At 62.2% G+C, this 57,265-nt stretch carries 51 protein-coding genes and 2 pseudogenes (2 of these 53 only partly in view); 27 read left to right on the top strand and 26 right to left on the bottom strand.

Going from position 1 to position 57,265, the window contains the following annotated elements:
* Together EYW47_RS32055 and EYW47_RS32050 are read right to left on the bottom strand one after the other, a co-directional pair.
* On the bottom strand, window positions 1-842 hold the 5' end (the start) of the coding sequence (locus EYW47_RS32055; RefSeq protein WP_133198824.1) for a thioredoxin domain-containing protein. Its footprint begins 1,156 nt before the window's first position; only the first 842 of its 1,998 coding nucleotides appear in the window; the start codon lies at window positions 840-842; its stop codon lies beyond the left edge, outside the window.
* 190 nt (window positions 843-1,032) lie between these two features.
* Window positions 1,033-1,569 (bottom strand): arsenate reductase ArsC, encoded by a 537-nt coding sequence (locus EYW47_RS32050; RefSeq protein WP_133198823.1) that lies wholly within the window; start codon window positions 1,567-1,569, stop codon window positions 1,033-1,035.
* Between the two features lie 468 nt (window positions 1,570-2,037).
* Between EYW47_RS32050 and EYW47_RS32045 the strand changes: the two genes are divergently transcribed.
* Window positions 2,038-3,012, top strand: a complete 975-nt coding sequence (locus EYW47_RS32045) for a cysteine synthase A (protein WP_133198822.1) — start codon at window positions 2,038-2,040, stop codon at window positions 3,010-3,012.
* 227 nt (window positions 3,013-3,239) lie between these two features.
* Here the strand turns inward: EYW47_RS32045 and EYW47_RS32035 are convergent, their stop codons facing one another.
* From EYW47_RS32035 to EYW47_RS32025, 3 genes are all read right to left on the bottom strand, one after another.
* The gene (locus tag EYW47_RS32035; RefSeq protein ID WP_133198821.1) at window positions 3,240-4,697 is read right to left on the bottom strand and encodes an NCS1 family nucleobase:cation symporter-1; all 1,458 of its coding nucleotides are present in this window, start codon (window positions 4,695-4,697) and stop codon (window positions 3,240-3,242) included.
* A gap of 449 nt (window positions 4,698-5,146) precedes the next feature.
* On the bottom strand, window positions 5,147-5,698 hold the full coding sequence (locus EYW47_RS32030; RefSeq protein WP_133198820.1) for a hypothetical protein: 552 nt from the start codon (window positions 5,696-5,698) through the stop codon (window positions 5,147-5,149).
* Window positions 5,699-5,700: 2 nt separating this feature from the next.
* Window positions 5,701-6,540 carry an SPFH domain-containing protein gene (locus tag EYW47_RS32025; protein ID WP_133198819.1) on the bottom strand — a complete coding sequence of 280 codons (840 nt, stop codon included), beginning with the start codon at window positions 6,538-6,540 and terminating at the stop codon, window positions 5,701-5,703.
* A 150-nt stretch (window positions 6,541-6,690) separates the two neighbouring features.
* Between EYW47_RS32025 and EYW47_RS32020 the strand changes: the two genes are divergently transcribed.
* The 5 genes and pseudogenes from EYW47_RS32020 to EYW47_RS42180 all read left to right on the top strand — a co-directional run.
* Entirely contained in the window at window positions 6,691-8,709 is a 2,019-nt protein-coding gene (locus EYW47_RS32020) for an amylo-alpha-1,6-glucosidase (RefSeq protein WP_133198818.1), read from the top strand.
* A 142-nt stretch (window positions 8,710-8,851) separates the two neighbouring features.
* A complete protein-coding gene (locus EYW47_RS32015) occupies window positions 8,852-11,584 on the top strand; it encodes an MGH1-like glycoside hydrolase domain-containing protein (protein WP_377785381.1) in 2,733 nt (910 codons plus the stop codon).
* Window positions 11,584-14,736 carry a CHAT domain-containing protein gene (locus EYW47_RS32010; RefSeq protein ID WP_133198816.1) on the top strand — a complete coding sequence of 1,051 codons (3,153 nt, stop codon included), beginning with the start codon at window positions 11,584-11,586 and terminating at the stop codon, window positions 14,734-14,736. Before EYW47_RS32015 ends, EYW47_RS32010 begins: the two co-directional genes overlap by 1 nt.
* A gap of 141 nt (window positions 14,737-14,877) precedes the next feature.
* Window positions 14,878-15,471, top strand: a complete 594-nt coding sequence (locus EYW47_RS32005) for an OmpA family protein (protein WP_133198815.1) — start codon at window positions 14,878-14,880, stop codon at window positions 15,469-15,471.
* A gap of 141 nt (window positions 15,472-15,612) precedes the next feature.
* Window positions 15,613-16,056: pseudogene (locus tag EYW47_RS42180) on the top strand (ISKra4-like element ISBte2 family transposase); the annotation flags it as partial.
* Here the strand turns inward: EYW47_RS42180 and EYW47_RS31995 are convergent.
* Both EYW47_RS31995 and EYW47_RS31990 read right to left on the bottom strand, forming a co-directional pair.
* On the bottom strand, window positions 15,937-16,227 hold the full coding sequence (locus tag EYW47_RS31995) for a hypothetical protein (protein ID WP_133198814.1): 291 nt from the start codon (window positions 16,225-16,227) through the stop codon (window positions 15,937-15,939). The pseudogene EYW47_RS42180 and the gene EYW47_RS31995 sit on opposite strands and share 120 nt — an antisense overlap.
* Window positions 16,228-16,522: 295 nt before the next feature.
* Complete coding sequence (locus EYW47_RS31990; RefSeq protein ID WP_133198813.1) at window positions 16,523-17,155, bottom strand: response regulator; 633 nt, start codon at window positions 17,153-17,155, stop codon at window positions 16,523-16,525.
* Window positions 17,156-17,274: 119 nt separating this feature from the next.
* Between EYW47_RS31990 and EYW47_RS31985 the strand changes: the two genes are divergently transcribed.
* The 5 genes from EYW47_RS31985 to EYW47_RS31965 all read left to right on the top strand — a co-directional run bounded on the left by EYW47_RS31985 (window position 17,275) and on the right by EYW47_RS31965 (window position 22,365).
* The gene (locus EYW47_RS31985; protein ID WP_133198812.1) at window positions 17,275-19,041 is read left to right on the top strand and encodes a hybrid sensor histidine kinase/response regulator; all 1,767 of its coding nucleotides are present in this window, start codon (window positions 17,275-17,277) and stop codon (window positions 19,039-19,041) included.
* Between the two features lie 396 nt (window positions 19,042-19,437).
* Complete coding sequence (locus EYW47_RS31980) at window positions 19,438-20,436, top strand: NHL repeat-containing protein (protein WP_133198811.1); 999 nt, start codon at window positions 19,438-19,440, stop codon at window positions 20,434-20,436.
* A 277-nt stretch (window positions 20,437-20,713) separates the two neighbouring features.
* Window positions 20,714-21,499, top strand: coding sequence for a LysE family translocator (locus tag EYW47_RS31975; RefSeq protein ID WP_133198810.1), 786 nt, complete (start codon window positions 20,714-20,716; stop codon window positions 21,497-21,499).
* A 202-nt stretch (window positions 21,500-21,701) separates the two neighbouring features.
* Window positions 21,702-21,932 (top strand): hypothetical protein, encoded by a 231-nt coding sequence (locus tag EYW47_RS31970; protein ID WP_133198809.1) that lies wholly within the window; start codon window positions 21,702-21,704, stop codon window positions 21,930-21,932.
* A gap of 130 nt (window positions 21,933-22,062) precedes the next feature.
* Window positions 22,063-22,365 (top strand): hypothetical protein, encoded by a 303-nt coding sequence (locus EYW47_RS31965; protein ID WP_133198808.1) that lies wholly within the window; start codon window positions 22,063-22,065, stop codon window positions 22,363-22,365.
* A gap of 181 nt (window positions 22,366-22,546) precedes the next feature.
* Here the strand turns inward: EYW47_RS31965 and EYW47_RS31960 are convergent, their stop codons facing one another.
* The 10 genes from EYW47_RS31960 to EYW47_RS31915 all read right to left on the bottom strand — a co-directional run bounded on the left by EYW47_RS31960 (window position 22,547) and on the right by EYW47_RS31915 (window position 32,738).
* Window positions 22,547-22,765 (bottom strand): BON domain-containing protein, encoded by a 219-nt coding sequence (locus EYW47_RS31960; RefSeq protein WP_133198807.1) that lies wholly within the window; start codon window positions 22,763-22,765, stop codon window positions 22,547-22,549.
* A gap of 199 nt (window positions 22,766-22,964) precedes the next feature.
* Window positions 22,965-23,690 (bottom strand): tannase/feruloyl esterase family alpha/beta hydrolase, encoded by a 726-nt coding sequence (locus tag EYW47_RS31955; protein ID WP_205710191.1) that lies wholly within the window; start codon window positions 23,688-23,690, stop codon window positions 22,965-22,967.
* A gap of 16 nt (window positions 23,691-23,706) precedes the next feature.
* The gene (locus EYW47_RS31950) at window positions 23,707-25,107 is read right to left on the bottom strand and encodes a M20 family metallopeptidase (RefSeq protein ID WP_133198805.1); all 1,401 of its coding nucleotides are present in this window, start codon (window positions 25,105-25,107) and stop codon (window positions 23,707-23,709) included.
* A 41-nt stretch (window positions 25,108-25,148) separates the two neighbouring features.
* Window positions 25,149-26,540: a TIGR00366 family protein gene (locus tag EYW47_RS31945; RefSeq protein ID WP_133198804.1), complete on the bottom strand. Its 1,392-nt coding sequence runs from the start codon at window positions 26,538-26,540 to the stop codon at window positions 25,149-25,151.
* Window positions 26,541-26,622: 82 nt separating this feature from the next.
* Window positions 26,623-27,042, bottom strand: a complete 420-nt coding sequence (locus EYW47_RS31940; RefSeq protein WP_133198803.1) for an Lrp/AsnC family transcriptional regulator — start codon at window positions 27,040-27,042, stop codon at window positions 26,623-26,625.
* A 30-nt stretch (window positions 27,043-27,072) separates the two neighbouring features.
* On the bottom strand, window positions 27,073-28,200 hold the full coding sequence (locus tag EYW47_RS31935; RefSeq protein WP_133198802.1) for a succinylglutamate desuccinylase/aspartoacylase family protein: 1,128 nt from the start codon (window positions 28,198-28,200) through the stop codon (window positions 27,073-27,075).
* A gap of 65 nt (window positions 28,201-28,265) precedes the next feature.
* Window positions 28,266-28,901: a cysteine hydrolase family protein gene (locus tag EYW47_RS31930; RefSeq protein ID WP_133198801.1), complete on the bottom strand. Its 636-nt coding sequence runs from the start codon at window positions 28,899-28,901 to the stop codon at window positions 28,266-28,268.
* A gap of 27 nt (window positions 28,902-28,928) precedes the next feature.
* Complete coding sequence (locus tag EYW47_RS31925) at window positions 28,929-30,254, bottom strand: glutamine synthetase family protein (RefSeq protein ID WP_133198800.1); 1,326 nt, start codon at window positions 30,252-30,254, stop codon at window positions 28,929-28,931.
* Between the two features lie 237 nt (window positions 30,255-30,491).
* The gene (locus EYW47_RS31920) at window positions 30,492-31,364 is read right to left on the bottom strand and encodes a MurR/RpiR family transcriptional regulator (protein WP_133198799.1); all 873 of its coding nucleotides are present in this window, start codon (window positions 31,362-31,364) and stop codon (window positions 30,492-30,494) included.
* Window positions 31,365-31,673: 309 nt separating this feature from the next.
* Window positions 31,674-32,738 (bottom strand): ornithine cyclodeaminase, encoded by a 1,065-nt coding sequence (locus EYW47_RS31915; RefSeq protein ID WP_133198798.1) that lies wholly within the window; start codon window positions 32,736-32,738, stop codon window positions 31,674-31,676.
* Window positions 32,739-33,156: 418 nt separating this feature from the next.
* Between EYW47_RS31915 and EYW47_RS31910 the strand changes: the two genes are divergently transcribed.
* Window positions 33,157-34,500, top strand: a complete 1,344-nt coding sequence (locus EYW47_RS31910; protein ID WP_133198797.1) for an APC family permease — start codon at window positions 33,157-33,159, stop codon at window positions 34,498-34,500.
* 120 nt (window positions 34,501-34,620) lie between these two features.
* Here EYW47_RS31910 and EYW47_RS31905 read toward each other — a convergent pair.
* The 3 genes and pseudogenes from EYW47_RS31905 to metC all read right to left on the bottom strand — a co-directional run.
* A pseudogene (locus EYW47_RS31905) lies at window positions 34,621-34,845 on the bottom strand (DDE-type integrase/transposase/recombinase); the annotation flags it as partial.
* Between the two features lie 169 nt (window positions 34,846-35,014).
* Window positions 35,015-35,359, bottom strand: a complete 345-nt coding sequence (locus tag EYW47_RS31900; RefSeq protein WP_133198796.1) for a DUF3088 domain-containing protein — start codon at window positions 35,357-35,359, stop codon at window positions 35,015-35,017.
* A gap of 51 nt (window positions 35,360-35,410) precedes the next feature.
* Window positions 35,411-36,598 carry a cystathionine beta-lyase gene (gene metC / locus EYW47_RS31895; RefSeq protein WP_133198795.1) on the bottom strand — a complete coding sequence of 396 codons (1,188 nt, stop codon included), beginning with the start codon at window positions 36,596-36,598 and terminating at the stop codon, window positions 35,411-35,413.
* A gap of 168 nt (window positions 36,599-36,766) precedes the next feature.
* On the opposite strand from metC, the gene EYW47_RS31890 reads away from it, so the two are divergent.
* Window positions 36,767-37,234, top strand: a complete 468-nt coding sequence (locus EYW47_RS31890) for an Lrp/AsnC family transcriptional regulator (protein ID WP_133198794.1) — start codon at window positions 36,767-36,769, stop codon at window positions 37,232-37,234.
* A 77-nt stretch (window positions 37,235-37,311) separates the two neighbouring features.
* Here the strand turns inward: EYW47_RS31890 and EYW47_RS31885 are convergent, their stop codons facing one another.
* The 4 genes from EYW47_RS31885 to EYW47_RS31870 all read right to left on the bottom strand — a co-directional run bounded on the left by EYW47_RS31885 (window position 37,312) and on the right by EYW47_RS31870 (window position 40,711).
* Entirely contained in the window at window positions 37,312-38,325 is a 1,014-nt protein-coding gene (locus EYW47_RS31885) for a D-cysteine desulfhydrase (RefSeq protein WP_133198793.1), read from the bottom strand.
* 58 nt (window positions 38,326-38,383) lie between these two features.
* Entirely contained in the window at window positions 38,384-39,109 is a 726-nt protein-coding gene (locus EYW47_RS31880; RefSeq protein WP_133198792.1) for an amino acid ABC transporter ATP-binding protein, read from the bottom strand.
* A 75-nt stretch (window positions 39,110-39,184) separates the two neighbouring features.
* Window positions 39,185-39,844: an amino acid ABC transporter permease gene (locus EYW47_RS31875; RefSeq protein WP_133198791.1), complete on the bottom strand. Its 660-nt coding sequence runs from the start codon at window positions 39,842-39,844 to the stop codon at window positions 39,185-39,187.
* Window positions 39,845-39,910: 66 nt separating this feature from the next.
* The gene (locus EYW47_RS31870; RefSeq protein ID WP_133198790.1) at window positions 39,911-40,711 is read right to left on the bottom strand and encodes a transporter substrate-binding domain-containing protein; all 801 of its coding nucleotides are present in this window, start codon (window positions 40,709-40,711) and stop codon (window positions 39,911-39,913) included.
* Between the two features lie 944 nt (window positions 40,712-41,655).
* On the opposite strand from EYW47_RS31870, the gene EYW47_RS31865 reads away from it, so the two are divergent.
* The 12 genes from EYW47_RS31865 (at window position 41,656) to EYW47_RS31810 (ending at window position 52,547) form a co-directional block, all read left to right on the top strand.
* On the top strand, window positions 41,656-41,850 hold the full coding sequence (locus EYW47_RS31865) for a Flp family type IVb pilin (protein WP_133198789.1): 195 nt from the start codon (window positions 41,656-41,658) through the stop codon (window positions 41,848-41,850).
* A gap of 105 nt (window positions 41,851-41,955) precedes the next feature.
* The gene (locus EYW47_RS31860; RefSeq protein ID WP_240764005.1) at window positions 41,956-42,447 is read left to right on the top strand and encodes a prepilin peptidase; all 492 of its coding nucleotides are present in this window, start codon (window positions 41,956-41,958) and stop codon (window positions 42,445-42,447) included.
* A 61-nt stretch (window positions 42,448-42,508) separates the two neighbouring features.
* Window positions 42,509-43,531: a Flp pilus assembly protein CpaB gene (gene cpaB / locus EYW47_RS31855; RefSeq protein WP_133198787.1), complete on the top strand. Its 1,023-nt coding sequence runs from the start codon at window positions 42,509-42,511 to the stop codon at window positions 43,529-43,531.
* Between the two features lie 86 nt (window positions 43,532-43,617).
* Window positions 43,618-44,982 (top strand): type II and III secretion system protein family protein, encoded by a 1,365-nt coding sequence (locus EYW47_RS31850; RefSeq protein WP_377785382.1) that lies wholly within the window; start codon window positions 43,618-43,620, stop codon window positions 44,980-44,982.
* Between the two features lie 7 nt (window positions 44,983-44,989).
* Window positions 44,990-45,457, top strand: coding sequence for a CpaD family pilus assembly lipoprotein (locus EYW47_RS31845; RefSeq protein WP_377785380.1), 468 nt, complete (start codon window positions 44,990-44,992; stop codon window positions 45,455-45,457).
* A 17-nt stretch (window positions 45,458-45,474) separates the two neighbouring features.
* Window positions 45,475-46,701 carry a CpaE/TadZ family protein gene (locus tag EYW47_RS31840; RefSeq protein ID WP_133198785.1) on the top strand — a complete coding sequence of 409 codons (1,227 nt, stop codon included), beginning with the start codon at window positions 45,475-45,477 and terminating at the stop codon, window positions 46,699-46,701.
* On the top strand, window positions 46,698-48,143 hold the full coding sequence (locus tag EYW47_RS31835; RefSeq protein WP_133198784.1) for a TadA family conjugal transfer-associated ATPase: 1,446 nt from the start codon (window positions 46,698-46,700) through the stop codon (window positions 48,141-48,143). Before EYW47_RS31840 ends, EYW47_RS31835 begins: the two co-directional genes overlap by 4 nt.
* Window positions 48,140-49,126: a type II secretion system F family protein gene (locus EYW47_RS31830; protein ID WP_133198783.1), complete on the top strand. Its 987-nt coding sequence runs from the start codon at window positions 48,140-48,142 to the stop codon at window positions 49,124-49,126. The genes EYW47_RS31835 and EYW47_RS31830 overlap by 4 nt, the downstream gene beginning before the upstream one ends.
* Window positions 49,123-50,070 carry a type II secretion system F family protein gene (locus EYW47_RS31825; RefSeq protein WP_133198782.1) on the top strand — a complete coding sequence of 316 codons (948 nt, stop codon included), beginning with the start codon at window positions 49,123-49,125 and terminating at the stop codon, window positions 50,068-50,070. Before EYW47_RS31830 ends, EYW47_RS31825 begins: the two co-directional genes overlap by 4 nt.
* 26 nt (window positions 50,071-50,096) lie before the next feature.
* A complete protein-coding gene (locus EYW47_RS31820) occupies window positions 50,097-50,990 on the top strand; it encodes a tetratricopeptide repeat protein (protein WP_240764004.1) in 894 nt (297 codons plus the stop codon).
* Entirely contained in the window at window positions 50,987-51,436 is a 450-nt protein-coding gene (locus EYW47_RS31815) for a TadE/TadG family type IV pilus assembly protein (protein WP_133198780.1), read from the top strand. Before EYW47_RS31820 ends, EYW47_RS31815 begins: the two co-directional genes overlap by 4 nt.
* Window positions 51,437-51,467: 31 nt before the next feature.
* Window positions 51,468-52,547, top strand: a complete 1,080-nt coding sequence (locus EYW47_RS31810) for a TadG family pilus assembly protein (protein ID WP_276322972.1) — start codon at window positions 51,468-51,470, stop codon at window positions 52,545-52,547.
* A gap of 64 nt (window positions 52,548-52,611) precedes the next feature.
* Here the strand turns inward: EYW47_RS31810 and EYW47_RS31805 are convergent, their stop codons facing one another.
* Window positions 52,612-53,259 (bottom strand): hypothetical protein, encoded by a 648-nt coding sequence (locus EYW47_RS31805; protein ID WP_133198779.1) that lies wholly within the window; start codon window positions 53,257-53,259, stop codon window positions 52,612-52,614.
* Between the two features lie 63 nt (window positions 53,260-53,322).
* Window positions 53,323-53,850, bottom strand: a complete 528-nt coding sequence (locus EYW47_RS31800) for a hypothetical protein (protein WP_240764002.1) — start codon at window positions 53,848-53,850, stop codon at window positions 53,323-53,325.
* Window positions 53,851-54,694: 844 nt separating this feature from the next.
* On the opposite strand from EYW47_RS31800, the gene EYW47_RS31795 reads away from it, so the two are divergent.
* Together EYW47_RS31795 and pgaB are read left to right on the top strand one after the other, a co-directional pair.
* On the top strand, window positions 54,695-57,112 hold the full coding sequence (locus tag EYW47_RS31795) for a PgaA family protein (protein WP_240764001.1): 2,418 nt from the start codon (window positions 54,695-54,697) through the stop codon (window positions 57,110-57,112).
* A gap of 26 nt (window positions 57,113-57,138) precedes the next feature.
* Window positions 57,139-57,265 carry the start of a poly-beta-1,6-N-acetyl-D-glucosamine N-deacetylase PgaB gene (gene pgaB / locus EYW47_RS31790; RefSeq protein WP_133198778.1) on the top strand. 1,961 nt of this gene lie beyond the right edge of the window, so the window shows 127 of its 2,088 coding nt (coding positions 1-127); its start codon is at window positions 57,139-57,141; its stop codon lies beyond the right edge, outside the window.

Genomic DNA, 57,265 nt, shown 5'->3' with positions numbered 1-57,265 from the left:
TCTGCGTACAGCTTCACAAGCTGGCCATTGTCATAAAGCATTTTCTCGAAATGCGGCACGGCCCAACGCTCGTCGACGCTATAGCGGGCGAACCCGCCGCCGAGCTGGTCATAGATGCCGCCCGCCGCCATCCGGTCGAGTGTGCGTTCCAATGCGTCAAGCAGCGTGGGTTCGCGGCTTCGTTCATAGACGCGCAGCATGAGGTCGTAACAGCTCGGATTGGGGAACCTGGGTGCGCCGCCAAGCCCCCCATGAGCCGGGTCAGTGTCCCGTGCCAGGGCGCGTGCTGTCTGGGCAGGCAGATCTTCGACACGGGCGGCCGACCCGCCCTGGTGTGCCTGATCGAGCTGCCGGAAGCCCTGTTGAATCTGCACAATGGTGTCCCGCAATTCATCCTGCCGATACCGCCAGGCTTCACTCAGGGCTATCAACAGGCGCGCGAACCCGGGGCGGCCGTAGCGATCGTCCGGCGGGAAATAGGTGCCACCGAAGAACGGCTCTCCCTGTGGCGTGAGAAACACGGTAAGCGGCCAGCCGCCTCCTTGGCCCATCATCTGGCTGACCTGCTGGTAGATTTCATCGATGTCGGGACGTTCCTGCCGATCGACCTTAATGCTGACATAGCGCTCATTCATCTGGCTGGCAATGCGCGGATTCTCGAAGGACTCGTGCGCCATGACGTGGCACCAGTGGCACGCGGCGTAGCCCACCGAGAGAAGGATCGGCCTGTTTTCCTCGCGTGCACGGCGAAATGCCTCGTCGCTCCACGGATACCAGTCCACCGGGTTGTCCGCATGCTGGCGAAGATAAGGCGAGGATTCTGCAGCGAGCCGGTTTGTCATGTCGGCCTCCATCGGGGCGTACCCACCAGCGCTCTCCATCAATTTGGGCAGGGTCGTGTGCCCTGCAAGGGCGCGGCCAACTGCGCCGCGCTCATCGAACCGTCTGGTTCATCGACCGTTATGGCGTGAGGTGGATGCAGCCGTCATCAGGGGACAAGGCAATCGGAATTGCTCTTCGAACGCTCCAGCCTCACGTCGACATCCTGGATGTACCGATGGCCGTGACGTCGATGTCGCTAATCCGTCGCAATTCGGCGCGAATGGCAGCGTCATCAAGTTCGTCCAGCGGTATCTCGACGAGCGCCTCGACCCTGCATCGAATCTGCTGGAAAACCTGTTCGAATGCAGCACGTTTGCTTTCATCCGCGGCTTCCACGGCCACGGGGTCGGAGAAGCTCCAGTGTGCTGATGCGGGATGGCCGGGCCACAGCGGACATACCACGCCAGCGGCCTGATCGCATACGGTGATAACGAAGTCCATATGGGGTGCACTCGGTTCGGAGATGGCGAACTCGTCCCACGATTTGCTACGCAGATTCGCCAGGTCGTACCCAGTCTTGCGCACCTGTTCGATCGCGAAAGGATTGATCTTGCCGATCGGATTACATCCTGCGCTGTACGTGCGAAATCGACCTTTCCCCAGCGTGGCGAGTAGTGCCTCTGCCATCACGCTGCGCGCCGAGTTGCCGGTGCAAAGAAAGAGCACGTTATACGTCCGGTCATTCATGAACGGCTCCCTGAAAAAGCGGTCGAGAGCGTCACGCCAGTGGGGTGCGGTCCGCGTATCGATCTATCAGTCTAGTCCCGTCGCGTGCGGTGCGGGGAACGTGAGAGCGGCGACCGCGCGTTCATTCACGCAGCGGACCGTCACAGTTCGAGAAGGCGGTCAAGTCCGAGTGACGATCCCCGTCTTTCTGCTCTCAACCGAACGCGCAAACGACGAAAACGACGAAAACAACGAAAGCGCACAGCGCCGCGCCGAACAGGACCGTTCCGGCTGAGTTAGCCAGTGATTTGAGGCCATGAGATACCGCCATCAGGCTTGGGGCAGCAATCAGCCGTGCCCCGGCGACGCACAAAGATCGCACGTGTCGCTATCAACCGGCTGGTCGAAGCCTGGAAAGGGCGCGGGATCTTCGCCTATGCTTTCAGTTGGTAGCGCTCCGTTGCCAGTCGGGCAGTTGCGGGGGGAGGTATGCGTGTGCGCAAGGGTTTTGCCGGATGTGTGGGGGACACGCCGCTTATCAGGCTCGCCGGGCTCAGCGAGGAGACCGGCTGCGAGATTCTCGGCAAGGCCGAGTTCATGAACCCGGGCGGCTCGGTCAAGGACCGTGCCGCGCTGTATATCATTCGGGATGCCGAGCAGCGTGGCGAACTCAAGCCCGGGGGCACCGTGGTGGAGGGCACCGCGGGCAATACCGGCATCGGCCTTGCCCATATCTGCGCGGCTCGTGGCTATCGCTGCGTGATCGTCATTCCGGAGACGCAGTCCCCCGCAAAAATGGAGCTTTTACGCGTCTTGGGTGCTGAAGTCCGCCCGGTGCCGGCCGCACCGTACAAGGATCCGAACAACTACCAGAAGATCGCCGGAAGGCTCGCCCAGGAACTTGATCACGCGATCTGGGCGAATCAGTTCGACAATCTGGCCAACCGCAGGGCGCACTACGAGACTACCGGACCCGAAATCTGGCGTGATAGCGCTGGCACGGTCGATGCGTTCGTCAGTGCCACCGGTACTGGCGGCACCCTCGCGGGGGTGGCCCGTTTCCTGAAGGAAAAGAACCGCGACGTGCGGATCGTTCTCGCCGACCCGCACGGCAGCGGTTTGTACAGCTTCGTGAAGACGGGCGAGATTCAGGTGGAAGGCAATTCGATTACCGAGGGAATCGGCTCCAGCCGCGTCACTGCGAACCTCGAAGGCACGCCGATCGACGACGCCTACCGGGTCGATGACCAGTCATGCGTCACCATGGTTTACCGGTTGCTGCGTGAGGAAGGGCTCTATGTGGGTGGTTCGACAGGCATCAACGTCGCGGCCGCTGTCATGCTTGCCCGAGACATGGGGCCGGGACATACGATCGTCACACTGCTGTGCGATCGCGGCGAACTCTACCGATCCCGTCTTTTCAATCCGGACTGGCTCGAGCAAAGGGGGTTGGTTCCGGCATAGGTGGCCAGTCGAGCATCCGTGATGAAATTCACCAGGTTAATGTTCCCGCGCGCTTTGGCGAAGCGCTCTACGACGCGCTGGCCGAACCAAGACGACTGATGGTGGTGAAGGCGGCCGAACATAACGACTGGATTGGCCGCGTCGACGAAACCTGGTGGCGGGAGGCGCTCGGCTTTCTGCTCACGCCCTCGCACTGAACTCGAGCCCCGGCTCCTGAAGCAAGGTCCTCAAGCGCTGGTCGGCGCGGCCACGGTGCGCGGCCGCAGCGTCGCCATGATGAGATACATGCCACCGCCGATCCCCACACCGAAAAACCAGCCATAGGTGTTCCACCAGGCCGGCAGCAGGTTGGTGAGGTTCGGCAGGAAGGTCGAAAACACGCTGCCGAGCGCCGCAGAGGCCAGCGCGTTGACGTTCCAGCCGCCTTCGTAGCGGTACTCGCCGTGCTCCTGATAGAGCGCCGCGACGTTGATGTTGCCTTTGGCCACCAGATAGTAGTCCACCAGGATGATCCCCAGCAGCGGACCCATCGTGGCGCCGATGGCGTTCACGAAATGCGCGGCGTTGCCTTCCCACGGTGCGAACGGGTAGAGCACCAGCGCAATGGCCGCGGCGATGTAGCCGCCTTTCTTGAAGCTGATATGCCTCGGGAACACGTTGGAGATATCGAATGAAGCCGAGACGAAATTGGCCACCACGTTGATGCCCAGCGTGGCGACCGCGAAGGTCAGTGCGGCGATGAGTGCCAATACCCAGCTGTCGAATTTGGCCGAGATCTGCTCGGGGTGGAGCAGGACTTCGCCGTACACCTTGAAGGCGGCGATGGTGGTGACGCCAGCGACCAGCGAGAACGCGATCAGGTTGACCGGCAGACCCCACAGGTTTCCCTTCTTCACCGCGTCGCGGTTCTTCGCGTAGCGCGAGAAGTCGCAGAAGTTCAGGTATAACGCCGCGAAGTAGGTGATCCAGGTCGCGCCCACGGCCATCAGCGCCCAGAACGAGCCAGGCTCGCCGCTGACGCCGGCATCCCGGGTCTTCTCGAGCAGCATGTTCATCGGAATGCCATGGCTGAACGAGAAGCCGCCGGCCTTCACGCACAGACCGATCGCGAGAATCAGCATGGCGACCCACACCGCGGGACCCGCCCAGTCCTGGAATTTGCGCACCGTCTCCATGCCCTTCTGGATGATGAGCAACTGCAGCGCCCAGATGATCACATAGCAAATCACTGCCAGCCCCGAGTGGCCGAGCAAGCGCGTGCCCTGGTGGAATTGCATCAGGCTGCTGCTGCGGATCAGTAGCGCGACCAATGCGCCCGAAGCCGCTGCCGTTTGCGCGCCGTACCAGAAGCAGGCTACGACGGCACGCACCAGCGCCGCCAGATTGGCGCCCCACACGCCGAAGGAGGCGCGCGCCAGCACTGGATAAGGCACGCCGGTCCTCTCGCCCGCGTAGCCGATCAGGTTCATCAGCGCGAAGATCACCAGCGAGCCGAGCCCGATCGCCAGAATGAAGTTGGTAAAGTTGCCGCACAGCAGGAACAGGCTGGCGGCGAGGTAATAGCCCCAGAGGCTGTGCACGTCCGAGGTCCAGACGTTGAAGATGCTGAAGCCTCCCCAGTTGCGCTCCCTGGCGGGCGCGAGATCTTCGTTGTACAGCCTGGCGGAAGGGCTCAGGGTTTCCATCTGCATCTCCTTTGAACGCGTTGAATTCAGGCAACAACGACAGATCTCCTGGGCAGAGATACCGCGGTGCCTGAAGCGAGATGGCATGCAAGAACTGTAGCTACGCTGCCTTACAGTTTCGAATGGGTTAACCCTGACTGATCTATGTGCCGGCTGCCATCAAGTAGCCAGAATCGCGTGTACTGCAAACGCCTCTTCCTCTGCTTTGACACCTTCCCGTGCCGTGGAAAATTCAACGGGATATCGGGCTGCCATGCGTTTTTTGGGAAGCGCCGTCGCCTTGTCGGTGGTTCCGTTCGCAAACTGGACGACGCCTGCCGTTTTGCAGCGCAGCGTGGGTTTCGGCGGCCGCGCAGTCCGGTTTTTTTGCGCCGGTTGTCCATCCGCACTTGGCCCGCGCGTCATTGACACGGCGGCCCGATGTGCCCGTAAGCATGGCGAAATGGTGCCTATTGCCTGCGCTCACTTAATATCGATTCGCGGCGCCGCAGGGTTTCCTGGGCTGCCGTGAGCCCCTGGTCAAGTTCGCCCAGATGCTCCAGCATCCATTCGCCACTTCGCGTATCCAGCATTGCGTGCAGCAAGTTGCACTGCCCCACGAGCCGCTCATCGCAGCCGATTAGAGCCTCGATTGTCTCTGCTTCCTGGCGGTAGCGTTGTGTCATGCGATCCTGCTGCGGCACCGGCTGCGATTGCAGCCGGCCACTCAGCGTGCCGATACGGGCAGCGAGCTGTTCGAGCTGCTGCGCCGCCGCTGTCACCGACGGATCTGGAAATGGCTTTTCGCGAGACGGCGTGCCAAATCGTGCTCGCCGGTACTCGGACTCGGCACGCTCCACGCTCGAGCGCGCCATGCCGAGCAGCCATGCCGCCTTGCTGCGTACGAGCTGATCGTCAGCACGCAACTGGTTCTCGATCTTATAGAAGTTGTAGCCCCAGCCGTAAAACAGGTTGATCGCGGTTTGCCGGAGCACGCCTTCGTCATAGAATCCTGAATCCATCGCTAGGTTCTCGTGGAAAGCCCTGTATCGGACCCTAATGAATACACTCCGGCAGCCGGAACGCCGATCTGAAATGGCAAGCCTGCTGCAGCGTTGGGTGCGGAAACGAGACCTTTTTCGGCCATTCGTAAAGCAAGATAGTAACGAACGGCCTCAAGCGGTGTGAGGCCAATTGCCTGCAGCGAGATCAGTTCGCGCATCCGCTCGTCCTTCGGCATGATCAACACCTTGACGTCGTTGAGCAAGATGCCGAAAGTTTTCAGAAAATCGGAAAGGTGCATCTTCACCGAGTCCCTGATTTCGGTGATGTGCTCATTGATGCTTTCCATTTTCGTGACTTGCACGATCTGGTTGATGGCCTGTTCGATGGCCGGTCCCGCATACTCGGCCACTTCTTCGGTGTTGATGAAGTTTCCATTGAACGGCAAATGAGTAATCAGGTCGAGCGCCGCCTCCCTGGTATCGACGTGAACGTAATAGTCGACCTGATAAGCCATCTCGGCCATTTCCGCACTCGTCGCAACCCCCTGGTTGCGAATCAGGAGCTTCGAGCGATTAACGTAAATGACTTCGAAAACCCAAGGCGAGGACCCGCCAAAAAAACCTTGGGCAATTGAACCCAGAAGCGGCTTGTCGGGCGTGGTCAGTGCGTATTGCCCGGTTTCATAGATGTTGAGCACGGCGCCGCGCGATTTCAGAACGCAGAAGTGGTTGCTTTCGACGGTCAACAGCGATCCCGAAACGATGCTTTCATCGGCGATCTTGACCGCCAGGCCCCTGGTGCCCAGCATATCGGTGCCGTCACGCTGTAGCGACGTGATAACCTGCCTTGCGATGGCCATGCAATGCTCCTTATATCCAGTCGAAGAATTCGAAGGGCAGCGGTTGCCGTGACTCCTAGCGTTCCAAGCATATAACCAAGCCGCAGAATATAAAATCGTTCTATGTGTGGCACCGAACCTCCGGAATATCCACGAGGGCAGGACGACCCGATGACACGTCTTGACAGTCCTATCGACGCTGGCCGTCTCGACGACGAATGGCTCGAAGCGGACGGCAGTGGCGGATTCGCGTCCGGCACGGCCGGCACCGCGCGTACGCGCCGCTACCACGCGTTGCTGCTCGCGGCGACGCAGCCGCCCACTGGCCGCGTGGTGCTCGTCAACGGCATCGAAGCCTGGATCGAGGATGGCGAGTGCAAAACAGCGCTGACGATGCAGCGCTATTCGCCCGATCTGCTCTATCCCGACATCTCGGAGAGCATCGCGAGCTTCGCCACGTCGCCGTGGCCGACGTGGCGCTTCCTGCTGGGCGGCGGCGCGGTGCTCACAGCCGAGCTGTTCGTTGCTAAGGCGAGCCGTGAGACCGTGCTGCGCTGGCACCTCGAAGCACCGTCCGGGGTCGGGTCCGGGGTCAAGTCAAATACGCGCACCGATGCACCCGAGTCGCAGGCCATGCCGCCGGCGCCCACGCTGAAAGTTCGACCGCTGATGTCGGGCCGCGACTATCATGCGCTGCACCACGAGAACCCGGCGTTCGCGTTCGATGCCCAGATCGACGGCGAGCGGGTGCGCTGGCAACCGTACGCCGATCTGCCCGAGATTGTTGCCTTCTCGAACGGCAGCTATACGCATGCGCCGGACTGGTACCGCAGCTTCTGCTATCCGCGTGAACGAGAGCGCGGTCTCGACTACATCGAGGATCTCGCGACGCCGGGGGTATTCTCGTTCGATCTCGGCAAAGGCGACGCAGTACTTATGTTGCGTGCGCAACCATTGACAGAGGCGGCTGATTCCCTGCATGGGGCCGGCGACAGCGCGGCGAGCCGCGCGACCCTGCTCGCCGGCTTCGAGGCGCTGCGCAGGGCGTCGCGCGGCTCGCGCCTCGCGCGCTCCGCTGACGCCTACATCGTCGCGCGAGGCGACGGCCGCACGATCGTCGCGGGCTACCCCTGGTTCACCGACTGGGGCCGCGACACGTTCATCTCCATGCGTGGCCTGCTGATCGCAAACGGCCGCTACGAGGACGCGGGTGCGATCCTGCTCGAATGGGCGGCGACAGTCTCCGAAGGCATGCTGCCGAATCGTTTTCCCGACGCCGGCAGTGTGCCCGAGTACAACTCGGTCGATGCATCGCTGTGGTTCGTGGTTGCGGTGCACGACTATTTCGAAGCGGCGCACGTGCCGAGCGCAACGCGGCGTATGCTGCAAGGCGCGGTCGACGCGATCCTTGACGGCTACGCGCGCGGCACGCGCTACCGGATCGCAGCCGATCCGCGTGACGGGCTGCTGCGAGCCGGCGTGCCGGGCGTACAGCTCACCTGGATGGATGCGAAGGCTGGCGACTGGGTCGTCACGCCACGCATCGGCAAGCCGGTCGAAGTCGAGGCGCTATGGATCAACGCGCTACACATCGCGGGCGCGTGGGATGCGCGCTGGCGCGAACTCGAAGCGCGCGCCAGCGCCTCGTTCGCCGAGCGCTTCGTCGATCCATCGACGGGCGCACTATTCGACGTGATCGACGTCGATCATGTCGAGGGCAACGTCGATCACTCGATTCGGCCGAATCAGATCTTCGCGGCAGGCGGTCTGCCGTTCGCGCTGCTCGAAGGCGACGCGGCACGCGCGGTCGTCACGGAGGTTCAAACGCATCTGCTCACACCGATGGGGCTGCGTACGCTGGCGCCGTCGGACCCCGCCTGGCGCGGGCGTTACGGTGGCGGCGTGCTGGAGCGCGATGGCGCGTATCATCAGGGCACGGTCTGGCCCTGGCTGCTCGGGCCCTTCGTGGACGCATGGCTGCGCGTCAATGGCGATACCGTGGCACAACGCGCGCTCGCACACGAGCGCTTTGTCGCGCCGCTGCTCGCGCAACTTGACCGTGCCGGGCTCGATCACATTTCCGAGGTCGCCGATGGCGACGCGCCCCACATGCCGGGAGGCGCACCGTTCCAGGCGTGGTCGCTCGGTGAGTTGCTGCGCATGCTCAAACGGCTTGGCGATCCAGACTAGCCCGGTTCTGTACGCTGCGCCGCCTGCCTGCGAGCCGCAGCGCAAAAAGCGCGCTAGCATGTGACTCTCGACGCGCTTGCGCGCCGTCCGACGTGGTGCGCCCGATGGACGACCCCGGCGGCCCCACGAGAGGGAGATGCACATGCTGCAGCGTGCCGCCGGCCTCATTCAGACTATTGAAGGCCAACGCCTGTACTCGAGCGACTATGCCCGCTGGCAACGCTGGGGGCCGTACCTGAGCGAGCGCCAGTGGGGCACGGTGCGCGAAGACTACAGCGAGCACGGCACCGCGTGGGATTACTTTCCGCACGACCACGCGCGCATGCGTGCCTATCGCTGGGGCGAGGACGGCCTGGCAGGTTTTGCCGACGAGCGGCTCGCCTGGTGTTGTTCCGTTGCACTCTGGAACGGCCTCGACCCGATCCTGAAGGAGCGGCTGTTCGGCCTCACGAACAAAGAGGGCAATCATGGCGAGGACGTGAAGGAGCTGTACTTCTATCTCGACAGCACGCCGACGCATTCGTATATGCGCATGCTTTACAAGTACCCGCAGATCGCGTTTCCGTACCAGGACCTGATCGACGAGAACGCACGGCGCGGCGCCAACTTGCCCGAGTACGAAATCCTCGATACCGGCGTATTCGACGACGAACGTTATTTCGACGTGCAGATCGAATACGCCAAGCACACGCCGGAAGACATTGTGATGCGCGTTACGGTCGAGAATCGCGCGGAGCAGCACGCATCGCTCGACGTGCTGCCGCAGATCTGGGCACGCAACACGTGGTCGTGGAAGGCCACAGTCGGCAAGCCGTCGCTCACGCTCGTCTCGTCGTCAGATGGCGAACACGTTCTCGCGCAGTGTATGGGTGACAATTCGCACGAGCCGCTCGTCGTGACGGCTGCGTCGAAGGGTGGCGAGCGCGTCGAGTGGCTGTTTTGCGAGAACGACACCAACGTGAAGCGGCTCTTTGGCATGGACGGCGGCGGCCCGTTCAAGGACGGCATCAGCGACTATGTCGTGCATGGCCACGCAGACGCGATCCGGCGCGACGCCGGCACGAAGGCTGCCGCGCGGGTTCATCTCGAACTCGCGGCGCACGGGCGCGCCGTGCTCACGTTCCGCTGGCGGCCACTTTGCGCGCCCAGGGACGAGGTGCCGCTCGACATCGACACCCTTTTCGCGCACCGCATCGACGAAGCGGATGCGTTCTACGGTGCACTGCAGCGTGACATCGAGTGTGCCGACGCGCGGCTCGTGCAGCGCCAGGCACTCGCGGGCATCCTGTGGTCGAAGCAGTACTACCAGTACGACGTGCACCGCTGGATCGAAGGCGATCCGCTGCAGCCGCCGCCGCCCGCGGGCCGCCAGCGCGGCCGCAATGCGGATTGGCAGCATCTGTGCAATGCGGACATCCTCTCGATGCCGGACAAGTGGGAGTACCCATGGTACGCATCCTGGGACCTCGCATTCCAGGCGGTCGCGTTCGCGCTGGTCGATCCGATGTTCGCGAAGAAGCAAATGCTGCTGCTCGTGAAGGACCGCTACCAGCATCCGAACGGCCAACTACCCGCGTACGAGTGGGCATTCGGCGACGCGAATCCACCGGTGCATGCGTGGGCCGCGTGGCGTGTCTATGAGATCGATCGCTCGATCACGGGAAAGGGCGATCGGGAATTTCTCGAGCTGATCTTCCATAAACTGCTGCTGAATTTTTCCTGGTGGGTGAACCGCAAGGATGCGGACGGCCACAACATCTTTCAGGGCGGCTTCCTCGGACTCGACAACGTCGGCATCTTCGACCGCTCGTCGCCGCTGCCAACGGGCGGCCGTCTCGATCAGGCGGACGGCACCGCATGGATGGCCGCGTATGCGCTGGACCTGATGCGCATTGCGCTCGAACTCGCGTTCGAGAATCACGTGTTCGTCGACATCGGCGTGAAGTTCTTCGAGCACTTTCTGTACATCGCGGGCGCCGTGAGCTGCGATGACGGCTGCGACACCGGGCTGTGGGACAGCGTCGACGAATTCTTCTACGACAAGCTGCGGCTGCCCGACGGCACCGCCGTGCCGTTGCGGATGCGCTCGATAGTCGGGCTGATTCCGTTCTTCGCGGTGCGTGTGCTCGAGGAGCGGGTGCACGGCGGCCTGCCAGGTCTGCGCGACCGGCTCGTCTGGTTTCTCGGACACCGGCCCGACCTTGCCCGGCTCGTGTCGCGCTGGAACGAGCCGGGCCAGGGCAATTCGCTGCTGCTGTCGCTCTTGCGCGGGCACCGGATGAAGGCATTGCTGCGGCGCGTCCTCGACGAAAGCGAGTTCCTCTCGGACCATGGCGTACGTGCGCTATCGCGCACCCACCTCGACGAGCCTTTCGTCTACGGCTACAACGGCTGCAATTTCTGCGTCAAATACCTGCCCGCCGAATCGGACTCGCGCGTGTTCGGCGGCAATTCGAACTGGCGCGGCCCGGTGTGGATGCCGGTCAACTATTTGCTGATCGAGTCGCTGTACGAATTCCACCGCTACTACGGCGACGACTTTCTCGTCGAGTATCCGACTGGCTCGGGCGCGAAGCTGTCGCTCGCGCAGATCGCCGACGAGCTTGCGCGCCGCGTCACGACACTCTTTCTGCTCGACAGCAACGACGAGCGTCCGGTGATGGGCGCCTACCCGCTGCTGCAGGCCGATCCGCGTTGCCGCGACCTTGTGCTGTTTCACGAGTACTTCCACGGAGACAGCGGGCGCGGCGTTGGCGCATCGCACCAGACAGGGTGGACCGCGCTCGTCGCGTTGATGCTGCAGCCGCACGTGATGAGTCCATCGGGCAACGTCCCCGTCGCGGGCGAGTTCAAAGAGGTGGGGGTGGTCAAGTGATGATTCCACTTTCGACACAGCGAGTCCTGCGCTGCCGCCTTGTGCTCCATCTCGCCACGGCCATACTGCTTGCGTGCGTCGTCCAGCCGTCGAGCGCCCAGTCGATCGTTTCCCGGGACCCGGCCGATGCGGGTTTGCCCGTCGAGGTGGACGGACGACACATCGCGGAACTCGAAGCCCGTGCCGCGGCATCTGCGCCCGAGGGGGCATCGGACGCCGAACTGTGCGCGTTTTATCAGGCGCGAGGGCTGGCCAACTATAGCCTCGGGCGTTATCCAGAGGCGATTTCCGATCTATCGCAGGCGGCTCAGTTAAGCCCGCCAACGCAGAAAGTCACCGAGCGCTGCGATAAATGGCGCATTCGATATGATCTTTCGACCGCCTTTGCTGCGTCGGGTGACATTGTTGCCCAGATCGACTATTTGAAGCGCACGCTCGCGGCAATGCCAGCGTCGTCGCTGCGTCACCAGGCGTATTTCCACGCGCGCCTTGCCGATGCCTATATTACGCTGGGCATGCTGCATGAGGCCGGTGCGGAGTTGCAGCAGGTCAAAAACATTCTGTCCGACGTAAGAGGCGAAAGCAGCGGTGGGTTCAAGGACCTGGATCTGGCGGTGGTCTATTCGCTCGAGGGAAGGCTGCAGATGGTGCAGGGCAACTACCGGGCTGCCGAGGACCTCGAACGGCAAGAAGTCGACGCACGTCGACGTTTCCTGGCAGAGCTGAACGACAGGCACACGCCGGACAGCGCAGTGGTGCGGTGGCATCGAGAGGCATTGACAACGGCAGAACGCAGGTTGGTGGCCACGCTCGTAAGCGAGGGCAAGTTGGGTGAAGCAGCCTACTACGCACGCGAGTCGCTGGCCGAAACCCAGGCCCTGTCCGGCCCGAGCACCGTCGCCACCAGTGCGGCGCTCAAACAGCTTGGCGTGATCCGACTTCAGCAAGGCCAGGTGGACCAGGCCGCGGCGCTGTTGGAGCAGGCGCTGCAATCCGTTCAGCAAGCGCAGGTTCAACCGTATTCGTTGGCCTTGGCGGACCGTCGCGCATGGATCGGACTCGTGCAGGTCATGCGGGAGAATTGGACAGAGGCGGCCAATACCTTTGCCGTTCGTGATGCCGACCAGCGACGTAGCCCTGAGCAATTCGCGCAGCGCGGATCGGGCAATCTTGACTGGGCATTTGCGTTACAAAATAGCGGCCGGCCCGCACGCGCCGAAGCCATGTTGCGACGAATGCTTGCGTGGAGACAGCGTCACCGATTCAGCGATCCCCTTGTGACTGCCTATATACGAGGGTACCTGGCGAACGCGCTGGCTTCGCAACACAAGCAAGATGAGGCTTTGGAGCAATACCGGCTCTCGTTCCCGGAGATGACCGGACTGAACGGGTCTGAATCGGGCGGATCCGACAGCGACTGGCCGGGCGGATTCGTGCGCCAATACCGGCTGCGCGTGGTCGTCGAAGGCTATCTGGATCTGCTTGCGAACATGCAGGCGTCCGCGACATCGAAACCGGGCATCGATGTCGCGAATGAGGCGTTCAAAGTAGCCGATATTGCACGCAACTCCGCTGTGCAGCAGGCGGTCGTTGCGAGCGTGGCTCGCGCTAACCTGCCGGACCCGCAGCTCGCCGCGCTAGCCCGCCGCGAACAAGATGCCGCAAATCGCGCACAGTCACTCGGTCATCTGCTCGAGCATTTGACTGCCTTGCCGACCTCGCAGATTGACGACGCGACGGTGACGGCGCTCGAGCGTGAGCTACATGGCGCGGCCGAGCAGCAAGCCAATTTGAGCAGGGAGATCAATGCCCGGTTCCCTGGCTACGCCGACTTGACCGAGCCGCGTCCAGCGTCGATCGATGAAGTACGGCGACTGTTGCGGCCGGGCGAGGCACTCGTCGCGATTTATGTCGGCGCCCGTCAAACGTATGTATGGACGCTCTCTGGCGAACGTACAAGCTTTCGGGCGGTCGGCGTTGCACGTCAGCACTGGCGGGAGCAGGTCGCGTTGCTACGGCAGAGCGTCGATCTCTCGGACGGTCGGATCAAGCCTTTCGATGTCGCGGCCGCGCAGCGGCTCTACACCTTGCTGCTCGGTCCGGACGCTGACCTGTGGGCATCGGCACGGACGCTCGACGTGATTCCGGACGGCCCCCTTGGGCAGGTTCCCTTTGCTCTTCTACTGACGGAACCGGGCGATATCTCTCGACCCGGCACGCGTGACACCTATGCGGACATGCCCTGGCTCATCAAAAAGCTTGCGATCGAACAGTATCCATCGGCCAACGGCTTGGTTGCGCTGCGTAAGGCAGCGCCTGTGGCGAGCGAGCGTCGACCGTTTGTTGGCTTTGGCGATCCCGTGTTTGACGTGGACGCGCCGCCAGCCACCACGACGCGCGGCCTGGCGGTTCGCCACCTCGCCATGGCGCCCTCCCAGCCGGACCCGGCGAGCGTAGCCGAACCCGCGAAACCGGCCAGCCAACCGGCGGCTGTGCTGCCAGACGCGTCGGCCATGCCGGCCATCTCGCGAGGCGAGGTTTATTCGCATCTCCCGGCACTCCCCGATACCGGCGACGAACTTCGCGACATGGCCAAGGCGATGGGTGCCGACCCGCAGCGCGATCTCTTTCTTCAACGCCGAGCGACGGTCTGCAACGTGAAAGCCACCGACCTGTCGCAATACCGCGTCGTGGCCTTTGCAACCCACAGCCTCGCCGCCGGCGAAGTCATCGGACTCGACGAGCCCGTGCTTGCGATGTCCAATCCCGCACTCGTACACGACGGGTGCAGCAACGGCTTTCTGAGTCTCGACGACGTGTTCGCGCTCAAACTCGATGCGGACTGGGTGGTGCTGTCGGCATGCGACACAGGCAGCGGCGATGGCATGGGCAACGAAGCGGTCTCCGGACTGGGACGGGCCTTCTTTTATGCTGGTGCGCGCAGCCTCCTGGTCTCAAACTGGGCAGTGGAGACGGTCTCGGCGCGGCTGCTGACCACGAGGCTATTTCGGATACAAGCCGCCAATCGAGGCATCACGCGAGCCGAGGCGCTACGGCAATCAATGCTCGAACTCATGTCCGCGCGAGGCAGCGACTATGGGCATCCGGCGTTCTGGGCCGCTTTTTCGCTAGTTGGCGACGGAGCGCGTTGAGCCGGCTGCTGCGGTGCAAACCGGCTTCCATGAGGGAGAGCGTCCTTCCAAAAACGGCCCAAATAATCGATAACTCAAAATGCAGGCGCTGCGTTGCCGCCTCCAACAACTCAGGACGTGAAGCTCGACGGAGACTCTGACATGTGGAATTCGATTCAGCCTGACTTTAATGCGGCCCGTGGGCGCAGCGGTCTGCTTTTGGCAGTTCTGTGCGTCGCCAGCCTGGCACGCCTCGCCTGCGCCGCCGAACCCTTGATAAAAGAGCAGGACGTCGATGAGCAATCGATCATCCAGGCGCTGACACCAGAAAAGGCCGAGAATCGTGTGGTCACTCGCGGACTGAGGTACAGGGATCCTGGTCCCGGGAGTGACTCGTTGGCACCCGCGAGCAAGCCGTCCGTGGCGTTGTTGATCACCTTTTCGACTAACTCGACAACATTGACCAACGGAGCGCGTGCGGCGCTTGACAAGGTCGCGCACGCGCTACAGTCAACTCAATTGTCAGAATATAAGTTCCGCATTGAGGGGCACGCCGACCCCCGAGGTTCGGCCGTCGCGAACATGAAGCTCTCCGCGGATCGCGCCGTGGCCGTCCTGGATTACCTCACGCGTGGGGAGGGCATCGCGCCCGAGCGTCTCTCTGCGGTCGGAAAGGGTTCATCCGAGCCCTTGAACACGCGTAATCCGGCCGCACCGGAGAACCGGCGCGTGACAATTGTGAGGTTGCCTGACTGACCATCTTGTTTATCCATGCCTTGGGCAGCGTCGTGGCTCTCACGTGTCACGCCGGCCGTTGGCAAATCACGCCGTACCAGCCCAGCCCGCGATAGGTCTCGTATTCCGGCGTTGCGGCGAACGAGACAATCGTGCCGTCGAAACTATGTAACGGTGAGAAACAGGATCCTGCGTGCCGGCGCGCGCATAGACGGCGATGAGCTAACCGCGGGTAACGTTGCACGCCCCGACGCTCAATGGACGTTGGCAATCGATGGTGGCTTTGTTCGTGGTCGATGCAAATCGGAGTGTTCGAGCTTTGAGGTACTCACCGGGCGGCTTGCAACAAAAGGGCACGCACCGCGGGTTTTCGCGTTTGTCAGAAAGGAGTTGCCAGACGCAGTGCAACGGCTTGCCTCCCTCGTGCGATCCACCACAAACAACCATCGCCCGACACTTTCGGTGATTACAGATGGAGCCAATGGGCTACAGACCATTGCTAATGAATTGCCGTTTGCGCCGAAGCCTGTACTCGACTGGTTCCATATATCCATGCGGGTGCGATATCTTGAGCAGATTGTCAAAGGCATGCGCGCGACGTCTACGCCGGTTCACTTCGATACTGGCTGAATTCGCCACCAAGTCCGTGATCTGATGTGCTTCCAGGCACAGATGCAGCCAGAAGTCGTCACGCCCGGCTTCATAATCGAAGGCAACATACAGGGATCCGGTGATGGTTGTATCCTGCCCGTGAGTGGCCGGGCGAGGCACATTCATTTGCGTGCTCTTCCCGGAAAACGGGTGTTGGAATCTCCGTTTTACTCCAGGAGGCTTACTTCCGCGGCCCTTCCATATCTAGAGGGGCGAACAAGGTAAGCGTTTATGCTCTGCAGCACAAAAGTGCATACCTTGCCGCCACCCCGCCTACTGGAAGGCGAAAATACCTGGGGAGGCTCACGTTGACATGCCGGGTTCATCCGACGCCTGCGTAACGCGAGCGCTACCGGATCGGGCCGAAGGATGAGAGAAACGCCTGCGTGCGACGCGCGTTCAGCGAGATCTCGCGCTTACCTCAAGAGCCGGGCGGCGTCGTGGCGAGGCCGTCCCGGATCGCATAGGCCGTCAGTTCCGCGACGTTGTGCAACGCCAGTTTTGACATCAGATTCTGCCGATGCTTGCGCACCGTCAGTACACTTAAATTCAACTTCGTCGCGATATCCTGGCTCGAATGGCCGCTGGCAATCAGCACGAGGATCTCCTGCTCACGCGCTGTAATCGGTTGCGGGGTGCTGCCGAGCGGAGCTTCCAGGGCATGAGCGAGCGTCGCGCTCACATAACGGACCCCCGAGAAGACGACGGAGATGGCATGCAGGAGCTCATCGCCGTCTTCGTGCTTGAGCATATAGCCGTCCACCCCGGCCGCCACGGCGGATCGGGCCGAGGATGCGCTCTGGTTTGCCGTCACGACCAGGATTTTCGTCTCCGGTGATTGCGCCCTGATCTGCTGTGCCAACTCTATACCGCGACAGCCGGGTAAATCCAGATCCAGCAACAGCAGATCCGCTTCAGTATCGCGCACGATCTGGCATACGCTGTTCCCGTCCGCAGTCTCGCCCACGACGCGCCAGTCACGGCGTGTTGACAACAATAATTTCATGCCGTCGCGAATGATGGCGTGGTCTTCGGCAAGCACGATTCTTTTCATTTTTCTTTCACGATTTAGCGGGGGCGGCCCGCGGGCCGCGCAATGCTCCATTCTTTTGCGACAATACCGACTGATTTCCCCGATACCGTACAACGCAAGATCGGATACGCGTCTTCAAAATGGCAAACAACATCTCTCGTGAATATAGCGCCAATGTAAGACTCGAACTGATCAATACGCTGTATCGCCAGTCGCCGCCCATCCTGCTCGGCAATATCGCCGTGGTCAGCCTGACGGTTTTCTTGCTGTGGCGCGAGGTTTCGCAACGCGATCTGTTGGCTTGGGCGGCCGCCATCTATGTGCTGACCGCCATCCGTATCGCGATGATATGGCGCGATCGCAGTCGTCCGGGGCACGGCGTCGAGACGGTGAACCGCCGTGCGCGCCGGTACATGATCTGTTCGGCGCTTTCCGGCTGCCTGTGGGGCGCCATGGGCATTCTGTTTTTCGCGCCGGACGACACGGTCGTGACGGCGCTGATCTGTATCGTGCTGGCCGGCATGACCGGCGGCTCGGTGGCTTCGCTATCTACCTGGTGGCCAACCTACGTCATATTCGCGTTGCCGACCGTGCTGCCGTTCGCCATCCGCTCGTTCCTGTATGGCAGCAAGCTCTTTTCCGTGCTGGGATTCCTTTCGCTATTCCTGCTTGGGGTGAATCTCGCGTTTAGCCGGACCCTGCAACACACGGTGCGCGACGCCGTGTTGCTGCGTTTCGAAAACATCGGCCTGATCCGGCAACTCACCGAGGAAAAGGAGCGGGCCGAGCTCGCCAATCGAAGCAAATCGCAGTTCCTCGCCGCCGCGAGCCACGACCTGCGCCAGCCCACTCACGCGCTAGGCCTCTATATCGCAACCCTGCGCGCCCTGACCGACGCACCGGTTATCGAACGCGTGGCGCTCAGGGACATTGCCGAACGGCTGCGGACCGCCTTGAAGGGCATGTCGCAGTTGCTGAACGTCCTGCTCGATATTTCGCGGCTCGACGCGGGCGTCATCGAAGTCGAGCCAAGCCGCTTTCCGCTGCAGCAGGAACTGGATGCACTGGAAAACCAGTTTCTCCACGCTGCGTCCGCAAAAAATTTGACTCTCAGGATCCGGCCGACGGATATCTGGCTCGATACCGACGCGGTTCTCCTGCACAACGTGCTGACCAACCTTGTGTCGAATGCGGTCCGCTACACGAGCCAAGGTGGCATTCTGGTGGCCTGCCGTCGCCGCCGGGCGAACGTGGAGATCCAGGTGTTCGACACCGGTGTCGGCGTTGCATCCGATCAACTGCCGAACATCTTCCGCGAGTTCTACCAGGTGGGCAATGCGGCGCGTGACCGGGAGCAGGGGCTCGGCCTCGGTCTGGCCATCGTCCAGCGCACGGCCGCACTGCTCGGGGCGAATATCCTGGTGCGCTCGATGCCCGGACGCGGCTCGATTTTTTCCGTCACGCTGCCAGCTGCGGAGGACGTTGCGCCATCCGCAGCCAGGGTGGAGACGCCCCCCGTGCAGGCCGCTGCGGGCCATGCACGCAAGACTATCCTCATTGTGGACGATGATCGCGACGTACTGGTCGGCACGCAGACCCTACTGCGCGCCTGGGGCCACACCGTGGTCGCCGCGCAGTCGCTCGAGCAGGCGATCGCGGTGGCCGGGGCGCAGGGTTCGGCACTGCAACTGGTCGTGACCGACTTCAGGCTGGCGCGGCGCGTGACCGGTGTCGATGTTATCCGGGCCGTGTCTGAAGCCATCGGGCGGGCGATACCGGCGATCATCATTACCGGGGACACCTCGGCCGAGGGCATCAGCGCCGCTTCGTCGAGCGGCTATCGCATCCTGCACAAGCCGCTCGATCCGCACGAAATGCAGAGGCTAATCGAGTCGCAACCCGCCTGAAAGGCTTTGTCTCCTTTTCTCTGCGGGCTCCCATGTCCATGTGCGATAAATACTGCATATGCGGTATTTACCTCGCATGCTCGCCAGCCTTACGCTTCCAACCGTCAACGAAAGCACGAGTTCCAGCCCGAGGGGACCTGCGGGGGCTATGGGGGCTGGCGGGGGTAAGCATTACATAGGTCGAACACGATCATGGGGAAAGCGAAGACGCAGGGGCATCCCATTGCAATGGACATGGCCCTTTGCGTGATGCCGGCAGTTTGCGGGTGCGGCGGCAACGCAAGCACGAGCGCTCCGTCGACTGGCAGCGGTGGCTCTTCGAGCGGCAGCGGCAGCTCCACGACCATCGGCACGAGCCCAACGGGCGGCAGCAGTAGCTATACGGCGGCTGGTACGGTGAGCGGGCTTCGGGCCGCTACCTCGCTGGTGCTCGAAAACAATGGTGACACGCCTGTCAAGGTGAACGCCGGCGGTGCGTTCTCGTTCTCCACGATGGTCACGGCAGATTCCGTCTATTCCGTGACGGTGCAAATGCAGTCGACATGGTGGAACCGTTGCGCGAGCAACGGCAGCGGGACGTCATCGGTCAACGTCACGAACTTGAGTTTGCCCTGCGCGGTCGCCAGGGCAACCGTGTCTTCACTGGCCAACGAGGCCGCCTTCGGTTCGGCCAAAGATGCGAGCGGCACGAAGCTGGTCGGCATGGCCGTCGACGGTAGCGGCAAGCTCTACGCGTCCGATAACAACGACGGCGACGTTTTCGGTCTTGCCGCGGGCAGTGGTGCACCGCACTACGTCTACACCTCGGCGGGCTCTGCGGGGCTGAAGGAATACGGCGCAAAGAATGCGACGCTCTATGCTGCCGATGGCGGGGACAGTTACGTGGTCGAACTGCCGGATTCGCTGCTGGGCGGAGCGACTGCCTATCTTGAGCAGGGACCTGTCACTACGATGAACGGCGCGGCAGTCGATTCGAGCGACAACGTCCATGTTGTCGATACCGGCGCGACCCCGTTCGTGGTGGAGGAATTCAGGTCAGTCGGCACGACGATCGCCATGCTGGCGAGCGGAACATCGATCTTTACGCGGTATGCCGTGGCGGTGGATTCGGCCGGTAACGTCTACGTCGCCGACAAAACCCGTATCGAATTGCTCAAGCTCGTCTCGAGTACGCCGACCGTTCTGGCCGGCTCGGGAACGGCCGCGGACCGACGGCACAGCCGCGGCGGCATCGCTGAACGCGCCAGCGGCGACTACCGTGGACGCGGGCAACAACCGCTACATGGTGGATTCCGGCAGCATTGCCGTGCGCCGGATCATTCCGTCGTCCAGAGTGGTCATGATGTCGGCGACGCAAACCGGCGCCACGGCGGTGGTGGTGGACGCAAACGATAACCTTTACGTGACGTTCCAGGGCACGAGTGCCTGCCTGATCAAGCTCGCCCCATAGCAGAACGGTGACGGACGAGATTCGCTATGGGCGTCAGTGGCAGGGATATCGTTAAGTAGTCCGATGGATAAACGCAGGCGATCGAGGTGGCGATCCTGGTTGCTGTCATCAACCGCGTGGGGGCTCTGGTTCACCCGCAGTCCGTCCGCGTCGCCTGAATTCGGCATCACAAGAGCCTCTTTGTCTTCAAAATAGATTTACGCACGCAGCAAGGCCATCAAAATGTCGTACACGTTTTTCGCGATGCTCGGTCTGTTCGCAGTCAACGTGATGACCCCGGGTGCATCGTTTGTGCTGACCGTCTCGAATGCAATGAAGCACGGACGTCGTTCTGGTCTTCTCATCGCGCTTGGGCTCGCTACTGCCGATACGATGTTCGCGGCCATGGCGACTGCAGGACTTGCCGCACTGGTATCGCAGAACGTGCTACTGGTGAAAGCTGTCAGCCTGCTTGGTGGGATGTGGTTTGCTTGCGCTGGAATTCGCCTGATTCTCAAACAGAAAGCGGCTCAACTTCCGGTGGAAGCAGAGAAAACTGCGGGTAACCTGCTGATGGGACCTGCCTACCGTCTGGGCTTTTCCGCAGGTGCGTTCAACGCCCAGGCGATACTATTTTTTTCTACTATGTTCATCGGCGCGATTTCATCGAGGCCTGACCTACGCGAAGCCATTGCCTTGGTGGCAGGGGTTGCAGCGGTCAGCGCTTTCACCCGCTCCGGTATCGTGACGCTATTTACCACGGGCACTGTGATGCGTTTCTACGCAACACAGCGACGCAAGGTGGAGACGGTTTCGGGCGGCATGCTGGCGCTTTTCGGACTGAAAATTGCAACGCCTGCCGCACTGGTCTTGACGCAAAGCATGTTGGCGATTTTCGCCCATTCCCCGAAAACAGAAAATCTTCTACAAACCCACGCCAAGCTTGACTTTCGGAAGTGCGAGAGCGCGCAATATGGGATAGCGGAGGATCTGGACCACGCTCGTTGCTCGCACGCGCTCCGGCGCTGACTGTTTGCATGGCGGGGCACCAACCGTACGGGTGCCAACAACGCGCCGACCGAATTGTGACCCCGGGTGGAGGCCGGTCTAACCGTGGCCCAGAAAGCCGCTCCGTTTGAAACTGGAGAAGTCCGAGCAGGTACACAGAAGAACAGATTGCATACGCATTGAAACAGGTCAGGTAAGCATTGCGCAAAATAAGGAGAAGCACGTGAACCATGAACAGCCACGTTGCGCGAAGTTGCTTGTCGCGGTTGAAAGCAAGTACGTAGGGCTCGATGTTGGTCGCGCACACAAGGCAGGCAAAAAGGTGAAAGTGCAAAGAAGCGCCACCGAACCCGGTCAGTTCATTATTTGGTTCGGCAGGACGGAAATCGCCAGGATATCCGCACTGGAACTGGCACAAACGATTGAATACATCGATGGCCGTGCAGAACCGTAAATCTGCAGTTTGAGGTTCGAGCTGGCCACTCGTCGCGGGACTCGACGGCACATCGACTGGCGATCCGCATGATTGCGCGTTCCTTTATAAACATTCGTGCGCTGAGATGTTCGACGTTCGGTGCGCAGCGATGGTACCGGCCGTTCCAGGCGTACTTTTCTCCGGTAAATTCGGTGGTGAAGGGCTGTTGCGCCGCGACCTTCAGATTTGCGAGCGAATAGATCGAGCGATGACCGTCGCTGAAGTGGATTTCGACGATCTCACCGTCGCCCTGCACATTGACGATCTGAATATCCAGAGGAATCGATTCGGCATCTTGAAGCTTGTGGCCGGTCCTTCTGTCCCGGTACGAGGGCTCAGTGCTGCTTTCTCGCAGCTAGAAGGCATGGAAGGTGTATCGAAATCCGTCCTCATAGGACACGTTCAGGCGTGAGACCAGGTTCTCGAATTGCATGGCGCTCTCACGGTTGTTGGAGGCTTCATGAGACCACTGCATCCGATGTCAAACAGTCGATTCTCTGTCAACGAGTGTTCAGAAACGGACATCGAAACGAGCCCATTGTGGTCCGGAACGCTGCCATTGTGGGCGCCGTATCCACGCAAGCCTTGATGGGTCAACGTCTTCCCAGCCGTACAGTGAGATTGTTGACGATCGACTTGCTTCCAGCGACGCTTCGTGCCGCGGCTTGTGCAAGCTGAATCTGGTCAACATAGGGAACCGTACCATCAAGCGAGATTTGGGCGCCGCTCGCAACGATCCTGATGTTCGTGGCGTCGAGTCCGTTGGTCGATCTCATCGCTTTGCGGACGTCGTTTTCCGTCTTCCAGTTCATCCTTCGCGCTTGGCCCGTTGTTCCCGCCGGTTCGGCATTCGTTGACTGGATGTATTCGCTTTGGGCATATATCGACGTGCTCAGTGCGTACGTTGCTACGCAATTAAAAAGGCGGTTTTCAACTGACCCATTTTTGACTCACATTGATGAAGTGGAAAAACGTCGCGCGTACAGGCTGGAAGCTCGCTCCTTTACGGTGCTACTTGCGCACTCCGGCTCCAGTCAGCGCCACCTGGCACTCGCGGAACACCGCTTCATCTGCCTCATCAGGATCGATCTTTCTCGATGCCGGCGTTTCATATGCGGCACGCAAGCGCGGGTCGATGATGTCGAGAACGATCCATTCCGGTGTGTTGCCTTCCTGACCCATCGTGGCGATGTAGAGCGATCGGCGAGCTTCCTCGCGCGTGCTGCCGTGATTACGCAGATCGATTGCGAACTGGCTGCCGAAGTCGGTCCAGTTGTAGCCGACGAAGGGCAATTGTCCGTTGCTGGTCGACAGCGGCGCGAACTGGTCGCGGACGATCTGCAATTGCGCGGTCGACAGGCAGGTCGCCGTCGGTGCGCCCGACGCGCCGCACAGCAGCGTCGCGGGATCGAGCGCGCATGCCGCCGGGTTCAGGATCACGCCGTTGGCGTTGCCGCATTGGGCGGCGGTCGCATTGTAGGCCGCGGTCCATTGCGCGGCGGAAGGCATTGCGGCGGAGCCGGCAAGCGACGCGGTTCTCAGCATCGCGGTGACCTGCGTGGCGATGTTCATGCCTTCGTCGCCGGCGATGATGGCGTCGTAGTCGCCCGGCAGGTTCTGCGCGGCAAGACAGGCTTCGCGCCCGCCGTTCGACGCCGTATATGCGATACCCCGTTGCAGCGGCGTGAGCAGCGGGAATTGCGCGGACGTCGCCTCGACCGTCGGAATGCCGCGCACCGGGTTGCGCCAGTAACTACCGTTGAAAAGCACCCGGCAGACCCGAGCCTTCCCCGAGATCCCAGAACAAGCCCGCCATCATTCGCAATCCCTCGCGCGCGACGCCGCCGAGCATATGTTCGTCGGGCGCGTGCTGCCTGCAACCCGGATACGAATGCGGGACCCATAACGTCGGCAATCCGAGCACGTCCGCAAAAATATCGTTCGGCACTGCGCCGCCAATGTTCGGCAAGATCACCGGAGCACGACCGGTCGTGCGCGCCACGGAGTTCGACGCCCAGCGCACCCATGGATTGTCGATGTCGAGACGCGTCGCGGGCATGTGCAGCGAGATACGCAAATCGACACAGCTAAATCCATGACGATCGAGGTGCTCCCGAATCGCGGCCTCAGCGCCTTCGCAGCGGGTGCCCACCACGTAGGCGAGCTGGCAGATCGCGCTCGCCCGGCCCGGAATCGCGTAGACGGGTTTCGCCGGATTGCCGGCCCCGAATGCAAGGACCTCCAGCGTGTTCCAGCCGAATACGCGTTCGGTCGGCGTCAGGCCAGGCTCGCCGTAATCGACGTCGACATCGGGATCTTCGTCGCCTCCGCCCACCTCGACTTCCGCGAGCGCGTTCTTGATCGCCCCGGTCAGCGGCGGCGGCCGCAACGCATCGATCGTGATCCTGCCCTGAGCGTCGACAAGGCTCGCGATCGCGTTGGCGAGCACGACGCCGGGGTTGCGCAGCGCGCCGCCCCAATGACCCGAATGGTATGCGGCGTCGCGCAGGTCGACGCTCAGTTCGAAGCCCAGCACGCCGCGCGAGCCGAGAAAAAGGGTGGGGCGTCCAGCCGCGACTCGCGGGCCGTCGGACGCGATAAAGACGTCGGCCGCCAACTCGTCGCGCAGGGCTGTGCACACGTCTCGAAGCCCCGGCGACCCCATTTCCTCGCCCATCTCGAAGATCATCTTCGCGTTGAAGCCGAGTCGGCCGCCTCGCTCCGCGAGCACGGCGCGCAGCGCCGCGAGGTTGATCGTGTGCTGCCCCTTGTTGTCGGCGGTGCCGCGCCCGAACCAGTGTGCTCCTTCAACCGTCACCCGCCAGGGCGTGAGGCCTTCGCGCCAGCGCGAGTCGTGGCCGCGCACGACGTCGCCGTGTCCGTAGCTCAGCACGGTCGGAAAATCGTCGCCTTCGTGACGATGGGCGATGAGAAATGGGCCGCGCGCGGCGACGGGGTTATCCATGATGCGTGTCGAGAACCCCAACTCGTGCAGCGACGGCGCAATTTCACGTTCCAGATACTCGAGCAACGTGGCGCCGTGATCGACTTCCTCGCTTTCGGTCCGGTATCCCACACGTCGATCGAGGTCGGCGAGAAAACCGCCCGAATCGAAATAGCGGGATACACGTTCAAGAGCGTTGCTTCGTGTCATTTCTATCCCCTGATCAGGCGGAGCGTGTCGATGCCCGATACTCAAAATACCGGCGCCAGCGCCACCGCGTACACCACGAGCGATACGAGGAAGGCGATGGAGGTGTAGGCCATGACGGGCTGAATGCGAATGCCGGCGATGGCGACCACCGGAACGACCCAGAACGGTTGCAGCAGCACCGACACATTTTCCGCGAGCGCCACGCCCATCGAGGTGCGCGCGATGTCGGCGTGCAGCGAAAGCGCCGCCGGAATGACGAACGGGCCCTGCACCGCCCAATGACCGCCTGAGCTCGGAATGAACAGCGTGATCACCAGCGAGCTCAGGTAGCTCCAGAGCGGCAGGGTCGCCGATGTGGCGATCAGCAGGAAGCCGCTCGAAATGACCGACGCGAGTCCGGTGCCGGTCATGATGCCCATGATGCCGCCATAAAGCGGAAACTGGAGCAGCATCGCGCCGGTCTGTCCAGCCGCGCGGCGGATCGATTCGGCGTAGGCGATCGGGGTGCGCTGCAGCACCAGGCCGATAAGCATGAACACGAGGATCATCGTGTTGATGCCGAGGTTGAAGCCGTTCGTCGACCAGTCGATGGCGAGGTACGACGCCCCGAAGAGGACCAGGATCGCGGTGCCGAGGATGGAGCGATCGAGCCGCGCGCCGAATGACGATGCTCTCGATGCCGGCTCGCGCGCGGCCCCGGTATCGCTTTCGGTGTCGGCCGATTTCGGAAAGCAGACCATGCGGTCCGGCTTCGGATGAATCGCGATGAAGATCGCGGTGACGACAGCCGTTACCACGATGGTCGGAATATAGACGAAAGGGGCAAACACGGTATGGCTCAACGGCACGAGCTGTCCGGTCGCTTTCTCGACGAGGTTCAGCGCATTGCCGTGCGAGGCCTGCGAGAGCGCGATCGAACTCGACAGCCCGCTATTCGTCACGATCGCACAGCCCGAGTAGCACGCGGCGACCAGCCAGGCGAAGTCGACGCGCGTGCGTTTCGCGATCTCCCGCGCAAGGAGCGCGCCTCCGACCAGACCCACGCCCCAGTTGAACCACGACGCGATCGCCACGAGCGGCACCACGAGCAGTGCCGCCCGCGTTGGCGTGCTCGCCGTCGCGGCGAGCGCGCGCAGCCCTTTCTGCGCGAGCGGAGAATCCGAAATCGCATAGCCGGACGCGAAAATCAGGATCATTTGCAACGCGAAGCCGACAATCTTGAACGTGCCGTCGTACCACGACGACAGAATCGTCAGCACGCCCCCGTGCGGCGCCCAACAGTACGCCGCGGCGCCGACCAGCAACGTCAGCCAGATCGCCAGCGTGAACGGGTCGGGCATCACGTTCTCGAAGAGGTAGACGAGCCCGCTCACGACGCCTCGAAACGAACGAACCGAGGGTGCCGCAAGGGGAATGTCCTGCTTCTGGTTCATGAATGAAAGTCCTGGTGGAAGGTTGGATAACCGGACTGCGCGATTGCTCCGCGGTTGCGGTCCGCTTGAGGAGCCGTACTGGCTATCGATAGCTCTTGAGCAAGATACTCGTCTCGGTGTGCCGAATGCCTTTTATCAGTCGAACGCGTTCCAGCGCGCGGGAGAGGTCGGCCGGAGAATTGACGCGTAGTTCGGCGAGGAGATCCCAGCGTCCGTTCGTATCGTGCAGCGCGACGACACTGGGGTCGCCCAGGAGGTTCGCGATTACTTCGAGCGTTTGATTGCCCTCGACTTGCACATCCATCCACGCACGGATGTGGTCAGGTTCCGCCTCCGGTTGAAGGATCACGGTGTAGCCGATGATGACCCGGTCGTCGGTCAGGCGGCGAATGCGCTGCATGACCGTTGAACGCGCGACCCCGAGCTTCGTGGCCAGCGTGGCGACGCTCGTTCGCGCGTCGGCCCGCAAGATCGAGATGAGTTTTCGGTCGATGTCGTCCATTGCGCTGTCTGTCTACCCGGGTTGCGTCGATCAGACAGAAAGGAGCGCGGTTTTCTTGAGCGCGTTGGCCCCGGCGACGTAGGACACGCTGTGTCCCGCACTCACATAGCGCTCGTGGTCCCGCGCGAAGAAGAAACCGTCGGTTGTACTACACAGTTTCGCGCTGGCGCCGTTCGTCGGGTCGAGGATCTCGGCGATCAACTGATTCTTCTTGACCCATGCGCCGATCCTCGCGTGGTACACGAGTACGCCGGCGATTGGCGCGCGCAGCGTTTCGACGCCATTGAGCGGTCGCGCAAATACTTCCACGTGGCGCTCGAAATCCGGTCGATCGGCGTCACGCTCGACAATGCGTTGCTCGATGAACCATGCGATCAGGTGGTCGGCGTCGGCCGCCGCGAGTTCATGACCGACGTCCGTGCGGCCCCGCAATTCGACGGTTGCGGCGAAGACCGGCACGGTCTCGACCGCTCGGCCAAGACGGGCGTACACGTTCTGCCACTCGCACACGATGTTGTCGTCAAAAGACGCGCCGCCTTGTTCGAGCGCGTGCAGCACCAGCGGCGCACCAAGATGCGCGGCCAGGCCGGTCGCCTGATCGAGGTGATGCGCGTTGGCGTAGACGTGCAGGCAGGCTTCGCGATCGCAGTGCAGATCCAGCACGATGTCGGCGTTGGCCGCCGCCTTCATCAATTCGACGCGGAGCGCTTCCAGCGGCGTTGCCGGCTCGAGCGAACCCAGCGCGTCCTTGATTGCGGCCTTGACGGTTCGCGCCAACGCGGCTTCATCGAGATCGGCGGCCGAAGCGAGACGGTTCAGGACCTCATGCTGGAAGGCACAGAAGTTCCGGTTGAAGTTCTGGCCGCTCGCCACGTCGAAACGCCCGTGATGAAGGCCCAGCGAAATCTGGCGCAGGCCAATGGGATTCGCGCAGGGCACCACGACCACGTTGCCCCGCAGGCGGCCCGCTTCCTCGAGAGCGGCAAGGCGTTCGCGCAGATGCAACAGCACCAGCATGCCCGGCACCTCATTGGCGTGGAGCCCCGCCTGGACGTAGACGCAACGTCCTTGCGGCTCCTCGGGCCCATAGGAAAACACGTCCAGCGTGAGGGTCGAACCGGGCGCGTCCGGCCTGAGAGGAATGCTCAGATGGTGCATGACGAATCGTAGCCTTGAAAATCGGAAGGTCGGGCGAGGCTTGCGCGAACGCGCAAGCCATGGCGTCAACGCAATTGCGCGACGAATTCCGCCGTGCTCATTTGCCGGCAATAGCCCTTGAATGCCTTGAGTCCGGCCTGATGCGACTGCTCGGTATAAGACGCACAGGCGTCTCCCACACACACCATGTAGTATCCGCGGTCCGCGCCATCGCGCACGGCCATGTCCACGCACTGGTCGGTGACGAAGCCGATCACGACAACGGACTCGATCCCGAGGTTGCGCAGTACATAGTCGAGACTCGTGGAATTGAAGACGCCCGACGAGGTCTTGGGCAAGACGATGTCGTCCGGCTCGGGCGCGACGAGCGCAATGACCTGGCCCAGAGGCGAATTCTTCGGCACGAAGATTTTCGAGAGCTTGTGATCGAGGCTGCGGTCGCGTCCATCTGCGGTGAGACTCTCGATGACGGTGTAAATAATCTCGGCGCCCGCCGCGCGCGCGCTATCGATGACCCGCTTCTGGTTGGGGAGCGCACGGTCGTGAATGGCTCGCCAGTATTCCGGCCGATCCGTCTCGTACTCGGGAATCACTTCTGAGTTCTGGACGTCGACCACGAGCACCGCGGTCTTGCGGGGATCGAAAGGACGAATGCGCGTCAAGGCTTCATCGAGCGCACGGCCGCCCGGCATGGTGTTCATGTGTTGCATGGTCGTTGAATGGATGGGTTAGTAGACCTGGCTATAGCGGGTGCACATCTCTTCGGCTGACGAACCTTCGAGCATCCCGAGCTCGGCGCGCTTCATCGCGCGGTAGCAATTCCAGAAGTCCTCGCTGAACCAGCTCTTCAGCTCGCGGTCCTTGTCGACCTCGGCGAGCGCTTCGGGCACCGACCCGGGAAGCGGGTGAATGCCGCCGGCATTACGCTGCGCTTCGGACAGGCTCGAAGGGTCGGCGGTCAGCAGCTCGGGCAGGGCGATCTTGTTGCGGATGCCGTCGAGGCCCGCCAGAATCATCGACGCCAGGACGAGATACGGCGACGCGCAGGCGTCGGCCGCCCGGAACTCGACGTGATGGGCACGCTCCGCGGATGCACCGCTGACGGCCGGGCAAATGCGCAGGGATGCCTCGCGGTTCTGCACGCCGATACACGTGAACGCCGCGCTCCAGTGATGCGGTTGAAGGCGCAGATTCGAAATGGCGCTCGGTGCGGTCAGCGCGATGAGCGCGGGGAGGTGCCGCAAGATGCCGGCACAGAAGTGCGCGAGCGGTGCGGACATTTGCCCCGGACCCTGCGCGTCGTAATTGCACGGCGTGCCGTCTTCGCGCAGGAGTCCAAAATGAACGTGAACGCCATTGCCCACGCCGTTCGGGATGAGCTTTGGGGAGAACGTGGCGTGCAGGCCCTCGCGCCGGGAGAGCTCTCTTACCAGCTCGCGCATGATGACCGCGTTGTCCGCAGCCCGTAGTGCGCGGGTGGGCTGCATCGTGACCTCGAACTGTCCGGCGCCGTACTCCGGGAGAATCATTTCCGGCCCGGTGCCGGCGTCCTGCATGGCCCGCAGGATCTTGCCGCAGAGCTTGTCGATGAGCCGGTACGCCCGATACGAGAACGGCGGCGCGTTCTCGCTCAGGTTCGTCATCATGAACTCGTGCTCGAACGATGCATTGACGTACAGGCCGGTTTCCTCGAACAGCTTCTCAATGGCCGACTGGAGCAGCGAACGCGGGTCGCAATCCCAGCGATTGCCCTCGTAGTCGACGAGGTCGCACAGGATGAAGTGGAACGGCTCAGAACCGTCGCCTGCGTCGTGGTGGACCAGCGTGGAGGGATCGGCGCGCAAGCGCAGGTCGCCCAATGGCCCGAACGGATGATTCGCGGCGATGGGGCCGAAGGGCGTGAGCGCCTGATTCGCGTGCACCCATCCGCAGCCGCTCTTGACGAACTGATCGAGCGCGCTGGCGGGGAAGCCCCGGCCGCGCGTCAAACCCGAGAAGTCGTTCGTCAGGAGAAAACACAGAGCATCGCTGGCTTCGCCAGATTTGGCAGACATTGAGGTTCTCGCAGACAGTGGTGAAAAAACCGTTCAAGCGACATCCGTGCAGGCTCGGGCAACGCCGATGCGCGCTCGGGCAGGGTGTCATTTGAGCTTGATGATAACTCATCAAAAATCACAAAAACACTGTCTTTGAAATATTTTTTTCAAGTCGGCCTGCGGGCTCCTCCGCCTCGTCCGGCATCAGGCGCGCTCACGCAGGGATGCCTGCGTGGGCCGCGCTCAGGAGCGTATTCAGTCTTTCAGCACGTATTCCAGGCCGAACTCTTCGCGCGCCTGCTCGAGACGGTCGATGCGCCGGTGTCCTTCCTCGCCCAACGCGAGCGTAAGCTCCATCACGAGGCAGTCGATGAGCGCGATGCCGCTGGCGTAGCTGTCGAATGGCGACGATGTCGCGGTCTGGCAGACGAACACCTGGCGAGCATGCTTGATGGCCGGCGACGTATACGGGTCGGTGAACAGCACGACGTGGGCGCGCCGCGAATTGGCGGCCGCCGCATAGCGCACCGAGTCGTGCTGGTAGCGCCGGAAGTCGAACAGGACCAGCACGGTGCGCGAGTCGAACTCGACCAGCGCGTCGATCGCATCCGCGTTAACCCCATCGAAATAGACCGTTTTGTGCCGAAGGTGATGAAGCTGCTGCTGGAAATAGCGCGCGAGCGCACGGCTGTGCCGGCCGCCCACGAAGTAGATCGTGCGCTTCGGGTCGATGAGCTTCTCCACCAGACTGCGGACTTCCTGCGGGTCGAGATGCCGGACCGTGTCCGAGACCATCGTGCCAAACATGGCCGCCATCTGCTGCGGTCCCGATTCGCCTGCGCGCTCAGCGGTTTTGGCGAACTGCAAACCGGGCGACGAGAAGCGGGCCGCCACGTCTTTGTGAAGTGCGCGCTGTAACTCGGGGAAACCCGTAAAACCCAGAGCCTCCGCGAAGCGCGAGACCGTTGCGGGGCTGGTCCCCGCCGCTTCCGCGATCTCGGTGACGGTCTTCAATCCGGTAATCGGGTAGTCGGCAATCAGGGCCATGCCAACGCGCTTTTCCGCTGGACTGAGCGTCTGCAGCGTGTCTCTCAGCCTGAAGAGAAGCGATTGATCGTTTTCTTTCATATCGACAGGAATTGGGCTAATTGAAAAATTATTTCGACCCGGATATTATGCCCGGTCTGTACGCGGGTGGGTTTGGACGCGCGACGACGCAAGGATCCAGGCATTTGTTTCGTGATGCTAAATTAAATCGGGGAGAGACGGGATAGGTCGCGCCGGCGCAAATCAGGCGCGAAGCTGCGGACGGCGCAGAGGAGGAGAAAGGGGGAAGCGCCCCGCGCCGATTGTCGTGGGGCGGCTCGCGCCGGCCCGAAGGCTGGCGAATCGAGCGTGTGGGGAAAGATGAGGGCGACGCCCCTGGCGTAGTCGCGCTTATGCGGCTGCGGCGACGGAGTCCGTGTGCTCGGCAACGCGCAGCGCGCCGAAGAGGTCCTTGGGATTTTCCGCGGTCAGAATCAGCTCGAGCGCTTCACCGATGCCGTATTCGGACGCCGCGTCGCGCATGAATGCCAGGGCCGAGTAGTCTTCGAGCGCGAAGCCCACGGAATCGAACACCGTGACTTGCTGTGCATGCTCACGGCCACCGGCCTGGCCGGCCAGCACGCGCCAGAGTTCGGTGACCGGGAAATCGGCCGGCATCTGTTGCACTTCGCCCTCGATCCGGCTTTGCGGCTCGAATTCAACGAAGACCGGCCCCATTTCCAGAACACGACGGTCGAGCTCGGTTTTACCGGGACAATCGCCGCCAACGGCGTTGATGTGCATGCCGGGCTCGATCATATCCGCCGTGAGGATCGTGGCGTTGGTCTTGTCGGCCGTGACCGTCGTGACAATATCGGCGCCCCTGGCCGCTTCGGCCGCACTGGCGCAAACCACGATCTCGAGACCGCGACCGCGCAGGTTATTGACGAGCTTGCGGGTCGCGGCCGGATCGACGTCGTACAACCGAACGGTACGGATCCCGATCAGATCGCGGAACGCGAGTGCCTGGAACTCGCTTTGCGCACCGTTGCCGATCAGCGCCATCGTGCGGCTATCGGGGCGGGCGAGCGCGCGGGCGGCCACGACCGACATCGCGGCCGTACGGATGGCGGTGACGAGCGTCAGCTCGGAGAGGAACACGGGCGTGCCCGTGAGCACGTCGGCCAGCACGCCGAACGCCATGACCGTGGGCAAACCGGTCGCCGTATTCTTCGGATGGCCGTTCACATACTTGAAAGCGAATTCGCTTTCGTCCGCGATCGGCATCAACTCGATGACACCGTCGCGCGAATGACAGGCGACGCGAGCGCTCTTGTCGAACTGCTCCCAACGCAGAAAGTCGCGCTCGATACGCGACGCCACACCCGCAAAGAAGCGGCTCAGGCCGACGGTCTCGACCAGCCTGACGATATTCTCCGCGCTGAGGTAGGCCGTGGTGGGACGGGTGCGTGCCATGATCGACTCCGAATCAGTTGAGGAATGCCCCATTTTTCCAGAGGCCACTGTCGGTCGATAGAACACAAAGTGAAGCGTTTCGCCACAAAACCGATCAATGTGTCAGGTCGGGCCCGATGCGCGGAGCGTGGGGACGGAGTGGCCGGGGCAGGAAACTTCGAGCCATGAACAATTTTTTTCATACCGTGCCAAACATTGCATCTTGAAAAAATATTTTTGACTGGCTAGGATGCAACGTGCAAAGTCGGTTGAGATGACGACGAGAGGCGAGGCCGGTGTCGCGTGGCAAGGCGAAGGCCGCCAGCATTGAAAGATTCGCTCGAAGTTCTTCAAGAACTCATTCATTTAATTTGGACTACTAGACAGTGGTCGCCGCTGAACTGCTGGCCATCAAACGAAGACAGGAGAGGAGACGGGAATGTCAATCGAAGAGTTTGGGTACAAGCAGGAACTCAAGAGAGCGCTGACTTTCAAGGATTTGGTTATCTACGGTCTCGTCTGGATGATCCCAGTCGCACCGTTTGGCATTTATGGCTATGTCGCCGATGCCGCGAACGGAATGGTCGCGCTCGCGTACGTCGTTGGCATGATCGCGATGTTTTTCACGGCAATGAGCTATAAGGCGATGTCGTCGGACTTCCCCCTGGCCGGCTCGGTTTATACATATGCGCAACGAGGCATTGGCGAAACGGTCGGGTTCCTGTCGGGGTGGTTGATCCTGCTGGATTACATCCTGATCCCGTCGCTGCTGTACATCGCGAGCGCCGCCGCACTGGCGCCGATGTTTCCCGAGGTGCCGAGGTGGATCTGGATCGTGGTATTCACGCTCACTGGCGCCGGTGTCAATCTGTGCGGCGTCGAGTTCACCGCGCGTGCGAGCAAGCTGATGCTCTATGCGCAGCTTGCCGTGGTCGCCATTTTCTGCGTCGTTGGGTTGCGCGCACTGTATGTCGAAGGCCTCGGGGCAGGACGGCTGACCCTTGCACCGTTGTTTCAACCCCACAAGTTCAATATCGGAATGATCTTTGCCGCGGTATCGGTGGCATCGCTTTCGTTCCTCGGGTTCGACGCGATCTCGACCATGTCCGAAGAGGTCGCCGAAGGCAAGCGTGATTCGGTGGGCCGCGCGACGCTGGCCTCGCTGTTTCTCGCCGGTGCGCTGTTCATTCTCCAAACCTGGATTGCCGCCGACCTCTCGACGGGCATCAAGTTCAAGTCCCTGGATACGGCGTTTTATGAAACCGCGCAATACGCCGGAGGGGCTTGGCTGAACCGCCTGACTTCGTGGTCGACCGTTATCGCGTGGGGCATTGCCAACTCCTTTGTCTCCACCGCTTCGATCGCACGCATTCTGTACTCGATGGCGCGCGACCGGAAACTGCCGATGGCATTGGCAAAGGTCTCCGCGAAGTCGAAATCGCCGTATGTGGCCATTGTTCTCGTGGCGTTCGTCTCGTTGGTCGTGTCAATCGCCTTCATGAACAAGCTCGACACGATCACTTCATTCGTCAACTTCGGCGCGCTGACCGGATTTCTGGTGCTCCATGTCTCCGTAGTCAATCACTTCGTTCTTCGAAAGAAGTCGAAGAAGTATGTGGAGCATTTGCTGATCCCCAGCGTTGGTTTTTGCATCCTCGCATACGTGCTCTATTCGATGGGCCGCGACACCTGGATTTTGGGCACAGTCTGGCTGGCGGTCGGAATCGTCTACTACGCCACGCTGACCAAGGTGCTCAGGAGGAGCGCCCAGTTGCAGGTGTAGGCCAGCCGTCTAATGGCGTTTGCCGAAGTAAAGTTGGCGTTTTCCTGGCGCCGCGGGTCGATGGTGGCTCCGGTGCAAATAGCTGGCCCGGTTGATCCGAATGCTATAGATATGGACGCCTTACTGATTGACGAGGATGGCATTCCAGACAGAGGGTGCCGCCGTGACATTGAGCCCGAGATCGCAGAGATCGAACTGCCCCTTGCGAATGCGATGAATCAACTCGATGCCTGAAATCGTCGTCGCGGCATTCCGGAACCGTTTGAAGCCGAGCATCACGTTTGTCCTGGACTTGATGTTTCGATGGTCCTGTTCGATCAGATTGTTCAGATACTTCGATGACCGGATCTTCACCTTGCAGATTTCCGGCGATGGCATTGCGTGCTCCTGTACAGGAGCACGCGACGGGTAGCGGTCTCAATTGAGCGCGGCCGACCAGGTTTGTCGCCAGAAGTCCCTTCGTTTCCGGGCGCGACCGGCCTCACTCAACGAACGCGCAAACATGCGTTGTCGTTCACGACGCGTGCGCGACGCCATACTGGGAAGACAGATATCGCCGGATGTCGTCGGGGGCGTTAATGAAGCGCGTTCCGTTGGATTCCTGAACGCTCACGGAGGTGTCCTTCAACGTCTGACCACTACCGAGCACGATAACTGGCGCGGACTGGTTGCCTTCGCCGATCAGGTCGATGATCGCGTTGCGAGGGCGCGGTGCGTCGATGTACTCGACGTCGACGGCTTCGCGAAGCTGAGGGAAGAAGCTCAGCAAACCCTCGACGGAAACGGCGTCGCCGCAGTAGAACGGTCCCTCTGAACCGCTGAAGAAGCCCGGACGGAGAATGAAAAGCTTGTCTTTCATGGTTGCCTCACTGGGTGGAATATCGAAACTTGAAGGTGTACTTACGGTGGGTCACACTTCCGCCTGAACCGAAGCGACGGCGCGCAGCCGCGCAAATCCGGCTTCGAGGTCAGCGATCATGTCGTCGGGATGTTCAAGGCCCGCGTGTATGCGCAGCAGCGGACCGTCCCATGGCCATTGGGTTGCTGTGCGATAGCGTGCTGCGCTGGATCGAAGGATGAGGCTTTCGAAGCCCCCCCAGCTATAGCCCATGCCAAAACAGGTCATGCCGTCGAGCATCGCGCGCATCGCGTCATCGGATTGCGGGTGCAGCACGACGCCGAACAGGCCGCTCGCGCCGGTGAAATCGCGGCGCCACAACGCGTGTCCGGGCGACCCCGGCCGCGCGGGATAGAGAATCTGCGCGACTTCTGGCTGCTGTGCGAGCCATTGCGTCAGCTCATGGGCATTGCGCTGATGCCGCTCGAGCCGGACCGACAGCGTGCGCAGGCCGCGCAGCGCGAGATACGCGTCGTCGCCACTCACGGTCATCCCGAGCTGCCGATAGAAGCGGTTGATCTTCGGAAACAACGTCTCGGTCGTGAGGATCACGCCCATCATCACATCGGAGTGTCCCGAGATGTACTTTGTCGCCGCGTGAATCGACACGTCGACGCCGTGCTCGAATGAACGGAAATGAAGCGGTGTCGCCCAGGTGTTGTCCATCAGGACGATGGCGCCGTGGCGATGCGCGATCCGGCTGATCGCCGGAATGTCCTGTACCTCGAACGTCAATGAGCCAGGTGACTCGACAAACACCGCGCGCGTGTTGGGCTGCATGAGTGTTTCGATGTCCTCACCGATCGACGGATCGTAATACGTTGTTTCGATGCCGAGACGCGCGAGCGTCTCCGCGCAAAACGAGCGGGTCGGATCGTAGACGGAGTCGGTCATCAGCAGATGATCGCCGGGCCCGAGAAGCGCCAGTAGCGACGTCGTGATCGCGCTGAGGCCGCTGGGCGTGAGCATCGCGCGATACGCGCCTTCCAGGCGGGCAAGCGCGTTCTCGAGTGCGCGCGTGGTAGGGCTGCCGCCTCGTCCATACGCGTTGGGCGTGCCGCTCGCTGTCTTCAGCGCTTCGAGGCTGTGAAAGAGCAGCGTCGACTGCCGGTAGACCGGCGGATTGACCGGCGCTCCGAGCTGATTGTGCGCGCGGCCTTCATGGGCCAGGACGGTTTCTGTCGAATACGTGGCGTTCAAGATGAGATCCCTTTGTCGACGGTTCAATCGGGGCGAATCGAGCGTCGCCGCATGGTGGCGGCAATCGCTTTGTGTGAAGACATGTTAATTGCACAGTAGCGAAAATTGTTTTCAAAGAATGTCGCCAATTACGATAGGATTGGAAAAAATTCCTAACTTAGAGGCAATATGGACAAACGCGATGCGCAGATGCTCGCCCTGCTTCAGGCTGATGCAACGATTGGGCTCAATGATCTGGCCAAGGCGGTGAATCTGTCGCCCACGCCATGCTGGAGAAGACTGCAAAAACTGCGCGACGAAGGCGTGATTTGCCGGCAGGTCGTGCTGTGCGATCCGACCAAGCTGAAACTGGGACTCACGGCGTTCGTGATGGTGCGCTCGAACCAGCATGGCGATGCGTGGACGACCCGTTTCATCGAAACGGTACGGGCGATTCCAGAGATTCTCGAGATCTACCGGATGAGTGGCGAGATCGACTACCTGCTGAAGGTGGTCGTGCCAGATATCGCCGGTTATGACAGCGTGTACAAGCGGCTCATCAAAAGCGTCGAGTTGCTGGACGTGAGCTCGTCGTTCTCGATGGAGGTGATCAAGCGGACGACCGCGCTGCCACTTGATTATGTCGTGAAGGAATAAGGCAAACGTGCCAGGTGCCGATGGTCGTCGGCACCTGGCACGCGATTTATTGCTGACGCAACGGCCTGCCTTTCGTGTCAATGGCTCCTGCATGCATCGGGATACGCGAACAGCGCGGGGGCGCCTCCCGTGTGCAGAAACAGCACCGGCCCGTCCGCTTCGATACGGCCGCGCGCGATGCCGTCGATCAGGCCGGCCATCGCCTTGCCCGTATAGACGGGATCGAGCAGCAGCCCCTCGGTTTGTGCGAGCAGACGCACCGCGTCCATGCCGGCGCGATTGGGTTCGCCATAGCGCGGCGCAAAATAGTCGTCCCACAGGTCGATGCGCAATCCGGCTGGCGCGGGGATGTCGAGCAGTTCGCTCGTGCGCTCAACGAGATTCTGGACCTTCGGATGCTGTGCCGCCACCGTACGCGAGACGGTCACGCCGATCACGGCTGTCGATGGCAGCGCATGCGAGAGTGCGACCGCGAGGCCGGCATGCGTCCCCGCGCTGCCGGACGCGAGCAGGGTGGCCGAAAAGTCCAGTCCCGCCGCACGAGCCTGCCGGGCAAGCTCGAGGCCTGCGCGCACGTAGCCAAGCGCACCGAGCGCATTTGACCCGCCAATCGGAATCACGTACGGATGGCGGCCTTCGTCGCGCAATTGCTGCGCAGTAGCTTCGAGCTGCTGATCCGCGTCGTCGAGACTGTCAACGTCGTGCACGCGCACGCGCAACAGATCGAGCAGCAGTCGGTTGCCGTTGTGCAAATAGTCGTCGCATGTGGTGCCGTTCGGGTTTTCGAGCAACGCAACGCAGTCGAGGCCGAGCCTCGCTGCGAGCGCGGCGGTTTGCCGGACGTGATTCGACTGGATGGCGCCCGCCGTCACGAGTACGTCTGCCTTCTGGCGGATGGCGTCCGCGCCGAGATACTCGAGTTTGCGCAGCTTGTTGCCACCCAGCGCGAGCGGCGTGAAATCGTCGCGTTTGACATAGACTTCGCGGCCGACGTGAGCGGACAGTCGCGGCAGCCGCTGCAGCGGGGTCGGTGTGTCAATCAGGTTCAGGCGCTCGAAAGAATCGAGTCTCGTGGAGAGTGTCGTCGTCATGCCGGGAAAAGTGTTGGATTGCAGGAGTAGGGCCGGGCGGCTGACGCCGCGTGAGAAATCAGTGCAGGATCTTGTCGAGGAAGTCGCGTGCCCGCTCGGCACGTGGCGCGTGGAAAAACGCATCGCTCGTCGCGTCTTCAACGATCACGCCTTGATCCATAAAGAGCACGCGATGCGCAACCTTGCGCGCGAACCCCATCTCGTGCGTGACGCAGACCATCGTCATCCCTTCGCGTGCGAGCTCGACCATCACGTCGAGCACCTCGTTGATCATTTCGGGGTCGAGCGCGGACGTCGGCTCGTCGAACAGCATGGCAACGGGATTCATCGACAGCGCGCGCGCGATTGCCACGCGCTGCTGCTGCCCGCCCGACATCTGACCGGGAAACTTCTGCGCGTGCGCTTTCAGTCCGACCCGGTCGAGCAGACGCAGCCCGATATCGCGCGCCTCGTCCTTCGTGCGGCGGAGCACTTTTGCCTGCGCGAGCGTGAGATTGTCGAGCACCGAAAGGTGCGGAAACAGTTCGAAATGCTGAAATACCATGCCGACGCGCGCACGTAGCTGCGCGAGTTTCACCGATGGATCGTCGAGCCGCGCGCCATCGACGGTGATGCAGCCTTTCTGGAACGGCTCGAGGCCGTTGATCGTCTTGATCAGCGTCGATTTGCCCGATCCGGACGGACCGCAAACGACGACCACTTCTCCCTTCGTGACCGCCGCGCTGCAATCGCTGAGGACCTGATGCTTGCCATACCACTTCGATACGTTATCCAGAGTAATCATGTTCGGATTCTTCGTTGGTAGCAGGGTTAGTAGCGGGAAGCGCGCCCGTCCGCGCTCCGGACGGTCGGCGCATCCTCAGTGCGCAGCCGGTAGCGCACAGCGCGATTCGATGCGAACCTGGAGCCGCGCGAGCAGCGTGCTCAGTACCCAGTAGATCGCCGCGGCCGCAAGGTACAGCGGAAGCGGCTGGAACGTCGACGCGATCACTTCCTGTGTCGAGCGCAGCAGCTCGGTCACGGTGATCACGGAGACGAGCGACGTATCCTTGACCAGGCTGATCAGCGTGTTCCCGAGGCTCGGCACCGCGAGGCGAAGCGCCTGCGGGCAGATCACATAGCGCAGCGTCTGCACGTGCGTGAAGCCGAGACTGTGCGATGCGGCCCACTGGCCACGACCAATGCCGAGGATCGCGCCGCGCATGCTTTCGGACAGATACGCGCCCGCGTTGAGCGTCAGCGTGAGGATGCCGGCGGAAGTCGGATCGAGCGAGATGCCGATGCCTGGTAGCCCGTAGTAGACGACGAACATCTGCACGAGGAGCGGCGTGCCGCGCATCAGGCTGACGTAACCCTGCGCGATCGCGGCGAGGCTCCGGTTGTTGCCAATGCGCACGATCGCGACCAGCAGGCCGACGATCAAACCCAGCACCATCGACGCAACGGCGAATTTGATCGTAAGTACCGCGCCCTTTGCGAGCACGGGGAGGCTTTGAACGATCAGGTCGAACGCTTCCATGAACTTGTCTCCAGGTTATGTCCGGGCGCGCCAGCGGGGGGCCGGCGCGGGCACGGACTATGTCGGTCAATGTACGTTGGGGGTCGTCGTGTCGGTGCCAAACCACTGCATCGAGATTTTCTTCAACGTGCCGTCCTCGCGCATTGCTGCGAGCGCGTCGTCAATCGCCTTCTCAAACCTGGGATTGCCCTTGCGAAACGGAATGCCCATCTGCGTGTCGGCACCCGGAATCATGTTGCCCGTGCGCAGTGGCAGGTGCGAGTTCTTGATCAGGTACGGAAGCATCAGGTGGTCGTTCACGACCGCATCGATTCGGCCCGTTGCGAGATCGCCCAGCATCTCCGCATCGCCGGGATAAGTCTGCGCGCCAACCGCGGGCACGGCCTTCACGAGCTCCGCATAGTTGCTGCCGAGCACGACACCCACCTTGTGGCCCTTCAGGTCGTCGAGCGACTTGAACGCGCGCGAATCCTTCTCGCGCTGCAGAAGCTGCGCACCCGAGTAGACGTACGGTTGGCTGAAGTCGAGCGCCTGTTTGCGAGCTGGCGTGATCGCCACCTGGTTGACGATCACATCGAACTTGCCAGCCTGCAGGCCGGCGAGAATCCCGCTCCATTCGGTCGTGACGAATTGAGGCTTGACGCCGAGCCGCGCGGCGACCGCCTTCGCGACGTCGACGTCGAAGCCTTCGAGCTGTCCGTCGCTGTTGCGGTAGTCGAACGGAGGGTAGGTACCTTCGAGCGCGACCTTCAGCACACCGGCTTGTTTCACCGTGTCGAGCAGGTCGGCCGCATGCACGGATGCGGTCGTGACACCGAGTAGTGCGGTGACCAGTGCTGACGTGAACAGCGGTTTGAACGACTTCATCTTTGTCTCCGTTGGTAAGAATAAGAATCGATGTAGCGATTTCATGCTTGAGCGCCGATCGCCGCGTGAAAAGCGCAGGTTTCGCGCGTGGATCGGGGCGCGCCGCTCACGGCTACGAATGCGACTCGACTGACGGCAAGCTTAGTTCTGTCAGAATGAAAAGTGTTTCCAAAAGCGTGCGCACATTGATCATTTTCTGGAAGATTTTTCTAGTTTTGAGCCAGGTTGCGCAACCGGCCTGCTGTCGGTGCGACCGGGAGCCGACACGGTCGCACCGGCGTGCGTCGCGGTTGCTCCAACGCCGGTCGCGAGCCCGTGTGCTACGCATGGAGCGCGTTCTTCGCGACCCGGCCGGGCGCGACAGCGATCAGCATGACGGCGAAATCGGCTTCTTTCCGGCAGATTGTCGCCGCACTGAGAAGCGTGCAATGTGGCGAGGTTATGGCAATGCTGGGTGCGCACTTATTTGTAGGCGCATGCCGACTCGGGCTGATCACCCGCAAAGGTCAGACGAAAGGCGAGGGCGTCGAGTGCGGTGCCGCGGTTGCCTTCTGTTCATAAATTAAATAAGGAATCCGCATTGTTTCTTGAGCGTATGGCCTTCGACCGCGACAGTGCCCGCTCTCATTTCGCACATGGTCGTTGCTGCATCCAGGCGATCGCTTGTGCCGTAATGTTGGCGTAATCATCTGACTTGAAAGGCCTTTATAAGGCAAAGACTGGCGCCCCTTTCCGCCTCTATTCGACCGATCGCATCGCTCCGATCCGCAATACGATTTGCATCAAGGAAGGGCGCCTACACCGGATCCCAGTTCACGCGCAGTGGCCTCAAGCTTGCCGGCCAATTGCCGTTAGAGGGGTTCGGGGGATGAGTCGATCCTCCTGTGTGGCCAATCGGCCCGGCAAGCCTGTTATGCAGGCGTTACTTAACAAGGAGTCTTCCCATGCTGCGTTTTATCCGTTCCCTTTCGCGCGACGAGCGCGGCGTCAGCTCGCTGGAATATGCGGTTCTTGGCGGCATCGTCGTCATTGCCCTCGGCCTGGTCGGCACGTACTTGTCGGGCACTAGTAGTACGACTGGCCTCACGGGCCTCTTCAACACTCTGCTTGGAAGCGTAACCACCAATATGGCCAAGTAGTCTTGATGTTCCGGCGCAGCACGGGCACGTGCTAGCCAGAGCCGCCCGTGCTCGGAGCAGAGGCAAACGATGTTACCCCTGGCTGTAGTGAAAGCGGGTGCCTGCATGACCCTCGTCATGCTCGCAGGTTTCGATCTGCACATGCGGCGTCTGCCAAATCCCGTCGTGGCCGCGTTTGCCGCCCTGTATTTCGTCGACGCTGCGATGACCGGGGGCGTCCGTGCGTCATTGGACGTCCATGTGGCTGCGTGCGCGGCGTCGTTTGCCGTGGCTGCATTGATGTTTCGATTGGGTTGGCTCGGGGGCGGCGACGTAAAGCTTGCCGCCGCGGTCTTCCTCTGGGCAGGGCCCGCGTCCTGGCCGGTGCTGGTTGTTGTTTCGTTATGCGGATTGTTTGTGGCCCTCGCAATGCTCGCAGTGGCCGGCTTGCAGCGCAGTCCCGCCCTGACGGGCGTGAGCAGGTGGCTTGGCTGGATCGCACCGGCACGCGGTGTCCCGTACGGCGTGGCGCTCGCGATGGGCGGTGCCGTCGCAGTCTTGCTGCAGCCCACAGCTGGCCATCGCACGACGCTCGCCATGCTGCAGTTTTTCGTTTAGTTCACCAAAAGGTCATTGCTGCCGAGTCGTGCGCCGCTTGCCTGAATACAATGCCGCCCCTATGCAAAATTTCATCAAGCTCGCCGCGCTCGTTGTCATCGCCGCAATTGGCGCATTTATCATCCGCGCGTTGTTCATTGCCGCATCGAGCCCGCACGCGACGCCTCACTCACCGATGGTGCACGTGCGCGCCGCTGCCGACGATTTGCCGGACGGCCTGCTGTTGCGCGACGCGGACCTTGTATGGAAGACGATGCCACGCGACCAGGTCCCGGCAGGAGCACTCGTCGAAGCGCCCTCCGACGATAGCAACGCGAAAGACCTCAAAGGCGATCTGCTGCGGCACGCGGTACGCGCTGGGACGCCCCTTGGCGTTGCCGACGTGATTTTGCCGGGTGCCCCCGGTTTTCTCGCCGCTGCTCTCAAGCCCGGCATGCGCGCGATCTCGGTGGCCGTTGACGACGTGTCGGGCAACGCCGGGCTCATTCAGCCAGGAGATTATGTCGACATCCTGCTGACCCAGCAGATGCGCAACGAAACAGGCGCTCATATCGACCCCGCGCGCGCGGTCGAATCGGAAACGGTCGCCGAGCGCGTGCGTGTGCTCGCGGTCGGCACAGCGTTCCGCCGTCCGAAGGATGACGACAGCGCCTCGGGCAACGCCCCGAGCACGAACGCTCGCACCGTGACCATCGAAGTCACGCCGGCGAGCGCCCAGACGATCACGGTGGCTGCACACCTCGGCACGCTCTCGCTTGCGCTGCGCAGTTTTGCCACGCGTGACAAGCACGTACCGGATGTCGAGGATGTCGCGATGACGCGCACAGCGCCCGTGTGGGCCGGCGATGTCTCGCGCGCATTGCGCGGCGAGAGCGCATCGGCAGCGCCGCACTCGTGGAAAGCACCGGCACCGGCGCCACATGTCGTCATCTACCGTGGCTCGCGGGTTGAGCAGGCAGACGGCGATCTGGCCGGCGGCACGTCTACGGGTGCGCCGGGCGTCATGCCGCCGCTGCCCACCGGTATGCCGCCCGCCACGCCCGCACGCGCCGATGCAGCTCCCGCCACCTCCGCAGGATCATAGGACGACCCATGTTCAGCCTCACACACGGCAAGCTGTTTTCACACTGCGCACGGCGTCGCGCAGGCGGCCGTTTTGCCGCCACTGCCATGTTCGCCGGGCTGCTTGCCATTGCTACGCTAGTTGGCCCCGGTGCGGGGGCGGCATGCGCGAAAGAGCCCGCGCAGCCCGCCGATGTGCTGTCCGTCGCGGCAGGCAGTGGTACGTTGATCGAGTTGCCGCAGCCCGCCGTTGCCGTCTTCGTCGCCGACCCGAGCGTTGCCGACGTCCATGTGCCGACGCCGCGTTCGGTTTTCGTGCTCGGCAAGAAGTCCGGCACGACGACACTCTTTGCAATTGGCCCGAACAATCGGGAAATTCTGCGCAAGACCATCAGTGTGTCGACGGATACGGCTTCGATTCAGCGTCTGCTCGACGCGCGCTTCCCCAAACTCGCGGTCACGGTGTCGGGCGCGCCCGGTTCATTGATGGTAAGCGGAGCGGTGCCGAGCGCGGCGGATGCCGATGCCATCGTCCAGACGCTGCAGCCATATCTTCACGCCAACGAGCAGATCGTGAATCGCCTCTCGATCGCCCACCCGATCCAGGTGCTGCTGCGCGTGCGCATCACCGAAGTGGATCGCAACATCACGCAGCAGCTCGGTATCAACTGGAATGCCATTGGGGCGGGCGGCAATTTCTTCGGCGGGCTGTTCAACGGGCGTGCAATTTTCGACGCGACGACGAATCTGTTCAACATTCAGTCCACGGGTGCGTTCTCGGTGCTGGGTGGCTTCAAGGCCGGCAAGACGACGATCGAAGGCGTGCTTGACGCGCTCGACGAGGAAGGCTTGCTGACGCTGCTCGCCGAACCGAACCTGACGGCGATGTCGGGCCAGACGGCGAGCTTCCTCGCCGGCGGTGAGCTGCCGATTCCCGTGCCGCAGAGCGGCACGACGAGCACGATCACGATCGAGTACAAGCCCTACGGCGTCGCGCTGAACTTCACGCCGACTGTCCTTGCCGACAACCGTATCAGCCTCAATGTACGACCCGAGGTTAGCCAGATCGATTCGGCCAATAGCATCACGTTGAACTCGATCGTGGTCCCGGCGCTGTCCGTGCGCCGCATGGAGACCACTGTCGAGCTATCAAGCGGGCAGAGCTTCGCCATCGGCGGACTCCTGCAGAGCTCGACCAGCGACGTGCTATCCGAACTTCCCGGCCTCGGCGAGCTGCCTATTCTCGGCAAGCTGTTCTCGTCGAAGAAATACCAGAACAACAAGTCGGAGCTCGTCGTCATCGTGACACCGTATATCGTCGGGCCGACAGGACCGGGCCAACTGCGCGGCGCGCTGGACGATGTCATCACCCCGAGCAGCGACATCGAATTCGCCGTGCGCCAGTCGCTTTCGATCGACCCGCTTGCGGGCAATTCGCCGCGCCTCGTTGGCGCAGCAGGCTTCGTCTATTGATATTCACATGGGAACCACGATGAAAGCCCGGCTCTCCCTCATTGCCACGATTTTCGCCGGTATGGCCAGTGCCGGCCTCACGTCGTGCATGTCAGCGCAACCGCCGATCGGCATGCCAGATCCATCGGTGATCGGCTTTACGCCCGGCGACGGCGGACGCACGACGCCACCGGCGTGCGAATCGATGACCCAGCGCTCCGGCATGCGCGATGCCGGTTTCGCACGGCCCGGCGTGGCGTTCGGCTGCGCGACCTACTCGAATCTGGCCGCGATGCTCGCGCGGCCAACCGACCTCGTGGCGCCCGTGCCCTACGCGGGTGCAGACGCGCCGCTCGCTGCAAGCGCGGTACGCCGCTACGATGAAGGCCGGGCGATACCGCTGAGCTCGGACTCTTCGAGTTCTTCGTCATCCTCGACGAGTTCGCCGTCTTCGCCGAGCTCGACATCGACGACGGGCTCGTCGTCTGGAAATTGATCACGGGGATTGCACGCATGGGCGTTTTCGAATCGAACATCCTCAAACGCCGGGCGCAACCGTCCGGCGCCGAGAAACTCATCGCCGTCGTTGCTGATGAGCAAAGCATTGAGGTCGTGAAGAGCGTGGTCGTCGATCAGGGCATCGCCACCTCACACATCACGACCGGCTCGCTCGACGATGCGATCGCCATCATGACTTCACTGAAGGAGTCGCCGCGCTACCTGATCGTCGATGTGACGGGATCGACGATGCCGATTTCAGATCTGACACGGCTCGCCGAGGTCGTCGACCCTTCTGTCACCGTCATCGTCGTTGGCGAGCGCAACGATGTCGGGCTCTTTCGCAGCCTGCTGCACGTTGGTGTGCAGGACTATCTCGTCAAGCCGCTCACCGCGGAACTCGTCCGGCGGGCGCTGACGTCCACCGACGGCGGTACGTCGGCGCGCATGGGCAAGGTGCTCTCATTCGTTGGCGCGAGGGGCGGCGTGGGCGTCACGACGATCGCCACTGCCCTCGCTTCCCACCTTGCCGACAAAACGCGGCGCCGAATCGCCTATGTCGATCTCGACCCGTATGGTGGCGCGGCCGCCTCGATGCTCGGCATCAGCGCCAACAACGGGCTGATCGAGCTGCTGCAAAACCCGCAGCGACTCGATCAGCAATTGATCAATCAGGCCTTTGTCGCACAGAGCGATCGACTTCTCGTGCTTGCGTCGGAGCTCCCGTACAACCAGGAGTTCACCTTGCGCTCGGGTGCGCTGAGCGAGCTTGTGACGATGCTCAAGCGCCACTTCCACTACATCATGCTCGATTTGCCCGGGCGCGCGGGCAGAGTCGTCGAGGAAGCCCTCGATGCCAGCTCGACGATCCACGTGGTGGCCGACTTCTCCGTGCATTCGGCGCGCGAAGCTGCGCGGCTTTGCCGTTTTGCGCAAACCCTCGACGCCGCTCCCGCCATCACGGTGCTGCTCAACGCAGCACGGCAGCCCGTGTCCGGGCGCGTTCGCGAGGACGATTTCGTCAACGCGCTCGCACGCGGGTCTGTGCACTCACTGCCCTACGAGCCGGAGCGCCTGGCTCTCGCTGAAAACCTCGGTGAAGCAGAAAGGCTTGCCCATTCGACAGGCTCATCGTTCGCAACGGCAATCGTGTCGCTGGCCAATGCGATAACAGGCAGCGAAACGGCTGTCGCTCGTGAGCCGTGGTACAAGCGCCTGTTGCACCCTCGGAGGGCGAAATGATGTTCGGCCGCCGCAACACGCTCGCGACAAACCCGTCAGTCGCCGATCGCGACGAGCCGCGGAACCCGGTTCCCGACCCCGCGGCAGCCGAGCCGGAAGCGGGCAAGCACGAGACGTCACTGCCTTCGTTGACCAGCGCACCCGCCTCAGCGAGCCTTTGCGCCGCGGACCGCAATGAAGCGCTGATCCGCTCCGAGACGTTCAAGGCGATTCGTTCGGCCGTGTTTGCGTCGATGAATATGTCGGCTGCGCTGACGATGTCGCGCAGCGAGGTCCGCACGGGCGTCGAACAGATCGCGGCCGAGACGACCGCGCGCGAGCGTTTGTCGCTGACACTGGCCGAGCAGACCCTCGTCGTCGACGAGATTCTCAACGACATGTTCGGCATTGGGCCAATCGAGCCCCTGCTCGCGGACGAACGCGTCACCGATATTCTCGTGAACGGACCGGACCAGGTCTACGTCGAGCGTGGCGGCCGCCTTGAACTGACGGCACTCAAGTTCCGCGACAACGCGCACGTCATCAACGTGGCGCAGCGCATCGCAGCGGCAATCGGGCGGCGCGTCGACGAAAGCAGCCCGATGGTCGATGCACGTCTTGCCGACGGCAGCCGTGTGAACGTCGTGCTGCCGCCGATCGCGCTGCGCGGGGCATCGATCTCGATTCGCAAGTTCGCCAAACGCAACATCACGCTCGGCCGGATGGCGCAGCAAGGCAATATCTCGACGCAGATGGTGGACGTGCTGCGTATCGCGACCGCGTGCCGCCTGAACGTCATCATCTCCGGCGGCACGGGCTCCGGCAAGACCACGCTGCTCAATGCGCTCTCGCGCTTCATCGACGAAACCGAGCGCGTCGTCACGATCGAGGACGCCGCCGAGCTGCAACTGCAGCAGCCGCACGTCGTCAGCCTCGAGACGCGGCCCGAAAACAGCGAAGGCCTCGGCGGAGTCTCCCAGCGCGACCTCGTTCGCAATGCGCTGCGTATGCGCCCGGACCGGCTCATCCTCGGCGAGACGCGCGGCACGGAAGCATTCGACGTCTTGCAGGCGATGAATACAGGGCACGACGGATCGATGACGACGATTCACGCGAACACCCCGCGCGATGCGATCACTCGACTCGAGAGCATGGTGATGATGGCCAACGGCAATTTGCCGCTCTTGTCGATCCGCAGACAGATTGCCAGCGCCGTCCACCTGATCCTGCAAGTCGAGCGCATGCGCGACGGCGTGCGGCGCGTGACCCATGTGACCGAGATCGCGGGCATGGAAGGAGACGTCGTCATCACACAGGACCTGTTCGTGTTCCGCTACAACGGCACCGCTTATGAGGAGCAGGTGCGCGGGATGTTCGAGTGTTCGTCGCTGCGCCCGGTGTTCGCACAACGCGCAGCTTACTTCGGCCTCGAAGAGGCACTGCTCTCGGCGATGCAATCATGAGATCCGCGGACGTAATCGGCTTCGGCGCTTTTTTTGCCTTCGTCGTCGGGGGCCTCATCGTGCAAGCGCTGCGCAGCATTGCACGCCAGCATCCGCGCACGCGCATCCGTGCCCGAGTGGAGGCGGTGCGCGACGCAAGCAAGGCCTCCCGCGCCGAGCGCGACGCGAGTCTTCAGGAGCAGCTACTGCAGCCCAAGCGCCGCCTCGCCGACCAGGACGCACTCTTCGCCGTCATCTCGGCCTGGCACGAACGGATACGCACGGTCAGTGGCCAGGGCGGTGTTCGCGCGATGTATCTCATCGCGATCGCGGCACTCATTGGATCGATAGTCGGCACGGCGTTCGCTCCTGTGGGGCCGGCGCTGCGCGTGCTCGCCTGCATCGTCATTCCCGTTCTCATCGTGCGTGGGGCCTACCGCGGGTTGATCGAGCGTTTCAAGAAACGCTTTCTCGCCGTCTTTCCCGATACGATCGACCTCATCATTCGCGCGGTGCGCGCCGGCATTCCCGTTGTGCAGGCCATCTGCGTCGCGGGGGTCGAAAGTGAAGAGCCGGTGCGGACGACATTTCGCACCATGGGCGATGCTCTGCTCGTTGGAGCCGACCTGAAGGAGGTGCTCGAACAGGCAGCGGTGCGCCTGAAGCTCGCCGACTTCTCGTTCTTTTCCGTCTGCCTGAACCTGCAGCGCGAGACGGGCGGCAATCTTGGCGATACGCTCGAGAACCTCTCGGGAATCGTGCGCACGCGGCGCGACATCCGGGCAAAGAGCAAGGCGCTCACGGCGGAGGGGCGGCTCGCCAGCAAGATGATCGCAGCCGTCCCGTTCACGATCATGGCCGTTCTCTATATCGTCAATCGGCCCTATCTCGACACGCTCACCCATACCCGGGCCGGACACAAGATTCTCACCCTTTGCGCCGTACTGCTCGCGATCGGACTGTGGCTCATCAACAAGATTTCGAACCTGGACACTTCGCGATGATGAACGCCGACCTTTGGCGCAATGGCGCCCTGCTTTTGCTGCTTGCAGCGTTCACCCTGTGGCTGGTCCGGCGCGATTCGAGTCCGCGCGCACGCATTGTCCAGCGCACACGGCAAGCGGTGGGCCGCGTGGGCATCGATAACAGCGCGCCTGCCGACGTCGCGAAGCGCATGCCGCAGCGTTTCGCCAGGCGGTTCGCCGCGCTCGGTGAACGCATGCCTGTCGTGCAAGCCGAAGACCGCGCCAAACTGGCCACTCGCCTTGCCAGCGCGGGATTTCGCGACCGGCGCGCAGTCGCCGTCATCGCGGGGCTCAAGATCGTCGCGGGAGCCTGTCTTGCGCTCGGTGCCATCGCACTCGGCGGGCATCTGCCCAAGGTCGGCCAGATATTTGCGGTGCGTGCGCTGCTGATGGCGGGCGCATTCGTCGTCGGCATGATGCTGCCGGAATATGCGCTCGCATTCTTCATCCGGCATCGTCGCAAAGCGATCGCCGCCGCGCTGCCCGACGCGCTCGACCTGCTCGTCGTCTGCACCAATGCCGGCAATAGTCTCGTCGTTGCCATCAAGCGCGTGGCGCGCGAGCTGCGCATCATCTGCCCGCCGCTTGCCGATGAGTTCAGCGTAACAGCGGATGAACTCAGTATCGGCGGCGACTCTTCACAGGCGCTCAATGCGATGTCGGCTCGAGTCGGACTGTCCACGATGCGCGCGCTGGTGACCACGCTGGTGCAGTCGCAAAAGTACGGCACGCCGGTCACTCAATCGCTGCGCACCCTGTCACGCACCGAGCGGGCCATGCAGATGGTCGCGCTCGAGGAAAAGGCCGCCAAGCTCGCACCGAAGATGGTGATGCCGATGATGCTCTTCATCATGCCGACCGTCTCGCTCATTGCGGCGGGGCCGGCGGCGATTCGAATCATGGCCGTATTTCACGGCCATTGAGCGCTTCAAGGTTTCTGGAGTTGAAATTGAACCCATCTCTTCCGACGCTTGCGCGCACGACACGTGTCGCGCTCCTGGCACCGCTGGCCGCGGCGTTGCTCGCCACGGGATGCGCTAGCAATCACTTCGTGACGCCACAGCCTGCTGCCGCCACGCATCTGCCCGATGCGCAGGCCGACATGCATGTTGCCGAAAGCGCGCTCGAGGCCGGCGACACGCAGCTTGCCGTGTCGCTTTTCGAAAAGCAGCTGAAAACCGATCCGCAATCGAAAGCTGCGCAGCTCGGCCTCGGCGATGCGATGTATCAGACTGGCGACCTCGCGCGCGCTGGCGTCCTCTATGCGCGGGTTGCAGTCGTAGCGCCGGATGACGCGCGCGCCATGCTCGGACTCGCGCGCGTCGCGCTGCGCCAGCGACGGCTCGACGAGGCCGAGAAGCGCTATCGCGTACTCCTCGCGGCTCATCCGGAGCAAGCGGTAGCGGCCGAGGGGCTTGGCTCCACGCTGGATCTCGAGGGCAAGCACGCGCAAGCGCAGGCAGTCTATCGGGCAGCCTTGCAGCAACACCCCGAGGTCGCAGGCCTCAAGGCGGATCTCGGCCTGTCACTCATTCTGGCTGGCGACGTACGCGCAGGCGCCAATGTGCTGCTCGATGTCGCCGGCCTGCCCGACGCGCCGCCGCAAGCGCGCGAAAATCTGGCGCTCGCGTATGGATTGCTCGGCAACGACCAGGCTGCGAAGCGCATCCTGGTAACCGACATGCCGGCCGACTCGGCCGAGGATAATCTGCGCTTCTACGAGCAACTGCGCGAGCGCCTCGCCACCGCGACGCGTGACACAGGCGATGCACGCAGTGCGGGCGGTGCTCAAACACAGCCGGTGTCGGCCGCAAGCGTCGCGCCTGTCGGAGTGCTCCGATGAAACCACGCCGGCGCACCAGTCCCGGTGCCCGCGCTCACGCGCGCGGCATCGTCTCGCTCGAGTTCGTACTGGTGCTGCCGTTCCTGCTGATGCTGCTCTTCGGTATCGTCGACGTAAGCATGGTGCTTTGCGACAAGGCCGTGATCACGAATGCCGCCGGGGAGGCGGCGCGCCAGGGCGTCGTGTTGCGCGCGACGCCCTACAATCTAACCCAGATCCAGAATGTGGCCCTCGCCTATACGAACAACAGTCTTGTGACGAGCGGCACGAACACGCCCCCGACGGTGACCGTGAGCCCGTCGGGCGGCTGCGCATCGGCCGGTAGCAGCAATCCGCTGCAGGTGAGCATCAGCTACACCTACAACGGGGTTGTGCTCGGCTCGGCATTGAGCGCGATAACGGGCCCTGTTACTGTTACAGCCGTCGCGGTGAAGAACTGTGAATAAGCGCGTGCGTTGCAGCCGGGCCGCGGCTGCTTTGGCTCGTCGCCCGTCACCGGTCCGCCGCGACGAGCGCCGGCGCTCGTGCGCGCGTGCGAGATCGCGAGCGCGCGGTTCGGTAACGCTATGGTTCTTGTTGACGTTCACTGTATTACTGATGTTCGGCGCTTTTGCGATCGACCTGCCGCGTGTGTTCACGGTCAGCGGCGAATTGCAAAACGGCGCTGATGCGGCGGCACTCGCCGGCGCCGGGGCACTCTCCCAAAACAGCACGACCGCACTGAACTGGGCGGGCGCGGCCTCGTCCGCAACGGCGGCCATTGCGTTGAATTCGTCCGGTGGCACCACGCTTTCCAGCGGAGCGGTCAAGGCGGGCTATTGGGACGTTGCCGCGTCCTCGCCCACGCTGCTCACGCCGAGCCAGGTCACGCTGCCGGGGACGGCGGCCCAAATGCTGGAGCCCGCGGTGCAGGTGACGATCACGCGCAATGCCACGAGCAATGGCGGCCTCGTGTCGCTGCTGCTCGGCTCGCTGCTCGGCGTGCCGACGACGGCCGACAGCGCAACGGCCGTGGCGGTCATCGCGCCGCCCTCCACGGTGCCTGCCGGAGCGCTCTTTCCCATGGTCATGGATCAGTGCGTGTACAACCAATACTGGAACTCGGGGCAGAATGCGCCCACGCTCGACGCAACTGGCCAGCCTTATGAGTTCGAGATCGGCAACGGCCAGACCTATGGCTCCACATGCGAGGCGGGGCAGTGGACATCGTTCCTCACGGTCGCCAACGACACGCCGACGGTCACCGGTTTGATCACTAACGGGAATCCGACCTCGCTTTCGATCGGATCCAACATCTACATCGAGCCGGGCGTCAAGGCGGCGGTCTACAAGAGCGTTCCAACGGCAACGACCGTCCTCATGCCAGTCAGCACGCAAATCGCGAGCAAGACATTCGTCTCGATCATCGCATTCGCCGCTTTTTACATCGACTACGTGGACCAGGGTGGCAAGTACATCCAGGGCCACTTCGTAGCCGGATACAAGATGCCGACACAGGGAACGGGTGTTTCCTCGTCGAACTATGGTGGCTACGTCGCGCCGCGTCTCGCATTCTGAGCGGGGCGGCGGTGCGTAAAAATATGGCGCGCGATACGCGCGCCGTGCTCAGGGAAAGCCGCCTTCAATGGCGATACAGGTCTGCCAGGACTTCTGGCAAGGCACGGCGTGCAGTCGGTCGCCTTGCCATGAACCATACGCCGGTATGTCGATAATGGTGCCATTTTCCATATGGCGCGCCCGCATGGGCTGCCACTTTCAGGCGTTCATTACGACCGATATAGTCGGTCCTGGCCAACACCGCGTGAGATGAGACCCACATCGCGTTGGCGTTTGCCTGAGCGGCCAGCGTGGGGGCTTCAGGCTGCGTCTCGGGCGTATCGCCGCGTAGTGCGATGGCCGCGTCCGTTGCATCGCTTACGCAATCCCATTGGCCCGCTAACGCGCAGTTGTGCGCCTGGGCAAGCAGCACCCTGACCGGTCCAATCGCTTCGAACGGCATCAGACGGCCTGCCGGTGCCTGCACGCTGGCCAGCCAATCGCCGCTGGACGTGTCGGGCGTGCCGGATTGTGGACCACGCAACCGATGCGCGTGATCGTAGCCTATGCCAACAGCGAGAACGATGACGTAGAACGCGACGCTCAGCGCCACGCTGAGCCCGGCTCCCGACGAAACGGGAGCCGGGGCGTCGTCGCGCTCGCGTTCGATTTCGTGCCCGCTGTGCGCAGGCTCTTCGATCGGCCGATCGTCGGGCGGGTTCGGTATCGCCATGGCTCGGATGGTTCCTGGGAAGCGGGCCGCGCAGATCGCGCACCTTTCAAACCTGTCTGACGCTTACCACTTGATCTGGGCATTCATGGTGCCGGTCTGGACGATTTCGAATTTCATCTCGCCCCGGTAAGTGCCTTCGATACGGTAGTCCGCTTCTGGCACGGAAAAGAGGCAATGCGGACCCGCGGCGATGAAATCCATCAGCACACGGCCGTGGCGCCTCACCTTGACCGAAACTTCGGTCAGCGGCGCGCCGCCCGACGAGGAGACAAACGTCACTCCAAGGTTGAAGGGATGTTGAGGGTCGGGAGACGTTACGTGAGTGTCGATGTTCGTGTTGCCGCAGACGTAATAGAGCATCTGCTGCGGTGCCGCCGGAGAAGTCGATTGACCAGCCGGCGCGGTGGGAATGGGTGCAGCGGTGGGTGCCATGGGTGCCGATGGAGCGGGCGCAGTCATGGGCGTAATGGGTTGCGAGTTTTGTGTTCCCACTGGTCTCGCGATCTGTGCCCAGGCAGATACCGCATACGCACTGGTGATGAGCACGATGCTCACGGGCACAAGCAGACCTCGTTTCTTCAAGGTCCCCATGATTGTCTCCCTCTTTGATGTGCAACTAGCATAGGGACCGCGGGGGCGAAAAGCAACCGCTCGCGGTTCGTCAGTAATTTGTTCCAGCTTCGACAGCTCGAGCACAGAAGGTACGTACCTATTGCAGCATAGTTGTGTTAACTAAATGATGAAGAGCGCGGAGTTGTAACTGGTTGAAACGTGTCGATGAATCTCGCATAAGCGTGAACTAGAGTGTTGTCATGTTCCTCCTGGGCCTGTAGCAAAAGAAGTGCCGCATGCTGCTGGCGTGCGGGAAGCGTTGAAGCACGCCTGCAACGCTGTGGTGTGCTTATCCGGCGTGTCGTCCCGGTACTGTGTCTATCGGGAAACGGCAAGGACACCGTAAGCCGGATGTTCCAGATCTGCCGATCGGCGAGCGCGCCGTAGCGCTCGATATTCCATGATGTTCTGACGATTTCTTCGCTGCTTTAACAGCGAAGAGTAGACCGGTCGTGATTGGAGCCTGACGCTATATTTGATTGAGTACGCAATAAAAAATACTTCGCCGATCAGATGAATGACGAGTGAAGACATCCCTTGCCGCGCGGGCGGGTGATGCTTGGGGCGTCCGTTGCAATGAGTTGAAGGTACGCCCGCTGACTGACACTCACGATCGCTGTGCTCGCGTGAGTGGTATTGCCTTGGGATGTTGCGGAGAAGCGATATTCGTACGCTGAAAGCGGTACGACATTTGCAAGAGCCGTGTCGTGTGTCGTACTCAACGACAACAAACAGCAAGGGGCAAACAAAAATGGTCGAGAGCAAGCGTTTGTACACGTCGCCTCGGCGGCGTCCACTCAGTGCATGCGCGCCGGCGGCGGTCATGCTTTTGTCAGCCTATGCGGTGCTCGAAAGCAAGGATGGTCTCGCGCAGGAGCCCGATGCTGCAAAGCCGGTGGTTTTTATGGTTGCGCTCGCGGACAATGCCGCGAGCAGCGATCCTGTCGCACGCCCCGTGATGACCGATGCTTCGGGGAGCACCGTTTATGCCGTCACGGCGTCGACGGACGTGCCCCAAAACACCGTGAGCGACGCTACTGGCGTTCCGGTTTCGTCTCCTCCCGAGAGCGCCCGGTCGGCGCCGGCCGAGACGGTTGCACAGGCGAGCGCGGCGCCAGCAACAGCGCCTGCCGCAGCGCCAACGGCTGGGCCGGCGCTTGCTCCCGATACTCCTGCTGCTCCGGCTGCACCCGCTGCTCTCGCGCCCGTGCAGCAAGCGCAGGAAAATAGCCCCACGCTGCCTGCACCACAACCCGCACCGCAACTGGCGCCACAACCCGCACCACAACCGGCACCGCAACCGGCACCTGTCACGCCGCAAATGCAGTTGCCCACGACCGGAAACGGTCCGCAGCCCGGCGAGGATTTGCGTCATCAGATCTTTGGTCTCGCAACGAGTGGTGGTGCGAACCGCGCGCTCGAAGAAGCCAGGAAGCGCCCCGATGTGTTCTCCCCAGTCGATCTTGCGGAAATCGAGGAACTCGCCATCCGGCAAGAAGTACGGGGCGGCCGCTCCAAGGTTCGCGCAATGACGAGCACGGACCGCTTCGATTCGCTCGACGCCGCCATTCGTCATGCGGAAGAATTCGACAAACGTCTGCCGAATACGCCCGAATACGCGCAAGTGCGCGCATCGCTTGCCGGCGACCGGACCGTTGCGTATGCAGCACGCGGGCGGATGGAAGACGCCGTCGCCGTGTTCGAAACCATCCCGCAGAATTCGGAAGTGTCGGCCGAAGCCCTCGCGTCGGTGGGCGACGCCTATTCCTATTTGCAGCAGCCGGCCAAGTCGGAAGTGGTGTATCGCCGTGCCATTGAAGAGACGCGCGCGGCGCCCACCGACGCTGCAACGCTCGGATACCAGTACGGCTCGCACACGCGTCTGATCGACCTGCGCGAAGGCCTGTTCTATGCGCTCACTGATCAGAACAAATATACGCAGGCCCACCAGGTGCTCGACGACATTCATGGCGCGCTGCCGCCGGCCGACGAGGTTCATTCGTGGGATCCCGCGAACGACGACTATCTGCGCTACTACCGCTTGCTCGCGCAGTATCAGATTTACATTGGCCAGACGAGTCAAGGCATGGCCGGTTTGCAGCGGCTCGAACAGCAGGTGCCGTTCAACGCGGAAGTGCGCGACGCGCAGGCCGACGCGGTGCTTGGCACGGGCCAGACGCGGCGCGCACGCGACATGTATTCCGCGACGTTGACGGATCATCCGGACAACATCGAGGCACTGTCCGGTCTCGGGCGCGCATCGATCGCGCTGGAAGACTATGCCAACGCGCACCGGATCAATACCGCTTTCGACGAGACCTTCCCCGAGAACGGCTCCGTGCGCAGCTTCAAGCGCGACTATCAGGCATACCTCGCGCCGGTATTGACGGTCGACGTCAACGGCGAGCATGGCAACTCGGTGCTGGCGGACAACGAGTTCAGCATCGACACGACCCTGTATTCACCGCCGATCTTCGACAACTGGCGCGTCTTTTCTCATACGTTTTATGGCTATGCGAACACGGATATCGGCAATGTCAGCCGTACCCGCACCGGTGTTGGCGGCGACTATCGCAATGGTCCGCTGACCGTGACCGGCGAGGTGACGCGTTCGATGGGCAGCGATGGACGCACCGGCGGCAACGGCGAAGTCTCGTATGCGTTCAACGACTATTGGTCGGCGAGCGCAGGCGTCGACAGCGACAGCAACTCGCTGCCCATGAAGGCGTACCTCAACCATATTTGGGGGAAAACCGCAGAGGCCAGCCTAAATTTCACGGATACCGATCAGCGTTCGGCGTCGCTGTCTTACTCCGCGGCGCGCTACAGCGACTCGAACTTCAATCAGGAGATTGCGCTGAGCGGGACGCAGCGCGTATTCACGGCGGCGAACCAGTTCGTGAATATTTCGCTGAACCTGAGTACCGGTAGCAACACGATTACCAACGCGGCTTATTTCGCGCCTTCGCGCGACTACACCGCGGAAGTGGTCGCCATGCATCAATGGGCGATCTGGCGCAGCGGGGAGAAAGCCCTCGTGCAGCGTTTCTATCTGACCGCGGGCGCCTACAACGAGCGCGGCTTTGGTACGAGCGCGGAGCTTGGGGCCCGCATCGAACACGCGTGGACGTTCAGTCACGACATCACGCTCAAGTATGGCTTCGGTGTGCTCAGTCACGCGTACGACGGAGCGCGTGAATTTTCGGAGATCGCCTATGCCGCGCTCACGGTTCCCTTCTGACCTTGAAATGCGAGAGGAGGCGGGCGATGCAATCTCGTCGACGTTTTATTTGTAGCTGTCTGGGTGCGATGGCAGGCTGTTCGCTGTTTCCATCCCTTGCGCCCGCGAAGCTGATCGACATCCTCCCGCCGGCCGACCCGGCCGATGGCAAGA

Source organism: Paraburkholderia silviterrae, assembly GCF_004353915.1.
Taxonomy (GTDB): domain Bacteria; phylum Pseudomonadota; class Gammaproteobacteria; order Burkholderiales; family Burkholderiaceae; genus Paraburkholderia; species Paraburkholderia silviterrae.
This window is presented reverse-complemented; position numbering and strand designations above follow the sequence as displayed.

Coding starts and splice junctions, on each gene's coding strand:
- EYW47_RS31900 (WP_133198796.1), bottom strand. CDS start 35,359: ATGAAAGACAAGCTTTTCATTCTCCGTCCGGGCTTCTTCAGCGGTTCA.
- EYW47_RS31800 (WP_240764002.1), bottom strand. CDS start 53,850: ATGGGGACCTTGAAGAAACGAGGTCTGCTTGTGCCCGTGAGCATCGTG.
- EYW47_RS32030 (WP_133198820.1), bottom strand. CDS start 5,698: ATGGATTCAGGATTCTATGACGAAGGCGTGCTCCGGCAAACCGCGATC.
- EYW47_RS31940 (WP_133198803.1), bottom strand. CDS start 27,042: ATGGACGACATCGACCGAAAACTCATCTCGATCTTGCGGGCCGACGCG.
- EYW47_RS31845 (WP_377785380.1), top strand. CDS start 44,990: ATGGGAACCACGATGAAAGCCCGGCTCTCCCTCATTGCCACGATTTTC.
- EYW47_RS31885 (WP_133198793.1), bottom strand. CDS start 38,325: ATGACGACGACACTCTCCACGAGACTCGATTCTTTCGAGCGCCTGAAC.
- EYW47_RS31860 (WP_240764005.1), top strand. CDS start 41,956: ATGACCCTCGTCATGCTCGCAGGTTTCGATCTGCACATGCGGCGTCTG.
- EYW47_RS31870 (WP_133198790.1), bottom strand. CDS start 40,711: ATGAAGTCGTTCAAACCGCTGTTCACGTCAGCACTGGTCACCGCACTA.
- EYW47_RS31945 (WP_133198804.1), bottom strand. CDS start 26,540: ATGAACCAGAAGCAGGACATTCCCCTTGCGGCACCCTCGGTTCGTTCG.
- EYW47_RS32010 (WP_133198816.1), top strand. CDS start 11,584: ATGATTCCACTTTCGACACAGCGAGTCCTGCGCTGCCGCCTTGTGCTC.
- EYW47_RS31950 (WP_133198805.1), bottom strand. CDS start 25,107: ATGACACGAAGCAACGCTCTTGAACGTGTATCCCGCTATTTCGATTCG.
- EYW47_RS31830 (WP_133198783.1), top strand. CDS start 48,140: ATGAGATCCGCGGACGTAATCGGCTTCGGCGCTTTTTTTGCCTTCGTC.
- EYW47_RS31915 (WP_133198798.1), bottom strand. CDS start 32,738: ATGGCACGCACCCGTCCCACCACGGCCTACCTCAGCGCGGAGAATATC.
- EYW47_RS32005 (WP_133198815.1), top strand. CDS start 14,878: ATGTGGAATTCGATTCAGCCTGACTTTAATGCGGCCCGTGGGCGCAGC.
- EYW47_RS31880 (WP_133198792.1), bottom strand. CDS start 39,109: ATGATTACTCTGGATAACGTATCGAAGTGGTATGGCAAGCATCAGGTC.
- EYW47_RS31960 (WP_133198807.1), bottom strand. CDS start 22,765: ATGAACTGGAAGACGGAAAACGACGTCCGCAAAGCGATGAGATCGACC.
- EYW47_RS31890 (WP_133198794.1), top strand. CDS start 36,767: ATGGACAAACGCGATGCGCAGATGCTCGCCCTGCTTCAGGCTGATGCA.
- EYW47_RS32045 (WP_133198822.1), top strand. CDS start 2,038: ATGCGTGTGCGCAAGGGTTTTGCCGGATGTGTGGGGGACACGCCGCTT.
- EYW47_RS32025 (WP_133198819.1), bottom strand. CDS start 6,540: ATGGCCATCGCAAGGCAGGTTATCACGTCGCTACAGCGTGACGGCACC.
- EYW47_RS31975 (WP_133198810.1), top strand. CDS start 20,714: ATGTCGTACACGTTTTTCGCGATGCTCGGTCTGTTCGCAGTCAACGTG.
- EYW47_RS31850 (WP_377785382.1), top strand. CDS start 43,618: ATGTTCGCCGGGCTGCTTGCCATTGCTACGCTAGTTGGCCCCGGTGCG.
- EYW47_RS31995 (WP_133198814.1), bottom strand. CDS start 16,227: ATGAATGTGCCTCGCCCGGCCACTCACGGGCAGGATACAACCATCACC.
- EYW47_RS31990 (WP_133198813.1), bottom strand. CDS start 17,155: ATGAAAAGAATCGTGCTTGCCGAAGACCACGCCATCATTCGCGACGGC.
- EYW47_RS31965 (WP_133198808.1), top strand. CDS start 22,063: ATGGTACCGGCCGTTCCAGGCGTACTTTTCTCCGGTAAATTCGGTGGT.
- EYW47_RS31985 (WP_133198812.1), top strand. CDS start 17,275: ATGGCAAACAACATCTCTCGTGAATATAGCGCCAATGTAAGACTCGAA.
- EYW47_RS32015 (WP_377785381.1), top strand. CDS start 8,852: ATGCTGCAGCGTGCCGCCGGCCTCATTCAGACTATTGAAGGCCAACGC.
- EYW47_RS31935 (WP_133198802.1), bottom strand. CDS start 28,200: ATGCACCATCTGAGCATTCCTCTCAGGCCGGACGCGCCCGGTTCGACC.
- EYW47_RS31930 (WP_133198801.1), bottom strand. CDS start 28,901: ATGAACACCATGCCGGGCGGCCGTGCGCTCGATGAAGCCTTGACGCGC.
- EYW47_RS32020 (WP_133198818.1), top strand. CDS start 6,691: ATGACACGTCTTGACAGTCCTATCGACGCTGGCCGTCTCGACGACGAA.
- EYW47_RS31920 (WP_133198799.1), bottom strand. CDS start 31,364: ATGAAAGAAAACGATCAATCGCTTCTCTTCAGGCTGAGAGACACGCTG.
- EYW47_RS32050 (WP_133198823.1), bottom strand. CDS start 1,569: ATGAATGACCGGACGTATAACGTGCTCTTTCTTTGCACCGGCAACTCG.
- EYW47_RS31925 (WP_133198800.1), bottom strand. CDS start 30,254: ATGTCTGCCAAATCTGGCGAAGCCAGCGATGCTCTGTGTTTTCTCCTG.
- EYW47_RS31840 (WP_133198785.1), top strand. CDS start 45,475: ATGGGCGTTTTCGAATCGAACATCCTCAAACGCCGGGCGCAACCGTCC.
- EYW47_RS31910 (WP_133198797.1), top strand. CDS start 33,157: ATGTCAATCGAAGAGTTTGGGTACAAGCAGGAACTCAAGAGAGCGCTG.
- cpaB (WP_133198787.1), top strand. CDS start 42,509: ATGCAAAATTTCATCAAGCTCGCCGCGCTCGTTGTCATCGCCGCAATT.
- EYW47_RS31805 (WP_133198779.1), bottom strand. CDS start 53,259: ATGGCGATACCGAACCCGCCCGACGATCGGCCGATCGAAGAGCCTGCG.
- EYW47_RS31795 (WP_240764001.1), top strand. CDS start 54,695: ATGCTTTTGTCAGCCTATGCGGTGCTCGAAAGCAAGGATGGTCTCGCG.
- EYW47_RS31875 (WP_133198791.1), bottom strand. CDS start 39,844: ATGGAAGCGTTCGACCTGATCGTTCAAAGCCTCCCCGTGCTCGCAAAG.
- EYW47_RS31865 (WP_133198789.1), top strand. CDS start 41,656: ATGCTGCGTTTTATCCGTTCCCTTTCGCGCGACGAGCGCGGCGTCAGC.
- EYW47_RS31835 (WP_133198784.1), top strand. CDS start 46,698: ATGATGTTCGGCCGCCGCAACACGCTCGCGACAAACCCGTCAGTCGCC.
- EYW47_RS31815 (WP_133198780.1), top strand. CDS start 50,987: ATGAAACCACGCCGGCGCACCAGTCCCGGTGCCCGCGCTCACGCGCGC.
- EYW47_RS32035 (WP_133198821.1), bottom strand. CDS start 4,697: ATGGAAACCCTGAGCCCTTCCGCCAGGCTGTACAACGAAGATCTCGCG.
- EYW47_RS31825 (WP_133198782.1), top strand. CDS start 49,123: ATGATGAACGCCGACCTTTGGCGCAATGGCGCCCTGCTTTTGCTGCTT.